Origin of the sequence: Alkalitalea saponilacus (assembly GCF_900168165.1) — a bacterium.
Taxonomy (GTDB): Bacteria; Bacteroidota; Bacteroidia; order Bacteroidales; family Marinilabiliaceae; genus Natronoflexus; species Natronoflexus saponilacus.
This window is the reverse complement of the sequence record NZ_FUYV01000017.1, coordinates 57,672-115,342: the sequence shown is the minus strand read 5'-3', so window position 1 is coordinate 115,342 and position 57,671 is coordinate 57,672. Positions and strand designations below refer to the sequence as shown.

The following is a 57,671-nucleotide window of genomic DNA, read 5'->3' as shown; positions in this document are numbered from 1 at the left end:
TTACACGAAGGACGAATATAAACGCCCTATACATCATATATAAAATATAGGGAAGATATGAGATACGCACGTCATTTGCTATTGGATAATTTTGATGAATCACACCAGGAACGTCTTTCAAAATCATCGGTATTAGTAGTTGGAGCTGGCGGGTTGGGGTCAGCACTTTTGCTATATCTGGCTGCTGCCGGTGTAGGGCGTATAGGAGTTCTGGATTTCGATGTGATTTCGGCAAGTAATCTTAATCGCCAGATTTTATATCATCCCGGTTTAATTGGAGAGTTCAAATCAGAAGAGGCTGCTAAACGGATAAAAGAGCTAAATCCCGATTGCATGGTGACAACATTTAACCGAAAAGTAACTACGGAAAATGCAGCGGATACCATTCGCGGCTTCGATGTTGTGGCTGATGCCACAGATAATTTTCAGGTGAGATATGCCATTGATGATGCATGTAGAAATCTTAAAACTCCCTTGGTATATGGTACTGCCGAGCAATGGGGAGGCCAACTATCGGTTTTTCACTTCGATGGAGCAAAAGGTTACAGTGATTTATATCCGGAAGCACCTGAGGTAAAGAAGACTCCACCCGGAGTAATGGGACCAATGCCGGGTTTTATTGGAACCCGACAGGCTCTGGAGGTCATAAAAATCATTACCGGACAGGGTGAGGTTCTCGCCGGAAAACTGATGATTTTTGACGTGCTTAACAACCGGAATTTGGTTTTTGATATATGAGATATCCTTTTTCCACCTTAATAGGAGCATCCATATTATTTGTGAAAACCTGACCGGTACCCAAGCCCTGAGGAAGTGGGTTATTAAGAGTTGCAGTCCATTGTGCAATGGCATTTAGCCCAATGTTGCTTTCAAGAGCAGAGGTCACCCACCAATCAATGTTGTAGGTTTCTGCCAGTTCAATCCAGTTTTCTGAGGAACTGAATCCCCCTGTGAGGCTTGGCTTTAAGATGATGAATTGGGGATGTATGGTTTCAAGCATTTGCTTCCGGTCTTTCGGGTTATTAATTCCGATTAACTCTTCATCCAAAGCAATTGGAACCGGGGTGTTTTTGCACAAAACAGCCATCTCTTTCCATTGTCCCGCTTTTATAGGTTGCTCAATGGAGTGGATTTTGAGTGTTTCAAGCCTTTCAAGGACAGACCCAGCCTGTTTCGGAGTGTATGCACCATTTGCATCCACACGTATTTCAAGTTTATCCGGAGCAAAACGCTCTCTTATGGATGAAAGAAGTTCAAACTCTTTGTCGAAATCTAATGCTCCGATTTTCATTTTAAGGCAATCAAAACCCGACTCTGTTTTTTCCTTTATTCTGCGATGCATCTCCTCTATGGTGCCCATCCAGATAAGCCCGTTTATTTTTATATTTTTTTTACTGTTGGTGAAATCCGAAGGAAACCAAATCCTATTTCCTCCATTTTGTAAATCCAGAAGCGCCATTTCAACAGCAAATCTGATGGCAGGCCAATCCATTAAATGTTTATGGAAACTCTCCGCAATCGTGTTGATATTATTGCAACACCATTGCAGTTTCTCTTCCAGATGTGGAGAGTCATCGGGACTTAATCCCGGTAAGACGGAGCACTCACCTATCCCTTTTATCCCGGGTTTATGTGCATGAGTTATTTCTATGAAATAACTCATTTTACTAGTTAGAACACCTCTGGAAGTTCCACCGGGTTCTTTAAATTGTAGTTGATATGGATGGTAGGTTGCCTGGAACATGTTACAAGCTTTAATTTTGAGATGATTTTTATTTAACCACAATGTTCACAAAGAATGCACAATGTTCACAAATTATTTTTTATTATTCTATAATGTACCATTTATAACCCTTTTTATACCCTTTTTTAGTAATGTGACATTAAAATTTATAAGCAACCCTAATTTGTAGTTGCCAAGTTTCATATAGGTAAGTGTCTGGGCAAGGTGAACATCATTCAATGCTTCAACACTTTTAATTTCTACTATTACTTTTTTTTCTACTAAAATATCAATGCGATAACCGCATTCAAGTTTTACTTCTTCAAATATGAGAGGGATTGGTTTTTCTTTTTGAATATGCAAGCCTGCTTTCTGAAGTTTATAACAAAGGCATTCCTGGTAAGCAGACTCTAAAAGTCCTGCCCCTAAAGCTTTGTGTACCTCTAAGGCACAACCTACTATCTTATGAGCTATTTCATTTTCTCCCATATGTTTTATTAACCAAGTTTTGTGTACTTTGTGAATTCATTGTGTCCATTGTGGTTATTTTTTGTCAGAAAAACAGCTTTACCCCACTCAGCAACACAAAAAGCAAAGTACTCACCGCTAGATTACGCAACTCCACATCCAACTTATCTGCTTCTTTGTTTTTGAAAACCACAATGATGTTCCTGATGAATAATGGCAGTGTTAAAAACAGAGGCCAGAAATTTGAAACATCATCAAAGAGAGCAACAAATACCAACATCGTAATCCAGCCACTTGCGATAAGAAAAAGGTGATACCATGATGCTGCTTTTTTGCCCATGCGTACCACCAGGGTGATTTTGTTGCTTTGCCTGTCAGAATCTATATCGCGGATGTTGTTAAGATTTAACACTCCGGCACTAAACAGGCCAATGGTTGATGCAGGCAGCAGCACATGCCATTGCCATGTGTTGGTATGCAAAAACCATGTGCCGGCTACGCCGAGCAACCCGAAGAAAATGAACACATACATATCGCCAAGTCCCCGATAACCATATGGATTACTGCCAACCGTGTAACGAATGGCAGCTGCAATTGCCGCAATTCCAAGAATGAAAAAGAGAAGTTGTTGCCACTGTAATTCATTAAAAGCCTTAAACAGCAAAGTAATGCCAGAAATGAGGGACAGCAATACGCAAATAACCATGGCTGTTTTCATCTGCTTCATCGAAATGACCCCTTGTTGAATCATTCTTTGTGGCCCAACCCGGTTTTCATTGTCAGCTCCGGATTTGGCATCGCCATAATCGTTGGCCAGATTGGATAAAACCTGCAGAAAAAGAGTTGTGATGGCAGCCCACAGCAGTACGCCTGAATTAAAATTGTTTTGCCAGGCAGCGATGATGCTTCCCATAAATATTGTTGAAAGTGCCAGGGGGAGGGTTCTTAACCGAAGGGATACCATCCAGGCTTTTATGTTGCTCATAAGATGTTTTTTGCAAAAATAGATATTTGAAAGAAATTACTGGAAGAGTTTGTTTTTTATGTCACCCACTTCGCTTTTAATATCAGCCAATGTTCTTACAACATGGTTCATCTCCAGTTGTTCAGAAGGAATTTCACCACTTATGTAGTGTACAAATTTCCAAATTTCGCGAATTTCGCCAACGGGAACTTCATAAGGTTCAAAGAGAGGGTTTAAAGAGATGCATCTGATTGACCCTTTTTGTTCAATATTATTTTCGATGATTTTAAACGAAAGACCATCGTTCAGGGTGAAAATGATACACGCTTGTCCGTTCTTTATGGAGTTCCAATTAAGGATGTATTCTCCCGTAACGTAGGCTCCTGCAGGTATTGGCCACATGGAATCACCGCTGATTTGGAATGTCCTGTATTTTCGCTCTTTATCAAGAAAGGGGAGTCTGAAAACAGGAAGCGAAACAATGTACTCCGGGTCAGAAAAGCCAGTGAGATATCCGGCTTTAGCTTTTTCCGGTACCAGTTCAATGTTCTCTTCATTGTCCGAGCCAACGGTTGAGGTTAACACTCGTAATTTGGCTCCTTTTACGAAAACATCATTGCCGTTTTCCAATTCACGCATTTGTGATTGCGACAACGCGGACAGGTCAACTCTTACCAGCGTATCAATGGAGATGTTAAAGTAATCGGAAAGCTTCATCAGCATTTCGATGGGCGGCATTGAGACCTGGTTTTCGTAATTATTGAGAGTAGGTCGTTTTATTTTGAGGATGGTCGCGAGGTCATCCTGCGTTAAATGCCTGCGTTTTCTCAATATTTTCAAATTATTCGAAAGAAACATAACATATAGATTAATATTGAAGCAAAAATACGATTTAATTATAAGCAATGCAATGTAATTTTCTCAAAAGTCGTACAATAATATTTTATACTTAGAGTTTGTAAGCAAACTCGCTTTCACCATCCAAACCTCCCCCAAGTGGGAGGCTTTATGCCCCCCTTTAGCCTTAGGCTTGAGAGTTCGACTGAACTCACACCCAAGTCATAATCGAACGAGGATTTAGAGGTGAATTATTTAGGTGGAGTTTTCGTTTTGAATGTCAATGATAATTGAAATTTAATTATGAGACAGCCATATTAAAATCGAATCGGTGAACAGTTGACAAAAACAAAATAATTTATTATATTACATAAATGAAGACCGATTATGATAGATTTATTATATTCATCAACAATCCTGTAAACCCATGTAGTATGAAGTTTGTTATTTCTAAAAAATCGGAAGGGGCTTACCAGTTTTTCCTTAAAAACGCGGAGAACAAACCAGTTCTTTGGAGTCCCAGATTTGCCACTAAAAATCAATGTTTGGATGGCATTGCACATCTTCGCAGGCATGTGCAGGCAGAGCCAACATTTGATAAGTGGCAAACAGATAGTGGTCGTTATGTGTTTCATCTTAAGAGTAATGATGGACATCTTTTAGCTATGAGTGCTCCGTTTGGAAGCAAATTTGAGTGTGTAAGACATATTTCAGAAGTAAAGGAAAATATATCTTCTGAAATTGAGGGAGATGTTTCATATTAATAATGAATAATTGGGGTTAATTAGTGGGTTCTTGCCGGGTGAATTGGCCCGTTTCATAATTTTATGAAACGGGTTTCTTCTTTTGTTGTATATTGCAATAGATATTGACAGATATTATTTTAAGTATGAGTGATAAGGCATTTGGTCAAATGGAGGAGGTTTTTATCAATGATGGATTAGGGCTTTCGACTTCTGTGAAAAAGAATTCCTCCAAAGAGGACTTCTTTGTAGTTCTTCGGAATTTATATCATCAAACTGAATTGCTAACGGATTCATTTATCGAAAGTTGTTCGAAAAGCGGAAAGCCGGTGGATTGTAAGATGGGATGCGGCTGGTGCTGTCATCAATCTGTATTTGCATCCACTCATGAGATGTTGTATTTGGTGGATTATTTAAAGAGCAGGTATAAACCCGAAGTTGTAGAGAGTGTTGCGGAGAGAGCGCTGTCAAAATCGCAAAAGACAAAAGGTATGACTCGCTCAGAGTTGCTTGGAAATAAAATTGCCTGTCCCTTACTGCAAAATAATAAGTGCATGGTTTACTCGGCACGTCCCATGGCGTGTCGTATTTATCTCTCATCAGATGTGAATACCTGCATTGAACGATATCAAAAACCCGTGGAAGAAGGTGTAAGGCCTGCGTTGTTCAAGTTTATTCTGGATGCAGGCAGATATATGAACTATGGATTTGTATCGGGATTGAAAAATAAAGGTTTACACTCCAATGAAGCGCCACTGGAGTGGCTTTTAAACGATTTGATAAACAAAGAAAATGCCATGGAAGAATGGCTCGAAGGAGCCATTCTTAATGAGGCCTATGAATTTGAATAATCTAAACTGATTATATTGTTTCTTTTATCTTAATCATTGTCCTACTCTCCGGCCGGAAGCTCGTAAAACAGTTCAGCTCCGGGTCCTAAAGGTATTCCGAGCATAATCCATCCAATCAATAAAATGCTCCATCCAATAAAAAATGCGATGCTGTATGGAATCATGGTGGCAATAATGGTTCCAAGACCGGCATTTTTATCGTATTTCTGAAAATAGGCTATGATGAGGGCAAAGAAACTCATCATAGGCGAGATGACATTGGTCACCGAATCTCCAATTCGGTAAACTGCTTGCGATAGTTCCGGTGAGTAACCCAACAACATAAATATAGGAATAAAAATAGGTGCCATGATGGCCCATTTGGCCGAAGCACTTCCCATTAACATGTTGACGAAGGCTGCCAGTAGAATGAACAGCAACATCAGCGGTACCACACCCAGGTTAGCTTCAACAAGGCCTTCGGCACCGGTGATGGCCATGATGACGCCAAGGTTACTCCATCGGAAATAGGCGACAAACTGAGCCGCGAAGAATACCAAAACAATGTAATGAGCCAGCGTTTTGAGACTTTGTGCCATGCCATTAGCCACATCGGTATCGTTTTTAAAAACTCCGGTGATTGCACCGTAAACCACACCCATGCTTCCGGCAATCAGGAACAGAAATGTAATGATGCCGGTCATTAACGGAGAGGAGAGCAAACCTCCATCGCCATCTCTGAGAATGCCATCTTCGGGAATAACGCCTACGGCTATAACAACAAGCCAACCAGCAAGAACAATTAAACTCCAGAGAACTCCTTTTTTCTCTTTTTTTGATAGCGGCTCAATGGTTTCCTGTTTAACTTCACCATCATAAGTTCCAAATCGGGGTTGAATGATTTTTTCGGTAACCCAGGTTCCTAATAATGCCACAAGAAATGTGGAAACAACCATGAAGTAGTAGTTGGCTGTTGGGTTAACGTGGTAACCGGGGTCAAGAATATGAGCAGCCTCTTCGGATAAACCGGCCAGAAGCGGGTCGATGGTTCCAATGATGAGGTTTGCGCTGAACCCCCCGGAAACTCCGGCAAATGCAGCAGCCATTCCAACGTATGGATGGCGTCCCATGGCCTGAAATATGACACCCGATAACGGGATGAGCAAAACATAACCAATATCGCTGGCGGCATTGGAAAGAATACCTGCAAAAACAATGACAAAAGTGAGAATTCTCTTTGGTGCAGAAAGTACCAGCATGCGAATAAAAACTCCAATAAGTCCGCTTGTTTCAGCAATCCCAATACCAAGCATGGCCACAAGTACAATGCCAAGCGGTGCAAAACTGGTGAAGTTGGTTACCATTTTCTCCAGAATCTGAGCTATTCCTTCTTTGGAGAGTAGATTGATGGTGCTTATTACTTCTCCGGTTGCCGGATGAGTGGCTTGCCAATTCAGCCAAAACCCCACTGCAGAAAGAATCAGAACTGAAACTGCAAATAGTGCAAACAACGTTGCCGGGTGGGGGAGAGCGTTCCCTCCCTTTTCAAGAAAGTTGAGAAAATAATCAAAAAAGCTTTTTTTCTTCTTCGCAGGTGCCGTCATATTTTATTTTTTTGATATGCAAATATGCGATTATTTGTCCTTTTTCCGACTGAGTGATGTCATTTTATATAATCCATGGCCGATAAAATGGACTCTTCAAGTGGTTTCATAGGCGTTTTTTTATGAATTATAAAACAATTATATTGCAATAGGTTGACTATTCCGTCTTTTTGGTGGATGAATTTAATAAATAGTAACATGCGTTATTATTTATGTCTAATTTGTCAAATATTTATTTTTATCTCTTAACCACTAAAAATATGAAACTTAAATTTACCATTACGTTTTTGGTTCTTACAATATGCTATACAGCAAGTATGATTGGTCAAATTCCTTTCGTTTATAATGAAGAAAACCGTGGAGCTGACCATCCGAAACCGCCACTTCCCGCTCCTCAGAATTTAAGTTTTTATCCGCTATTACCCGACCCGTTTGAGTTTTCAGATGGAAGCGGTAGGGTTGAAGAATATTCTGATTGGTCGCGTCGCCGAAATGAAATTAAAGCGGAAATCGAAGAGTATGAAATTGGTCCCAAGCCATCTCGTCCTGATATCATTACTGCTGATTTTGAAGATGGAGTACTAACTGTAGTCATTACTGAAAATGGTGAATCATTAACGCTTACATCAAATGTAGTTATTCCGGATGGCGAAGGCCCCTTCCCGGTTATAATCGGAATGAATTCCGGTACCGGAAGCATTCCGGCTGCGTTGTTTGAGGGGGTCATTCAGATTCCGTTTATGCATAATCAGGTTGTTCCTTCTCACTCAGGGCGAGATAATAATGCACCTTATTTCCGGCTGTACCCTGAACTAACTCATGTCGGTTATTACAGCGCCTGGTCATGGGGAATCAGCCGCTTAATAGATGGAATTGAAATTGTACAGGCCGAAATCAATGCCAATCCAGAGCGAATTGGTGTATCAGGTTGTTCTTATGCAGGAAAAATGGCGTTGTTTGCCGGTGCATTTGATGAGCGCATAGCATTGACCTTTGTCCAGGAGTCGGGTGGAGGTGGCATAAACTCATGGCGGGTTGCTGAATCGCTGGAACGCAATGTTGAAAAGATTGACAATACAAACTACAGCTGGTTTATGCAAAGCATGCAGACCAACTTTAGCGGACAGCCCGGTTTACTGCCATACGACCACCATGAACTAATGGCCATGATTGCCCCCAGAGCCCTCTTTGTAATGGGGAATCCCGGATGGGAATGGCTTGGCGATGAGGCAGGATATGTCTCGTGTAAAGCCGTGGAAAAAGTTTATGCGTTTTTTGAAATTGATGACAGGTTTGGTTATTCTTTTAGAGGAACAAGCAATCATTGCGCCACAAGTACTCAGTTAGATATCGAAATAAAGGCATTTATCGATAAATTCCTTCATGGGGATGATAGTGCAGATACAAATATTCGAGTAACGGGAGACTTCCTAGAATTTGTTAATCCGGATTCCTGGATAAACTGGCCGGTAAAACCTGATACACCATGAGTAATGTGAAAGTTACAAGTAAATTATTTGCCCATATTTAAACTATTCTGTTTTTCGATAAATGCAATTACTACAGAGAACATTTAGACGGTATGCACCATAAAATGGGAATGAAAATGTCTGTTTTGAACAAAAAAATGCTGTTCATGGTATATCTTTGTTCATTAGTTTTTCAAAAATAAAAACAGAATGTTAAAGGATACACTGGTAATTCGTCCGAGATATAACGAAGTTGACCAAATGGGGTATGTTTATCATGCCAATTACGTTACGTACTGTCACCAGGCGCGTACCGAATTGCTCCGAAAATATGGAGTTAATGATTGTGTACTCGAGGAAAATGGTGTCATGCTACCTGTCATCGAAATGAATCTGAAATATCATTGTCCGGCTCATTACGATGCTCCTCTCACCATTACTACTATTGCAGAAGAGTTACCTGTTACCCGGTTTTCATTCAGGTTCGAATTTCACAATGAAAAAGGGCAAATGATCTGTTCAGCATCTTCCACAGTGGTGTTTGTGGATTCACAAACACGTAAACCCATGAGGGCACCGGAGTTTGTTTTGAGAAAACTTGAAGCAGCGTTTAATACTTAAGAAAATCAATTCATATTTTTTTTCTACTTTTATTGAAAATAGATGGTTAGGAGACAAATGGGGGGAAGCATTGTTTTTATGTTGAATCATTTGCTTTTTTATAAAGGACCTGCAACTCTTTCCGTCCTGAAAGAGATTTAAATGCTAAATATGGGAAACCGCACCCTGTTAATATGTTTTTGCATATTGGTTTTTGGCAGTGCTTCGGCGACGAAGGCACAAAGCCTTCTCACAGGCAGGGTTGTTGATGAATCTACAGGAGAGGTGCTGTCTGGTGCAATTGTTTCCCGAGATAATCTTTTTGTCACAAAAACCGATGAAAACGGTTTTTTTGAAATGAGGCTGCCTGAAGATTCTTCATCTACTCTTGCGGTTTCATTTGTTGGGTTTGAAACCTACTTTATTCTTTCAGACCAGATAAAGGGATATGTTGAGATTTTCCTTGTGCCACTGGCTGTTGAAATGGACGAAATTACCATCACTCATTCAGCCGATAGTAGATTTATCAGGGATTCACGTACAGGTGTTATTGAATTTTCAACTAAGGAAAGTCAATTTTTACCTCAGTTTCTCGGGCAGACCGATTTATTTAAGACTCTTGAGCTATTGCCCGGATTTCAGACAGGTGGAGAGGGGGATGCTGCAATTTATATCAGGGGTGGCTCTTTTGATCAGAACTTGATTCTCCTTGATGGAGCACCGGTATATAATCCTTCTCATTTACTCGGTTTTTATTCGGTTTTTAATCCGGATATAGTAAATAGTGTGGAGTTAATTAAATCGGGAATTCCGGTTGAATATGGTAATCGGCTCTCTTCTGTTATTATCAGCTCCACTGATAGAAATGTTACGCCAGGGCTGTCTGTTGGAGGAAATGTCGGTGTGCTCTCTACAGCTATCAATGCAGAAATGCCTGTTGTTGAAAATCAACTTTCAGTTTATGGAGGATTCAGGCGTACACATATAAATATGATCCTGAGTTTGATGGATGAATTTGACATGATCAGCAGCAGATCAGTTGAGTTTGAGTCCGGATATGATTTTTATGATGTAAACGGGGGGATTAATTATGCACCTAACCGAAATCATAACCTTTCATTGAGTTTCTACAAAGGAAGAGATCTTTTTTCCATGCATACTCCGGCCATTTTGCTGGATGCCGATATGAACTGGGGAAATGAAATCGTGGCATTGAACTGGAATCATCGAATTGGTCGAAATTTATCGGCGGTTCATACCTTTTTTTATTCGGACTACGATTTTGAAATAGAACTAAGAAATCCTGCTTATGATCTGTTGATGCATTCAGGAGTCAATGCCATGGGGCATAAGTCAAAATTTGTTTATACAACTGATTTCTTAAGCTTGTATGCGGGCGTTGATAATAAATACCAGCGATTTATACCCAATTCCAGCCAGGCCGGAACAGAGACGGTTGAATTTGATTTTGGAACGGTTGATCGACATTACCTTGGTGAGTATAGCTTTTTTGCCGGATTTGAGAGTGAACTCACAGCGCGATGGATGTTAACCGCCGGTTTACGTATAAACAGAGCTGTTCAGTACGGGCCATACCGGAAATTTAGCTATAATGATACAGGTGTAATATCCGACACCACTTTTATTGCCAGAGGGGAAGTTGCAAGGCGATTTACTCGTCCCGATTATATGGTTGCATTACGGTACCTTATTTCTTCCGGCTCATCAATAAAGCTATCATTTAATAGAAACCACCAATTCACACACATGGTAAATGCCACTACCGTTTCGTTTCCTGTTGATTTTTGGGTTGCTTCAGGAATCGACATTCCGGTACAATCGGGATGGCAACTGGCCGGAGGATGGTACACACTCAGCGCAAACAGAATGTTTCAGTTTTCTGTTGAGGCTTATTACAAAGAGGCTAAAAACCATAGTGAGTTTGATAACTATTTTATGCAATCGGTAGATAATACTCCTTTGGTAGAAAGTTTGGTTTACGGGAGAGGAAAAATGTGGGGTGCCGAGTTTTTGGTGAGTAAGCAGATGGGTGACTGGCAAGGGTGGATTGGTTACACCATTTCAAAAAGTATTGCCAGCATAAAGGAGATTGAAGATGGTCGTTGGTTTCCCACTGCTTACGATCGTCCACATGACTTTTCACTTGTGGTAAGCTATGATCATAACGAAAAATGGAAGTTTGGAGGAACTTTTGTATATTCAACAGGGCGACCCTATACACCAAGTATTGGACGTTATTTTCTTGAGAATAATGTGGTGAGTATTTACGGAGCAAGAAACTCTGATCGTTTTCCCGATTATCATAGATTGGATTTATCGGCTACGCGGGTTTTAAAGGATACAGGAAAACGTTATTCAGCATTGGTGTTCTCAATATATAATGCCTATAGCCGAAGTAATCCTTTTTTTATTTTTCCAAAAGTTACCGGGGATTTAAGCGAGTATAACATGGGAGTTGAGCCCTATAAAGTTTCTATTTTTCCAGTTTTGCCATCTGTGAGCTGGCAATTTCGTTTTTGATGGTTTTAAAAATTAGATGAATATGATAAACCGTCTGAGTTTATATAAAATATTGGCTTGTCTGAGCTTTGTATTTGCCGGATGCGAAGAGACTCCCCTTGAGGAATTTAGTCGCTTCAAGCCAGAGATAGTCGTAGATGGTCGAATTGAGACTGGTGCCTTAGCGCAGATTTTCATTACGCGTAATATTCCCTATTATTTCAGCCTCGACTCATCTCAGATGCTGGATTATGTCATACGTCAAGCCAGAGTTGAAATCTCCGATGGAGAAAACAGTGAAGTTTTAACATTGCGCTTTAATGAGCGATATTTCCCACCATATTTTTATCAGGGACGATTTATCCGGGGTGAACCTGGGAGAACCTATGATCTAAACATTCAGTTTGCCGAAACCGAATTAACCTCCCGTACCACAATCCCCGATATGCCGGTTGTTGATTCGGCCTGGTTTGAGCCTTCCAATTTTGATCCTGAACAGGGGACTGTTTCTGTACGGATGATAAATCAACCCGACGAACAATTATTCTATCGCTTTTATACTTTAGTCTATTCTGATTCTGAAATCTTTCATCCATCCTTATTGCCAAACTTCGACAGCCGCTTTTTCCCTGAGAGAGAGATGGTACTCTCATTGAATAAAGGTCCATCTTCATTTATGAAGATGGAAGATGCTGATTTTTTGTTTAATGCTTCTGACACCATTGTGGTTAAAGTGTGCCGGATGGACCGGGAGCAATACCTGTTTTGGGAATCATATCAGGAGGAGGTTTTTGGAGGATCTAATCCTTTTACAGCAGGCAGCCGGCAGGTTCGCTCTAATATTAATGGGGGTCTGGGAAATTGGGGTGGTTTTTCTGTCGTGCATTATCATATCTATCCAGAGAAAGATTAACACAATATATACATAAAAAAAAGTGCCGTTACAACGGCACTTTTTTTTATGTATTTTTACCATTCCCAATCATCCCAATCGTCATCATCCCAGTTATCCCAATCATCGAAGTCTATACCTAGCTCTTCAAGTAGCTTCAATATTTCTTCAATAATATCGTTAAAAGCAGAGCCGAAATAGGCCTCAAAATCGCCACGACTTTCATCTGCAAATATTAATTGCAAGTCGACATAATGCTCTCCCCACCAGCTGTCTTCTACAACATAAAATTCTGTTTCAGCAAATTTGTTATTTGTGCCGGCATAAACAACTATGAGCTTCGCATTGTCATTTAATACTTTAGCCTCTTGCGTTGCTGCTGCCAAATAGTCAAAGTCATCATCTTCTTCTTCATCTTTGTATATCCTGTCAAGAGCATCAGCAATTTTCTTAACATTGGCTTGTCCCAAAATTTTGATGTCTGCAATTTGTAAGGAAACATTGGCGCTGTTAACAAACTCAGAGGGATCTTCATCATACCCCATCATAAGATTATCAGGATCGAAGTCCCCTTTGGCATTCAGTTTTAATTCAATGATGGTGTTTGAGTTTTCCTTTAAGGCGTATTCAACAGAAATGTCTTTGCTGTTGTATTTTATACTTGTTGTGAACGTGTAGCTCTCAATACTTAAATCACTTTTGACGTTAGTTGGCATGTCATCGCTATTATACGATGCCGTCATTTTGTAAGAGATGAGTTGTTCATTGTTTTGTGATAAGGAAAAAGCCAGCAATTCCGGCAACTCCTCACCAGGCATAGTTCTTGCAGCTTTGCCTTTGTATTCGAATGTTGCAGCAGCATCATTGGTAAGTCCTTCGGGAACAGAAGGGAAATGTAGTTCTATTTTGTTGGAAGTCCCAGTTTTATCCCAGTCACCTGAGGCGTGATTCCATTCATATACCCCTACATTAGCTCTGAAAGCATCTCCGGGATTATCATAATAGGTTGCTTTCAATACGGGGATATTCTCTCCCGAAGCCAAATCCTGAACTGGTGATGTGAATTGTTAAGGAATAAATCAAATTCATCGGTGAAAAGCGATCCCGACTCTAAATAGTGCATCATGGATTCCATTACATCCATTGCTGCCAATGACTGCATATTGGTCATGTGCGACATCAGCTGTTGCCCGGAATTTTCAAGAGCAGCTTTCCCCTTATCTGCAGATTCATCTGCAAATTTGTATTTGCTCAGATCCTCAAACTTGTCTGAAGAGTCTTTGCTACATGCTGCAAAAATTATTATTGCAGCCGCAAAAATGGTAAATAACTTTGTCCTTTTCATAACTGAATCTTCTTTTGGTTAATTCTTTAAAAGGGTTATTGTTGCTAGTTAAAGAATATTTTCTCAAGACTTTTAATATATCCAAAGATAGTTTCAATATCAAAAAGATCAATACATTTTTTATAAATGATGTCAATATTTTGATAAAATGGAGATTCTTTTATGAATACATCTCCCTTCTCAACTCAGAAATGGTTTCATCATTTATATAGTCATCGTAACTGATGAGTTTGTCGATGGTCCCTTTGGGGGTGATTTCAATAACACGGTTACAAACCGTGTTGATGAACTCATGGTCATGAGAACTCATCAGAATGTTTCCGGGGAAATTCATCAACGTGTTATTGAATGCCTGTATGGTTTCCAAATCGAGGTGGTTGGTTGGGTTGTCAAGCATCATAACATTGGCGTTGCGAAGCATCATGCGTGCAATCATGCATCGCATTTTTTCTCCTCCCGATAGTACATTCACTTTTTTGTAAATGTCTTCTCCAGAGAAGAGCATTTTTCCAAGATAACCCCTTAAAAATGATTCGCTGGTGTCGGCAGAGTACATGCTAAGCCACTCAACCAGGGTTTGCTTGCTTTCGAAAAAGTGACTGTTTTCCATTGGCAAATAGGCGTTTGTGATGGTTACTCCCCATTTGTAATGGCCTTCGTCGGCTTTTTGGTTGTCGCTAAGTATTTCAAAAAGTGCTGTTGTAACCAGTGGATTTCTTGCCAGAAATACAACTTTTTCATCTTTTTCGATGGTAAAACTCACATTGTTCAGAAGTTGAGTGCCATCTTCGCTCTTTTTGGATAAACCGGTGACATTGAGTATGGTGTTGCCTGTTTCGCGTTCGGGGGTGAAAATAATTCCCGGATAGCGACGGGTTGATGGCTGAATTTCATCCACGTTCAGTTTTTCGAGCATTTTTCGGCGACTGGTTGCCTGACGTGATTTGGCTACGTTGGCGCTGAATCGCTGTATGAATTCGAGCAGCTCTTTCTTTTTCTCCTCGGCCTTTTTGTTTTGAGCCGATTGCTGACGAAGAGCCAACTGGCTGCTTTGGTACCAGAAGGTGTAATTACCGGCAAAAAGTTGAATTTTACCAAAATCGATATCTACAATATGGGTACAGATGGAATCGAGAAAGTGACGGTCGTGCGATACAACCAGTAAGGTGCTGTCGAAATTAGCCAGATAGTTTTCAAGCCATCTAACGGTTTCCAAATCAAGGTCGTTGGTAGGCTCATCCAGCAAAAGGTTATCGGGCTTGCCGAAAAGTGCTTGCGCCAGCAGCACTTTTACTTTTTCTTTTCCGTTCAGGTCAATCATTTGCTTGTGATGAAGGTCTTCTGAAACGCCAAGTCCGCTCAGCAGCATGGCTGCATCGCTTTCGGCATTCCATCCATCCATCTCAGCAAACTGCTCCTCTAGCTCCGATGCTCTGATGCCATCCGCTTCTGAAAAATCCTCTTTGGCATACAATTCATCCTTCTCTTTACCAATTTTCCATAACTGCTCATGTCCCATCAGCACTGTGTCCAGAACCTTGAAATTATCAAATGCATTGTGGTCCTGACGAAGAACAGATAATCTTTCGCCGGGTCCCATAACAACTGAACCGCGCGTTGAGTCCAAATCGCCACTGATTAGTCGCAGAAAGGTTGATTTACCTGCTCCATTGGCACCAATGATGCCATAGCAATTGCCGGGAGTAAATTTTAAATTAACGTCCTGAAAAAGGAATCTTTTGCCAAATTGAATGGCGAGGTTGGAAACTGTAATCATTGAACTGTTTTGAAAAATATGAGGAACTGTTTTGCTCCGGAAATGAATCTGCAAAAGTAGTTATAAGTTCAATAGAAGGATGGTAAGATTTGTTAATTATTGTTTGTCGATTAAAAAAGCTAAAACCTTTAATGTTTCAGTACAAAGGTTGGTCACCGCCATTTTTAAATTGGTTTGGAACTGTTCTTGTGTTGGATGGTCAACGTCCACCAGATCGGTGACTGCTTTTATGCAGAAAAATGGAGTTTGGCTTAGCGAACAAACCCATGCCACGGCTGCTGCTTCCATCTCTTTGATGCCCGCGTTGAGATTTCGAATCATTTTTTCATCAGTTTCGGGCATGTCCAGCGAATTGCCGGTGGTTACAATGGCCGTTTTTAGTCCCAGCTGTTGAGCCATCTCCCTTATGTCGAAAACCGGGTAACGGCCAATCCCCATTTCGTCCCAGCCGGGGATGTCTACTCTGCGGTCGTGATAAACCACATATGGCCAGCTGAGAAATACATCGCCAATATTTGCACCCATTTGCTTAAAAGCGCCGGCTGTTCCTGCGCTAATAATCAAACCCGGGTTGTAATGTGAAATGGCCAAATGGGTTGAGAGAGTTGCTGCCTGTGTGCCAATCAAATCCAGCTTGAGGTGATTATCCTGTCCGTTTATAACCACAGCTATGCACTTTTTGTTAAATTTGCCTTTCCAGGCACGTGCAGGATAGCCGGGCGAAAAGGTTTCGTCCTCTGTTAATGATAGCTCTTTAATGATGCCTTTGGCTTCAGCTCTCATGGCAATGATGAAACAGATATCTACTTTTTGGGGTGTCATTTTTTTGGAGGTAAAGATAAATGTTTTCGAGTTAATGGTTTAAAGTTAATAGTTCGGATTATTGAAAAATGCCAAATGAATTTCAAAAATACCAAGAGTTAAACATCAACGGTTGCGTTGTGAAACAACGCAACCTGACCGATTTTAAAAGTTCATTTGAAGATGAAGCATTGCTGCCATTTCTTGAGGAGTGGTTTAGTGATGACGATTATGTTGAGCTAAAAACATCGGGTTCTACCGGAGAGCCTAAAGTTATTAGAGTGAAAAAAAATGCCATGGTTGCATCTGCCAAAAAAACCATTGGTTTTTTTGGTTTAAAACCCGGAATGACAGCTTTGCTTGCACTGCCGGTTTCCTTTGTAGCCGGTAAATTGATGGTCGTTCGGGCAATGGTGGCTCAAATGCAGCTGATTTCTGTTAAACCTTCTGTAAATCCGTTGGTTGGTTTGTCGGTTACGATAGATTTTGCTGCTTTTACACCCATGCAAATGGCCGGTATTATTGAAAATTGTCCAGAACAAACCAACCTGCTGAGAAAAGTTATTGTAGGAGGTGGCAGGGTTGACGAGAGGCTGAATATAAAAATGCAGATGATGCCTTTCGATGCATGGGAAACTTACGGAATGACAGAAACATTGACCCATGTTGCGTTACGAAAAATAAACGGTACAGGTGCTCAGAAAAGTTTTTTACCTCTATCGGGTGTTTCCATTGCTATAGATGAACACGGATGTTTAACGATCGATTACCCTGAAATATCTCATGGAACCATAAAAACCAACGATGTTGTTGAGTTGTTAACCGACGGTTCGTTTCAAATTATCGGACGGGCAGACAACATCATTAACAGTGGCGGAGTTAAAATTTCTCCTGAGCTTGTGGAAGAGCGAATCTCTTTTTTAATTGAAAAGCCCTTTGTTATTTCATCAATTCCCCATTCGGTTTATGGTGAGCGGGTAGTTCTTGTGATTGAGGGTGAGTTTTTTGAATACGGCAATTTGGAAGAAAAGACCGGTGCTTTGTTGAGCAGATATGAAAAGCCTGCTAAAATTTTCTTTTTGGATACATTCCCGCGAACCGATAGTGGGAAAATAAAACGCTTTCAGATAAAAGAGATATTAAGAGGTTTGACTTGAATTTAATAGTTCGTTGTTTTTTTTAATCTGCTTGATTTATATGCGTATAAGAAATTGTTGTGGCTCATTTCAAGAAATAATACAGCTCAAACCAGCAAATAAATGAGCTATAAAAGTTATCTTTGTGAGCTAAAACATTTATGATGATTGATTCAAGAGAACAACAGATAATTGACTTTATAAAACAAAGAGGAGCCTGTTCCTCAAAAGAAGTCCACGATAATGTAGACATTAATGTCAGTTATGCGACATTGAAAAGAGTTTTATCGAAATTAATAACAGATAGTTATCTCGTAACTGTTGGACAAGGTAAAGGAACCAAATATACAATTTCCCCAACATTTGAGCTCCTAGCGCCAATTGATATTGAAAAGTATTATGAGGAAGAAATTGATGATAGAGCTATAAAAGAAAGTTTTAATTTTTCAATTATCAACGAAGTTATTGCGAAGAATAGTGTTTTTACTGAAACTGAAATAGAGAAACTCAACTTACTTCAAGCAAAATTTCGGAAAAATATTTCGCAACTATCAGAAATTGAATATAAAATAGAGTTTGAACGATTAGCAATTGACTTAAGTTGGAAATCTTCGCAAATAGAAGGGAACACATATTCACTATTAGAAACCGAGAGGTTATTAAAAGAAAGGGAAACAGCAGCTGGAAAAACTAAGGAGGAAGCGATAATGCTTTTGAACCATAAAGACGCATTGGATTTCATAATTGAAAACACCGATTATTTGAACCCATTATCTGTTTCAAAAATAGAGGACATTCATAGTATTTTGACCAAAGAATTGTTAGTAGAAAGGAATCTAAGAAGGCGCCGTGTAGGTATTTCAGGAACAAATTATCGTCCATTAGATAATGAATTTCAGATTTCGGAAGCATTAAGGAATTCATGTGATGTAATTAACTCTAAGAAAAGTGTTTTTGAAAAAGCGCTGTTGGCACTAGTGTTGATTTCGTATATTCAGCCATTTATGGATGGTAATAAAAGAACTGCAAGAATTGTGAGTAATGCAATTTTAATGAATGAAAAACACTGTCCATTATCCTTTAGAACGGTTGATTCGATTGACTACAAGAAGGCAATGTTATTATTTTATGAGCAGAATAATATTTCCAAGTTAAAAGAGATTTTTATAAACCAATTTGAATTTGCAGTGAAAACATATTTCTAGAAATGAAACGCCCATGAGTGGGAAACTCGCAACAAGAAAATGAAAATAACACCTCATGGAAGTTCCATTCGGCCAATTAATTAACTAAATTATTTTCGGATGAAAAACGAGCCACAATATTTTGTATATGTCAGTTTTGCACAAAGTTTCACGTTTATAGATGATTTCTAGTGTGCAAAAACGCCACATACAAATCATCGTTCGTTCTGAATTCAATATGTTTAAAATCAAGAGTTTATTCTTGTCTAATATCTAAAATTCTAACGATCTGTTATGAATTACTGAAAACTCCAAAAATTGTAGGATTTGCCTTCGTACAATTTAGGAAGCAGTTCGTCGCGTACCCATGTAAATTCCGGAGCTTCTTCAAGAAGCTTAAGATACATGACTTCTGCTTCAGATTTCATGCCCTGATTTGCATATGCCTGTCCAAGCCAAGCTGCCACATTGAAGTACATCCAGTGATTTCGTTGGTTGGTGCTGAAAAAAGCGTAAGCCTTTTCATAAAATTCGATGGCTCTCTCTTTGTTTCCGCCAACAAATGACGGCCTGAAATAGAAAGAATTGGCCTGCTCAACCAGAGGCAAGCCATAAAGATTGCCTTTATCAAGCGCTTTTTTTATGTTTTCGTTGTGTGTGCGACTCAGGAACGGGGCTCTCCACGGCTGAATGGCAATTCTGTAGGCGGTGGCTGCTGCCGCAAAGGCATGTAAATCGCCATTGTTTGGCTGATTTTTCAATGCTTTTTGCACTCTTGTTTCAAACAGGTCCAGGTGTGCCTGCGCTTCATTTGATTTCCCGGAGCCTATTAGATTTCCAATGAGGCCATACTCCCCGTAAAGTAGGGTCATTTCTGTTTCTCTGTTTAGAGATTTATTTCTCAGACTGTCCAGTGTTTGAGTCCACGCCGGAATGTCTCCAACCAAAAAAAAGTGTAGAAATCTACTGTTCAGTTCTTCAACAGAACTGGCACTGGTTTTTAGTATTCCGGTAAAAACCATGATAACGATAAAATATGCCGTTAGATATCGCTTCATCATAACTCTATAACAATTGTCCCTGTAGATTGTTTACCGTATTACTCAGTCGCCTAATCTTTATAAATCCTTCCTTTCCATTCAATGGTCTGGTTTCTTTTTATTCGCATATTCTTCAAAACTATTCTAGTCATGTTTATCAGATGATGGATATGATAACCGATGTTTTGGATGATGTTTTGCCTGCTTAAATTCGCAGTCATTGTTTTCATAGCAATAATGATTCCAATTGAGAGGAACAATATTTCCCACTCTCCGTTTGCCGCGAAAAACGGCAAACGGCTCCAAATAATGAATGTAAAAAGAAGCATCCAGCTTCTTTTTCCTCTGAAATACTGATGTATATTTCGTGCAAACCCATTAATGGCATCAGTTTTATTCTCATACATCCTGCAAAACACGTCCTTATTTCCCAACTTGACATCGGTTTTTAACTTCGCTTTTTTTATTAATCGCGCAATTAGAATGTCATCCACATTTTGATTGTAAACTTTTAAATGCCATTGGTTTTGTCGATAATCGTCACCCTGAAACAGCATAAACTGACCGTTGGCTGCCGAAAGTGAAGAGTACCACGGAATTTTTACCGCCAAAAGCGGTAAAAGTGTAAGAAGAATCCAATTCATTATCGGGACGGATAAGAATTCACCTTTAGTTTCCATTATTTGTTGTGGAAAGACTGATAAAAGGGAGAGCTTTTTTCTTTGCATTTGGGCAATGGCCGAATTTATGGTATCCGATGCGAGTCTTACGTCAGCATCCAGAAACAACATAAACTCTCCTTTTGCGGCTTCAGATAGTTTATGGCAGGCAAAGTTTTTCCCAATCCATCCTTGGGGGAGTTCATGATTGGTGAAATATTGCAGGTTTGGCATTTGCTCTTTAAAACCATTTAAAACCTGCACTGTTCCGTCGGTTGATTGGTCGTTGCATACAATGATTTCAATGTTGGGATAGTCTGTTTTTTTTAAGTCCGTTAAGAGTTTTGGAAGGTTTTTTTCTTCGTTGCGAGCAGGTATTAAAACCGAAACCATTGGGGTTTGAGCCGGTTCTTTTACTTGCTTAAGATACGGTCTGCTGATGAAATTTATGGTAACAACCAGAAACCGGATGAATAACATCGCGAAGAGGATATAGGTAATGTATATCATTTTTGTTTTAGAAATATTTTGGAAGATAGGAATATTTTGAACGGTGACAAAGTTGCGTTTTTTAAATTAAAACAGAATAGAATTCGCTTTTGCTGTTAACAAGCTTTAACAGCCTTTTAAAGTTGTTCATTAAAAAATCAACCATCTTTGCATTAAGATTTTTCATAGAAATTGGACTTGGGTCATAAGGCTGATTTAGGGGAAAGGGACAGATTTTTTTAATCCGTCCCTTTTTTATGCTTTGATATTTCGTGCATTCTTGCTATTTTCATGGGGTGAATTTTCTCTTGTTTTTTAACAAGAATCAGTTTAAATTGTTGTGTAATATATAATTCTGATGTTTTATCTTTTCCATCAAATCAAATTATCCACGTTTTAAATACATGGGATATGATAAAATTTGCAAGGATTAGGAAATAACTAATATAACCAATATGGACAACCTTTTCCTAAAGTACATGCGGGAACGCACTGGTAAGCGCAAAAGCAGCGGGCCAAATTTTTATGCTCCGGGGCCGGTAATCACCATTTCGAGGGATTATGGTTGTCCGGGTAGACGTATTGCCCGTTTGCTCTCCGAAGTCCTTACCGAAAAAAACCGACGTTTGGGACGGGAGGTTGAATGGAAGTGGATGAGTAAGGAGATCATTGAGGAGTCTGCGCGTGAGCTAAAACTCTCTCCAACTTTAATACAGGATTTATCTGACTATAGAACCCGCGGTTTCTTTGAAAATCTGGCTCTGTTCTTTTCCGACGAGTTTTATCCCGGAGATGTTAAGATTAAAAACACGATAGCGCGATTTATCTATAATGCTGCCTCTCAGGGGAATGTGGTTATTGTTGGGCGTGCGGGGGAGTCCATAACCAAAAATTTTGAAAAGGCATTGCATGTTAAATTAAAAGCTCCTCTTGACTGGCGTACCGAGCAGGTTGCCAACACCTATGGTATGAGTTTGACCGAAGCAAAACGTGAAGCTCTTGAAATGGATAAAAGAAGGTCTCAGTTTCGAAATTATTTTGAGAAAGACAGACCAGATATTGAGTTTTTTGATATGTTCTTTAACTGTGCTACCATGAGCGATGAAGAGATTATCGAAATGATTCTAATTGTGGCCGAAACAAGAGGTTTTGTATAGTATTATTTGTTATAATTATTACTAGAAGGGTGGCGAAAGTCACCTTTTTTTGGAAGAGCCTTAACGTTATGTAAAATTGTATTCCTGCTTGATGTCCGAAATTCCGGAGGGTATGGATGTTTTTTTGATCTCAGGCATGAGTTCCCCACGCTTTAATTCACTTTTTCGACTATTTAATAGATTCTCTGTGTAATAATTGGACATTGCAGACTTTGTTCTTTAGCTTTGACTAAAACATAAAAACAGTCTGTTATGGATATGAAAAAGTCATTCGGCTTCACCGATGCCGGGAAAAATAATCTTCCAAAACCCAAAAGAGTTATTGAGTATGTTAATTTAAAGCTCGCTGCACTGGGGCAACCTTATTTTTTGTCTTCCTCTAAAACTTCATTGCTTGATCTTGCCGGAGATCTTATACATAACATGAGAGAGAAGAACCGGTTGCTTCAGTCATATTTGTGTCCCGCCGATCAGCGCATTCAGACTTTTATCGACAATTATCTTCCTGAGTACAAAGATAAGATGAACCTCAGGTTGCCCACCGGAACCTTTATTGTGGATAGCCATGGTATTGCCAGAGCGTTGTCATTGCCGCCCGATAAAGATGAATTTGTGTCGGACATTGTGAGTTCCTATCGTTTAAAGCAAGGTGTGCTAAACAACCCCAAATATGATCGCAGAACTACGAAGGGAGTGTTTCATGTGGCCGAAGGAGGATTGCCAATTCCTCATGATAAAAAGTCAGTTCCTAAAATCACCTTTGCTTATCTTTTGGAACAGGCACTTAATCCGCCAAATGATTTGCTTGAAATTCCTTTTACCTCTACTCAAAAAGAAAAAGCAAGGTTGTTTGTTTCGTTGTTGCTTAAACCTGTCGTTAGTCCATGCATAACCAATGATTGCAAAGAAAAGCGCATGGAAATTCGTTTTTTTGCTCCCGGAAATCTTGTCAGCAATCTGGACTTTGTAGAATCTATTTTTGGAAATGCAGGTGATCCATTTCTGCCTGAGAATGATTCTGCATTGGATGTGGATGGATGGACCGGGCATTCTGGTTGCGTTATTTTGGCTCCTCATCTAATTAAGGTGAAGAAGATAGATGTCGGATTGCCTCACATAAGTGAGGCAACCGAGCGCCAAAAACATGATGGTATGTGTTGGGAGAAAGAAGACGAACTTTACAATAATGGTGGAGCTTTTAAAATTACAGCCCGCACAGCTGAGGGGGTTATTGTCACATTAATTGCCGACAATTATTATGGATATTCTAAAAAAGAGGTAAAAACACAAATTAGCTATGCCGCTAATTTGCTGGGAAATGTTGAAGAAGAGCATGCCGGGGGAGCAATTGCCTTTCCATCTTATAATCTAGGTGATGAGTTTTCCGATTGGAATCAGTTTCAAAGCAATGGACTTACTTATGAAAAAATGATTGCAATGTATCCCGATTTAATGGATCCTAAACCGGAAGGATATGCAATCGATAAAAAATACAAAAATGTTATATATGTTCCCGATAACGCGGTATTTAACTTGATGGAGCAAAAGGTGTGCTGGACATACGGCAAAAATGAGCAGAGCATCAGACTAAAGCCAAGTTATGCCTATGTATTACCTGCCGGATATAAGGTTCGTATGGAGAAGAATCCGCATGTTCCATCATGGCGCCTGATTGGCTCTGTTGCTGAGGGTACTTTTTGTCATAAACCATGTACTGTTTCGGGAGGCGGTAAATCAGAAATTTCAAAATCCATAAACGATGCCATAATTTATGGTCCATTTTTTACCGCCGATTACGAAAATGACTTTAAAAGAGTAGAGGAGATCATTGCAAAGGACTATTCTGATATCTTACTGGAGGGGATTAAAGCTGAGAAGGATCGTGCATTGCTAAGTCCAAAACGATCGCTCGGTTCTGTTATAAAGCTGCTTACCCCATCGCCTATTCGTTATAAAGAGGAGTACAATGAGTGGTTGCGAACCATCCCTCATCATATCAAAGGTTTGGTCTATCTTGTAAAGCGATTCTATCGACCTGAATGGCAAGAAGACTGGAGAAAATATTTCTCTGTTGATATTATAGACGGACAATTTGGAAACGAACTGAAGTTCAGGAACAGAAAACTGGTTGCGGGTTACTTGAGGGTAGGTCTGACTGAAGGAGGCGCTTGGAGAACTTTTAAACTCCGACAGGATTTTATTGCAGCCGATAAGTTGCAAATGGAGGACGATATTACGGCTACAACTGTAATTCCCACTCATAAACTTAAGCATTTGTCCCCCGATTTTACCAAACCTGCGGCAAAGTTTACCTATAATTGTGAGTACAGATTATTCCAGCGACCAGACGAAGCCATAAACAGGGGATACGATAATCAGGCTGAATCAGATTTGGCCTCCCCAAACACTTTTATATCAAATTTTCAACCCTTAACGGTTAAGGATGCTAAAGAGATAATGGAGGACGCCATTGAATTTGATAAGTTTACCTTGCCCATGAAAAAGCTTATCCGCTCGGTGGCTAAAAGGCAGGATTGCACCTACTTTGTCTCATCATCGCACCCGAGGATTTATGATGGCAAGCCATCTGTCAACATGAGGTACCTGCAGAATCGTCCGGGGTTGATACAACATCGCGAAAAGCATATCGCCGAAATGGGGATACGGTTGTTTCGTAAAGTCCCTGCCGATCAACCGGTGTTAATGCCGGTCAATGCTGTATTAGGCGGCAGAAGGAACAACCCGCCACAACCCGGGGTTCGACCATTGGCTGTATATAATCCAATCCATTATCAGGAATTGCCGGAATTGTTTATGGATTTTGTTTGTAGTCTTACCGGAAAATCCCCCTCTACTACGGGAGCAGGCTCTGAAGGAGCACTCACCAAAGGACCATTCAATGCTTTAAGCCCGGTTACTGATTTGAACAATGCCATTGTCTCTTTTATTTTAACCGGCTATGGAGGATTTACTTCTGCTGCTGGATATGTTGGTCCGAATTACAGGGTTGATCATGATATCAGTTTGTTGGTTCCTGAGCTTTGGAGCCGTTTAAAACCGGAGGAAGCAGAGCCTCAATTCTTAATTGAACATGGTTACCTTGAAAAGCTGGAGGATTTCGAATACAATGGGAAAACAATTCTGGGGTCTAGGATGGGATACCGAATTACTGCCAAGTTTGCCCGCACTTTTCTCGGCCGGGTATTTGAAAATCCCGATGCAGTATTTAATGAAGAGATGTTGAAGCCTGAATTGCAGGATTTGGATGTATTTGTTGATGGCATTAATAACATAGTTGAGGCTCAGCAATGGGTGGCGGAAAGTTATTTTAAAGACGGCAGTATTGAAGGTGCGTGTCCACCTTTAAAAGCCATATTGAATATTATGGCATTTGGCCATTTCAAAGGGAGGGGGGCTGATCATGTGGAAGTCAGGGAGTTGTTTGAACGCAAAAAAATGATTGAAAGCGATTGGTATCAGGGACGACTCCTCAATAAACAATTAAGGGATATTTCAAGATGGGAGAAACATCTTGATTACCTTAAAGGTCATAGGGACAAAAGAAGTTTTAATGATGTTATTCATGAGAGAATCGAATCGAATATAAAACGTGCCGAAGAACAACTAAAATACTTCAAGTCGGTTGAATATCTGAAATCATTGGATGGTTACATCGGACTGGACACTTACGTTAAATAGGATCTTCAGCTACCATTTCCTTTAATTCAGTTGCGAAATTCTCCTTAGAAGAGTGTTTTGCAACTGATTTATATAGCTTATATTTTAAGAGTTTTAGTGAATCAATCATGGCTCTAGTTTGTAATAGCGCTTTTATTTTCAGAAGGTCTGACAAGGGCAACCTTATGGGACAGGGATTAAAACCCCGGTCTAAACTCTATAAGAACAAGGAATTAAGCTGCCCTTCACAGGGCGAATATGAAATACATCACATCAGCCCAACGGCAACGCCCTGGGAGTAAGCGCAATGAGAATTTACGCCCTGAAAGGACAGATTAATTTATAAAAATAATATTTAGTTCTGAAAGGTGGAAAGAGGAACTCAAGAATATGACCAAAATCAATTGGGTTTTTGGAAATAACATCGCAAATTTATACTAGAGCCTCATCATATCTAAATACTTGAGATCGAAATGAATTGTTATTTGTCCCGTAAGGTATAATTGGTAATTGGCTACCCTTTGATGGAAACATTATTGAGGGTGTGGGTTTTGCAGAGAATGAAATCTCGATTGGGGATTTGAGTACCCATAATGATCTTGATAATTGTAGCTTAAAAGTATTGGTAGTAAAATGATTCTGAAAGCTTTTTACTAGAAAACTCCTTTGCTTTAAAGTATTAATGACTCTCAATCCATCACGAGAATTCCAGACCTTTGGCTTTACATATTTTATGCACCTCTATGTTTTATTATTTAAAAATTAGTCAATATCTTTGTTCCAATTGAGTTTACAAGCCCACGCCACTATCTTCATATTAACTTCAAAAAATTCAAGTAATGGCAGGTAAACTATTTTCGTTTTGTAATTCGAGGTCTGTGATTTTTTCACTTCTTATGGTGTTTGTGGCATCGTGTGCAGATCAAAAAGATTCATTAACTGATTTAAGATTGTGGTACGATACTCCGGCAGAAGATTGGATGACAGAGGCGTTGCCTATTGGTAATGGTTATATAGGAACGATGTTTTTTGGACAACCTCACGAGGAGCAATTACAGTTTTCTGAAGAGTCTCTTTGGTCAGGCGGACCCGGCTCGAGTCCTTATTATAATTTTGGCTTACGGCCTGGCGCAGCTGAGTTCTTACCAAAGGTAAGAGCCTTATTGCAGGAAGGAAAATTTGATGAAGCACACCAAATGGCTACAACCCATATGACTGGTACTGTGCATGAAGTCCCCGGATTTGGTGGAGATTACGGAGCTCAGCAAACAATGGGTGACTTATTTGTGACTGTTCAGGAAACTGGAGATATTTATGATTTCGTCAGGGAGATTGATCTGAATACTGGAATTGGAAGTGTTCATTATCGCTCCGGAGAGGTAAAACATAAGAGAACTTTTTTCGGATGCTACCCTAAACGGGTATTGGTTTATATGTTCGAAAACAACTCCTTTGAAGGTGTTGATTATTCTTTGCGTATTGAAACTCCGCATAATATTGTTGATTATACTTTTGAAGGGAATACTCTTCGGCTTAAAGGACATCTTGGTGATAATAAACTTGGGTTTGAAACTGTGATAAAGGTCGCTACAGATGGTATCACAAGCTTTCATAATGATGTTTTGCAGGTTTCAAATGCGGAATTTGTGAAATTGGTGCATACTGCCGCAACTGGATATGTTCCGGAGTTTCCGGAATATCGTGGAAATAATTACGTTCAGCAAAATACGGATATTCTGTTATCTGTAGGTGAATTGACTTTTGAAGAGTTAAAGCAATTACACCTTAACGATTATCAGCCTTTATTCAAAAGGGTTGAACTAAATCTTGAAGGAGCATCTCACGATTCCATTCCAACGGATCGGCGATTGTTAATGTATGCACATGGGCAGGAGGATGTTGGCCTTGAAATGCTCTATTTTCAATATGCCCGCTATTTAATGATATCCTCAACACGCCCCGGAACCATGCCTATGCATTTGCAAGGCAAATGGAATCACAGCACCAATCCACCGTGGGCATGTGATTACCACACCAATATAAATTTACAAATGCTCTATTGGCCGGCCGAAGTGCTTAACCTTGCTGAAACTCATCGCCCTTTGATGGACTACATGGAAACACTTGTAGAACCCGGTCAGTCGTCAGCTTCAACCTTTTTCGGTGCGCGAGGATGGATTGTAAATACTATGAATAATGCTTATGGTTTCACCTCTCCCGGTTGGGAGTTCCCTTGGGGTTTTTTCCCTGCAGGTGCGGCATGGCTTTGTCAGCACGCATGGGAGCACTTCGAATTTAATCAGGATACGGTATATTTAAGGGAACAAGGATTTCCATTAATGAAGGAGGCTGCTCTGTTTTGGATGGACTACCTGGTTGAAGATGAAAATGGATACCTTATATCCAAGCCCTCTTATTCGCCGGAACATGGTGGGATATCTACCGGAGCAAGTATGGATCATCAAATTGCCTGGGATTTATTTAACAACTGCGCCACGGCTGCCGGGGTTCTGGGTTTGGGTGATCATATTGTTGAAAAATATGAATCATACCGAGACCAAGTGAGCCCTCCCATGATTGGAAGTTGGGGGCAATTGCAGGAGTGGCGCGAGGATGTTGATGATCCTGAAAGCAGACACAGGCATGTTTCTCATCTCTATGCTTTGCATCCCGGCCGGCAGATTACTCTTCACAGCACACCTGATCTGGCCACAGCAGCTCGCGTAAGTCTAAATGCCCGAGGCGACGGAGGCACAGGCTGGTCGTTGGCTTGGAAGATTAATTTTTGGTCGCGATTGCAGGACGGTAACCGTGCATACAGTTTGTTGAGACGATTGTTGCGCCCCTCAGGAATGGAGGGAGGAAGTCCTGACGGAGGAGGTTCCTATAATAACCTTCTTTGTGCGCATCCGCCGTTTCAACTGGATGGAAACATGGGTGGTGCAGCCGGAATGGCTGAAACCCTCTTGCAATCCCACGATGGTACCATCCATTTGTTGCCAGCATTACCCGATAATTGGAAAAATGGAAGTGTAAAAGGATTAAAGGCGCGTGGTGGCTTTGAGGTGGATTTTACATGGCGAAATGGAGAGGTTCTTAAAGCTGTTATTAAAGGGAATCCCGGTTCAAAGGGAGTATACAAATCAGCGGATGTCACGCATGAGTTTGTTGTTCCGGAATCAGGAGTTATAAGGTTTTAGTTTTGTTTTATGGACAAGAATAAGCTGTCTGAGATATTAGAGGATGAAATAGTTGCTACATCCCCCCTTTCGGGGGGATGTATTGCTAATACTCAAAAAGTAACTACCCAATCGGGGAAGGAGTATGCCGTTAAAACCGCATCTCATAATAAAATGTTTATAAACGAAGCCAACGGGCTTCGTGAACTTCGAAAAGCCAATGTAATCAGGGTTCCGGAGGTTCTGTATGCTGATGAAAGTTGCCTGGTTATTGAGTTTATAAAGGAAGGTTCCCGTAATTCGGGATTTTTTAAAAAGTTTGGTGCAGAAATGGCACATCTTCATCAATTTAAAAGTGATAAATTCGGTTTTTTTGAAGATAATTTTATAGGAAGTACTCCACAGAAGAACATTCCAGAAGGGAATGAATCTGTAAGTTGGATAGATTTTTATTGGAATAAGAGGCTGAGGTATCAGTTTGATCTGGCCGAAAGAAATGGATATGCAGATAATCAATTCAAAAGGTTGTTTTTTAGATTAGAGAAGAAGATTCCGAAAATCCTTGAAGGAAGTGAAGAACCCCCGGTTCTGTTGCATGGGGATTTGTGGAGTGGTAATTATATGTGTGATGAAAATGGTAATGCCGTAATCATTGATCCGGCTGTATACTATGGTCACCGGGAGGCTGATTTGGCCATGACCAAACTATTTGGCGGTTTTGGATCAGATTTTTACAGCTCATACCATGAGACCTTCCCGCTCAAACCCGGTCATGAACATCGAGAAGGGGTTTACATGCTTTATCACGTATTGAATCATTTGAATCTGTTTGGTACTGGTTATTATCGACAGGCTGTAAGTTTAATGGACAAATATCTTTGACAGGTCATCGTGCAATTAATTGATCTTCTAATTAGTAATAGTTCGTTAAACTTTTTTATGCAACTGATTATCAAGTGTATATGGATTTGTTGTCATGCCGCACAATTAGCTGATAATAATAAACTTGCTTGTATCTAATATCTAATAATCTAATCCCGATATTATCGGGAAACGATCTATTGATTAGGATATGCAATTATTATTTGATGCTCTGCTTTCGTAAGATTTTATTAATATTTTCATAAGCAAAACACGAAGTCTGAATTATTTTAACAAAATTTAATTCAGAATTTCGATTTTGTCTTTAAACCTCCGAGATCTTCCCTAGTCTTAAAACAATAATTGCTTCGTTGTTAATGAATATATCCTTAAAGCAATTAACCTGAAGATTGTAATCTTAAATAAGGGATTACATTATATATCACAACGATATTGAGATTAATCATAATAGAGAAGTCGCAAAAGGCCGTTTAAACTTAATACATAGTGAATTGTTTAAACTATAGATTGTTTTAGTTTTGTCATATTTTATCTGATTGAATATTCTCGAAGATTGAAATAAGATTGATGAATTTTAAATTTATCAATTAAAATATTTTCTATAATTGCGTGTTGTGTTAAACTGAACATTGATAATTTGTATTAAAAAGAAAAGAGGAGTTTGATGAACAAGCCTATTAAAAGAACCATCCAGATTGGTCTGTTAGTAATTATTTTAGGAGTAATAATAATTCCGAGAACAGGATTGTTTTCCGGAAGTGACTCACAAAATGTCTCCACCAGTAATCGAAATAATGGATTACCAGTTACAGCTGTTATTCTTGAGCCCGGAGTATTGGAGAATTCCATCAGGGGAGCCGGAACGCTTTTGGCTAGTGAAGATGTGGATGTGACCACAGAAATATCAGGTCAGGTACGATCTGTTTATTTTAGTGAAGGGAGTTATGTAAAAAAGGGAGACTTGCTTGTTCGCATAGATAATTCTGAATTGTTAGCACAACGGCAGAAGGCAGTTCATCAACGTGAGTTAATAAGTGAAACATTGGAACGACAGAGAGCTTTGCTTGAAAAAGAGGCCATAAGCCGAGAAGCGTTTGATCGCGTTCAAACTGATTTTTTGGTCATTGAATCTGAAATAAATCTTTTAGATACACGCATTGAGAAGACAGCCATTCGTGCTCCGTTTAGCGGAACCATAGGTTTTAGATATGTAAGTCCCGGAGCCTGGCTTCAACCCGGCAATCGGGTGGCGCGACTTGTAAAGACTGATCCTCTCCGTATTCAATTTTCAGTTCCTGAAAGATATCAATCGGCAGGATTGATCGGGAGAGATGTTGTGTTTTCTGTTGCAGGTTTTGACGATTCTTTTCGGGCTAAGGTTTATGCGGTCGATCCATCTGTAGATACCAGGACACGGTCGCTCTTGCTAAGAGCTGAATTTCCAAACCCTGACAGTAAGCTTTTACCGGGTATGTTCGCCGATATAAGAATGGTTATCAGTAGGGAGGATGATGTTGTAAAAGTTCCAAGTGAAGCTGTTATCCCTCAAATGGATGGTGAATTAATATATGTATACCGAAGTGGTCGTGCAGTACAGATTCCGATTCAATCGGGTCAAAGAACTGAACGAGAGATTGCCGTGACTGATGGCCTTGTTGTTGGAGATACCGTGATAACTAGTGGAATCCTTCAACTTCGATCCGGCATGCCTGTCACATTAAGAAATATTAATCAATCAGCAATGAACCTTGAAAACTGATCATTGCTAACTGACAACTGATAGTATGAGTTTATCATCATTAAGTATTCGGCGACCGGTATTGGCTATTGTGATGAGTCTGTTCATCGTGATAATCGGCATAATAGGATTTGGTTATTTGGGGGTTAGAGACTTTCCGAGTGTTGATCAGCCCATAGTTACAGTGTCAACAAGGTTTGTTGGTGCAAATGCTGATGTTATTGAAACACAGATAACAGAACCATTGGAACAGGCTGTTAATGGAATACCCGGAATACGCAGCATAACCAGTTCCAGTCGGGATGGAAGCAGCAATATTACTGTTGAGTTTAATCTGGAAGTAGATTTGGAAACGGCTGCAAATGACGTACGTGATAAAGTATCAGGTGCCATGAGGCGCTTACCACCGGACGCCGATCCTCCTACAGTTTCAAAGGCGGATGCTGACGCACAACCCATTTTCTCAATTACAATCAGAAGTGACTCACGCTCATTAATAGATCTTACTGAGTTTGCCGAAGTGAATTTTAAAGAGCGCCTTCAAACCATACCTGGTGTAAGTGATGTGTTAACTTGGGGAGCCAAACGATTTGCCATTCGTTTGTGGATGGATCCGGCCAAACTTGCCGCTTACGGATTAACTCCGGTTGATGTCAGGAACGCTTTATCGCGCGAAAATATTGAGCTTCCATCCGGAAGTATAGAAGGAGATAATATTGAACTTACGGTTAGAACCATGGGGCGATTTACATCTCTTGATGATTTTAACCGAATGGTGGTTTTTCAGGATGGCGATAGAGTTGTGAGATTTGGTGATTTAGGCCGAGCCGTGGTTGAGGCTCAGAATATGCGCAGTATTCTTAAAATGAATGGCGTGCCCATGGTTAACAATGTTCTGGTTCCTCAGCCGGGTGCCAATTATATATCTATTGTAGACGAAGCTCTGGTGCGGTTAGAAGAGATCAGGCGGGATTTGCCATCAGATATAATAGCTGAAGTAGGTTTTGATAATACACAATACATCAGAGATTCAATTAGTGAGGTTCAACAAACCATTTATATCGCATTTATTCTGGTAGTGCTTATAATCTTTCTGTTTTTGAGAGATTGGCGCACCACCCTGATTCCTGCCATTGCCATACCGGTATCACTGATCGGATCATTCTTTATCATGTATGCTGCCGGTTTTACCATCAATATTTTAACTCTTCTGGCTATTGTTTTGGCAATTGGTCTGGTTGTGGATGATGCCATTGTTGTAATGGAAAATATTTACACCAAAATTGAAAAGGGGATGGACCCCCATGAGGCTGGTGTACAGGGTGCCGCGGAAATTTTCTTTGCCGTAATTGCTACATCTATCACATTGGTGGCTGTGTTTTTTCCCATTGTTTTTCTTCAAGGTGTTACAGGGCGTTTATTCCGGGAGTTTAGTATAGTGATTGCGGGTGCAGTTGTTATCTCATCTTTTGTGGCGTTGACTTTAACTCCCATGCTTTCAACAAAGATTTTAAAGAAACGGGATAAAGGTCACAATGTATTTTATCGCTCCACCGAACCCTTCTTTAACTGGTTAACGGAAGCTTACAGAAGTTCTTTGGAGACTTTCATGAGAAGATGGTGGTTAACGCCTTTGATTATGGGGATTGCTATATTGGCAATTTGGAGACTTTGGGTTAATATTCCTTCAGAAATGGCTCCTTTAGAGGATCGTTCGCAATTAAGGATCAATGCAACTGCTCCTGAAGGAGCAACATTTGATTATACGCTTCGATACACTGACGAACTTGCCGATTTGATTAGGGAGGAGGTACCCGAAGCCCAAAATATATTTCAAATAGTTGGTATTTGGAATAACAATGCGGCCTTTTTCAGTGTTACACTTGATGATCCCGATGATCGAGATAGAACCCAGCAGGAAATTGCAGATGATCTTGGCGAGCGGATTAGAGGACTTACAGGAGCCCGAAGTTTCGTTACCCAACAACAAACTTTTGGTGGAAGAAGAGGCGGATTACCTGTTCAGTACGTTTTACAGGCTCAAAATCTGGAGAAACTCAAAGAATTTCTGCCATTGTTTATGAACGAGGTGAGCCAAAGTGAATATTTCCAGAACTACGATGTGAATTTAAAATTCACTAAACCTGAATTGCGTATTATCATAGATCGGGAAAAAGCTGCTATGCTAGGAGTATCTGTTCAGGATATTGCTCAGACTCTTCAGCTAACTTTCAGTGGCCAGCGTCTCGGGTATTATATAATGAATGGAAAGCAGTATTATATTATTGGGGAGTTGGAAAGAGAGAACCGCAATCAACCAGCCGATATCGCTTCCCTATTTGTCCGCAATCGTACAGGAGAACTTATCCAGTTGGACAATTTGGTAACCATGGAATTCAGCAGTACTCCACCGCAATTATTCCGGTATAACAGATTTGTTTCAGCGACTGTCTCTGCCGGCTTGGCAAGAGGGTACACTTTGAGCGAAGGACTGGAGGAAATGGATAGGATTGCAGGATTGGTTTTAGATGATACTTTCAGTACAGAACTGGCCGGAGATTCAAGGGACTTCGTGGAGAGTACTTCCAGCTTGTTGTTTGCTTTTATGTTGGCGCTCATTTTGATTTATCTCGTACTATCTGCACAATTTGAAAGTTTTAGGGATCCTTTAATCATTATGTTCTCTGTGCCTTTTGCGCTTTTAGGCGCTTTGGTTTCTTTATGGTATTTTGGACAAACACTTAATATTTTTAGTCAGATTGGAATCATCATGTTGATAGGACTTGTTTCAAAGAACGGTATATTAATGGTGGAATTCGCTAATCAACGAAAAGCTGCAGGACTATCAATTAATGATGCAATTCGTGAAGCAGCAGCTGCACGTTTTCGTCCTATTTTGATGACTAGTGCTTCAACCATTTTGGGCGTTTTACCTATGGCGCTTGCACTTGGAGCGGGAGCGGAAAGTCGTGTTTCTATGGGTATTGCAGTAATCGGAGGACTTGTACTGGCATCATTTTTAACCTTGTTCGTTGTACCAGTCATTTATAGTTTTGTTTCTGAAAAAACAAAGGCTGTTTCAAATGTCAGCGAAGCGGCATAGTGCACAAAGTTTTGATGTTAAACTGTTAAATATGATTCATAATATCACAAGAATTGAGAGTATGTCCAGGAGATCTAAAATGTTGTCTTTCTTTTTTTTAAGTTTGTTCTTTTCCATTCAGGCTCAAGAAAAGTTGTCACTGGTTGAACTTATTGAGATTGGTCTGGAGGCTAATCCTTCTGTACAAATAATGCAGAATAATTCTGAGATTGCCAGAAACAACCATTCGTATGCACCTTTTATGCCATCTATGCGGGCATCTGGTCGAACGAATGTTTCCAGAACCAATGAAGAACGAGTATTAGCCATCGAAACTGGTGCAGAGCGTGAGTTTCGTAACGTGAGATCTGAAAACATTGGTGCAGGGGCTTCATTATCTTGGAGAATATTTGATGGTTTGGGTATGTTTGCAACTTTTGACCGCACGGGTTTACAGTATTCTGTTTCAGAAATGCAAACACGTCGGGTTGTAGAAAATCTTGTTGTAGATATTAGTGATCAATATTATCGTATAGTTGTACAGGAGCATAGACTGGAAGCTGCCCGCCGGCTCATGGAGCTTTCACGCGAAAGATATAGAATAATTCAGGAACAAGTTAATATAGGAACAGCTTCAGGAATGGACTTACAACAGGCTCAACTTGATTTTAACGCAGATAGTTCATACCTGGTGCGTCAGGATGAGTTACTTAAGAATTCATATATTCGCCTGAACAGACTGGTTAACCATGATTTATCGGGTTCAATGTATGTAACGGACACTATTACTTTAGGGGCTCCGTTAAATCGGGATGATTTGGAATTAATGGCAATGGAAAATAACTCTTCTGTTTTGATTTCTTTGATGGGTATTGAAATCTCTGAAGCCGATATCCGGATTGCCAGATCCGGAAGGTATCCTAATCTGGATTTTGTGACAGGATATACTTATAACCGGTCAGAATCTCCTGCGGGAATTGCAACGTTTAATCAATCCCATGGGTTTAACTATGGTTTTGAGGCATCCATGAATATTTTTAATGGCTTTCAGGTAGATCGCAATATAAAAAATGCACGTATTTTACTTAAAAATCAGGAACTCACTCTTGAAGAGGTTCGCCTTCAGGTTAGAAGTCAGATGCAGATTCTGTATAACACGTATCTCAACAATCTCATGATGGTGGATTTTGAGAAGCAAAATGTCGAAGTTTCTCGTGTTAACTTGGGGTTGGCATTGGAACGATATGAGCTGGGAGTTTTATCCGGATTGGGTTTTAGAGAGTTTCAGCTCAGTTATATTAACGCTGTTGACCGCTCGTTGGATGCACTTTATCAATCCAAACTTCTTGAATTATCTTTGTTGGTACTAAGTGGACAAATGGATGAGTTTCTTAATCGAATTCAATAGAGACCATGAACTGCTTGCATATTTCTTTTAAGTGAAATTAGTTTTCACCATTTAAGAAATTCTGTTATACTTTGAGCTAGTATATTGGATTACCCTCACATTTTAATCGTCAAGATACCTTATTGTTACTTGTTGAGACTTTGTGTCCTCGAAGGAGTATTTTAACGAGAGTTTATTATACCTGTAATTTTTATAATTCTTCAAAACATCATTATTCATTAACGCTATCACGATTTAAATGAGTGCTAAAATTCATTCTGGGATTAATTTAAATGACATTCTTCATCAATGTGCATCTTGAGTTTTTTTAAATTAGTGATGTTTTGACTCCTTTTGCTGTTACCCTTTACAGGTTATTGTAAATAATTTGCAAACAAGTAGTTAAATACGCTTATTTATTCGACCATATTTTTGCCTCTTTTTTCTACATGATATATATCATAAAATGAGGTTTTTGAGAGTTGTGAAAACAATGATTTTAGTCATTGTTTTACGATCTTTGAAAACACTTTTTATATAATTACTAAATGAAACTTATTTATTTGTTTCGCTGTTAATTTATCATCTTAACAGAGAACAAATTAATTTTTTCCTTGAATGATTTATATATGGTATTAAGTTGATAATAGGGGGTGGTGTTAAATAAATGCGCACTAACTTCGTGTTGGTAGTATATGTGTAGGGGGTGTGTCTGAAATAGTGATAGTATGTTTTGACTATGCTTAGAAAAACAGGGGGTTTTAATTTTAAGTATTTTTATTTGTCCTGATTATTGATAATAAAAAAAAAAAGTTACTTTTGTCATAAGAAATAGCTGTATCTCTTGCTGTATCTAGGAAGCAGAGATGTTAAACATGATAAATGTCATATTAAAAGCAGGTATTGTAAAAAAATACAAAAAAATGTGTTAAAAGTGTGAATTTTTACAAGTAAAATTTGTTAACTTGTATTTTGGAAACATTTTAGTCTAATGGTTTGTTAGTTCATTTATTACTTTTAATATAGCTGATTTATTCTTTTAGATATTTGCAAGTATGAGCTTTAACCCTCGTCAATTGAACCCGATTTAATTTGAACAATCATTTTCATTTGTAATAGAGTTATGATTAAGATTATGATTGTTCTTAAATGCATATTATAATATTTTAATTGTCCTATTATTAATTTTAAACCTTTAACTTTATGAAGAAAGTTCTTTTGGCACTTTCGTTCGTAATGGTATTCGGGATAAGTGCGTTGTTTGCACAAACACGAACCATTACTGGAACAGTCACAGGAAGTGATGACGGGATGCCTATCCCGGGAGCATCAGTATTTGTGGAAGGTACTACCATTGGTACCGTAACACAGGTAGATGGATCTTATTCTCTTAACGTACCTCAGGATGCCGAAGTTTTGGTGTTCTCTTTTGTAGGAAAACAAACTTTAAGAGAAAATATAGCTGGCAGAAGTGTGATAAATGTCTTTTTAGTAGCAGAGGCTGTTACAATGGACGAAATCGTAGTTGTTGGTTACGGAACTCAAAGTTTACGTCGAGTAACTACTTCTATAGCTAATGTTTCAGCTCAAGATATAGAGAATGTCCCTGTTGCGAATGTTGCTCAAGCGCTTGCAGGAAGAATGGCAGGAGTACAGGTTTCATCAACATCTGGAAGACCTGGTTCTCCAGTTATGATGGCTGTTCGTGGACGATCTTCTATAGCAGCTGGTAACGAACCGTTAATTGTTATTGATGGTGTACCAATATCGAATACTCAAGATCTATACAACACAAGTATTGGTCAAGGTTTTTCTCCATTGGCTAATCTCAACCCTGATGATATTGCAAGCATTGATGTGTTGAAAGATGCTGCTGCTGCTGCTATTTATGGTTCTCGGGGATCTAATGGTGTTGTATTAATTACTACAAAGCGAGGTAGATTGAACGAGAAGTCCTCTATTACATTTAACTCCTATTATGGGGTACAATCTATTATAAATGAGAGAAAACTATTAGGAGCCTCTGAATATAGAGAAATGTATAATGAGTCACGGAGTAGCATAGGTGAGGAACCTTTATTTACTAATGAACAGGTTGTTAACCCACCTCACGATGTAAATTGGATAGATGAGATTAAAAGATCAAGTTCTGTTATTCAAAATTATCAGATTGGTGCATCAGGTGGAACTGAACGATCGCAATATTATTTTGGTTTAGGATATTTTGATCAAGAAGGTTTACTGCATAATCAGAGATTTCAGCGTTACAGCATTAGGCTAAATCTTGAACATCAAATTAACGAGTTTATAAAGGTTGGGTCAAACATGAGTTTATCCAGAACTGAACGTAATGAAACTAGTGTAGATAATAGTATTTATAGTCCATGGCCAAGGGCTCTTGTTGCACGTCCAGATCAGGCAGTCTTTAATGAAGATGGTTCATATGCCGATAATGCGTATAATAATCCAGTTCGAATGTTTGAGCCATTTATGGGATTGAATTTGTCCAATGTCTTAACTTCTAATTTTCTGGAGTTGAGGCTTATTGACGGACTAACTTTTAGGTCGACTGCTGGTATAGATTACTTAGTTACTGAGGAAGATACTTTTTATCCTCTTAGATCGTTTCAGGGAGAAGGTGTAAATAGAAGTGGTACTTCTGGTGTATCACGAAGAATGAATTATGTATTAACTCAAAACTTAAATTACCGGGAAGCATTTCTTGAAGATAGATTATTTTTGGATGCAATTGCTGTTTTTGAATTTCAGAAGAATCAAAGAGATCGGATTTATACAAGTGTTCAGGATTTTCCATCAGATGAAACTACCACCTTAAATGCTGGAGCAAGTGTGGTTGCAGGTTGGACGAGCTGGACAGGCAATACTTTAGAGTCCTTGTTGGGACGAGTAAATCTTTCATGGGAGGATCGGTATTTATTTGGGTTTTCTTTGAGACGTGATGGTTCTTCGCGTTTCTCTTCTAACGGACGATATGGTTACTTCCCCTCTGTATCGGCTGGATGGAATATATCTGAAGAAAATTTCTTCTCTGGTATAAATGAGATATCAACATTAAAACTTAGAGCTAGTTACGGCCAAACAGGTAACCAGGGCGGAATTGCTGATTTTGGTTATTTACAAACATTTGGTGCAGGAGAGAATTATAATGATGAATCTGGTTTGGCGCTTGCACGCCTTGGTAATCCAGATTTAAAGTGGGAGACAACTGAACAATTTGATATTGGTCTGGAAATAGGATTTTTCAGAAATAGAGCATTCTTGGAATTTGATTATTATAAGAAATCAACAAAAGACTTGTTAATTAGTCGTCCAATTCCTGCTACAACCGGATTTGCATCCAGACTTGAGAATATTGGTAACATGGAAGGTAAAGGAGTCGATATTTCTGTAAAAACAGTAAATATGAGGGGTGATTTTAATTGGAATACCACTTTAACTTATAGTACTTATTCCAATGAAATTACTAAGCTTTTTGATGATCAGCCCATTTCTGGTTCCTTCGTAACTAGGCATGAAGTTGGTCAGCCTCTAGGTGCTTTCTTCGTGGTTAAAGCTTTGGGAGTTGATCCTGAAACAGGTGATATGATATACGATGATATTGATGGAAATGGGATTATTAATGCAGACGATCGTCAGTTTATGGGTAGTCCTATGCCTAAGTTTCATGGTGGATTGTTGAACGAGTTTTCTTACAGGGGATTTGATTTATCAATATTCTTCCAAGGAGCATATGGGCATAAACTATACAAACTACATGAAGAAGGTATTGGAGGAGGGGGTAGTTTAGGTGCGGCTGCTGTTCCTACGAATGTATTTAAAGATATATATGATGACAGATGGACTACGCCAGGTCAAAATGCAAAACAGCCTAGAGTTGTAGGAGGGGCAAGTGGGATCTTTAATACCCAAAGGAGTTCACGATACCTTGAAGATGCTTCTTTCTTAAGATTAAAAACTATTACATTAGGTTATACAATCCCTACTGTTTATACGCAAATGGTAAATTTGAATTCTGTTCGCTTTTACGTCACAGGCCAAAATTTATTAACTTTTACTAACTATACCGGGTTTGATCCAGAGATTTCAACCGAAACAGCTGTTGCAAATTATGGTGTAGATCAAGGGGCAATTCCTCAGATGAGAACAATAATGTTTGGTGTATCTGCAAATTTTTAATATAGTTAATTATGAAAGCAATTAAATATTTTATCTTATTCTTGATTTTAGGAGGGTTGTTATCATCCTGTGAGGATGAGTTGGACGTTTTCCCTCGTGATCAGCTTACTCCAGAAACCGTTACAAGCGATGATATAGAACTGTTAACTCGAGGGGTATATGCTGCTTGGAGAGATCCTATTTCTTTTTTCTATTTAAGTTTTTTAACAGAAGATTTATCTGGTGATAATTTGGTATATAGAGCCACGTTTTTTCAACATGGCGAGGTTGATAATAATGCTATTTTAACTAATAATGTTTTGACAATGCGTTATTACAATGGTCCATATACCATTATTCAAAATGCCAATGATGTTATTAATTTATTAAATGATGCAGAAGGGATACAAGAGGATATTAGAAACAGGTATCTTGGAGAAGTTAAAATGCTCCGTGCTTACGCTTATTATCGGTTAGTAACCCTCTTTGGCGGTGTGCCAATAATTGAAACAAGAGATCCTGACTTCCAAATTGTCCCTCGTAATTCTGAAGCTGAGGTATGGCAATATATTATTGATGATTTAGTCTTTGCTGTTGAACATGGACCCGATTTTCGTAATTCAACCTTAGCATCAAAATATTCAGCGAAAGCTCTTCTTGCTCGAGTTTATCTAATTAGAGGAAATAACACAGAGGCTAAACGATTATCTGAAGAAGTAATAGCTTCATCAAATTTTGCTTTAAGCGATGATTACGATAATATTTGGTTTAAAGCAAACAATGATCGGGAGCACATTTTCTATATTAATCATACATCTACGGATGGTACAAATTTCAAAGGTTTTTTCCTTCGACATAGTTCTATGCCGGGAAGTGGAAGATCAGAGTTGCCCGTAGACCTATCCCTAGTTGAAGCATATGAAGAAGGTGATGTACGCAAAGATGCTTCTGTTCTATTTGTTCCTGATGCCTTTGAAGATCCCAGACATTTATGGTTCTCAAGGAAATTCAGAGATCCAGGTGATGGCTCTGCACCATTTATTGTTGCAAGAATTGCAGAAATGTATCTCATTTCTGCTGAGGCCTCTTATAAAATATCAAATAACTCTACAGATATAGATGCTTTGGCACGTATTAATGCTGTTAGAGAAAAGAGGGGGTTACAACCCCATGAAACAATAGATATTCATAAGATTATTCATGAGAGGAGGGTTGAACTTGCTTTTGAAGGAACCAGATGGACTGATATGAAACGTACTCCATCCCAATCCGATCCATCTAAATCTATGGCGCAAGTGTATGTAGAGAGTAAAGGGAGAACTATTAATGATCTTCTATACCCAATTCCTAGTCAGGCTATGGAAGTTAATCCTGAGTTAGAACAAAATCCTGGTTATTAGATTTTATATTAACATAAAAACAAAGAGACGCCATACATCATTTGTATGGACGTCTCTTCGTTTTACTTATTTGCAGTTGTTTTTTTAGATTTGATTTTTTGAATGATATTATGAACTATTTTTTATCTTAATGAAGGTAGCCTGTTATTGTGTTTTAAATGTTTGCAGTTTCCAAAATATCAATGGGTATATTTTGAACAATTAGAATAGACTTTTAAATCATGAAATCTACCACATTAAATTATAATTTTTATTTTATTTGGAAAAAACGGTCAATACCCGTTCAGGGAAAACGGCCATATCCGTTCACTTTTTTTTATAATTCAACCATGAAAATACAAAAATAAATTAGTTTTGAGGTTTTCTCATTGTATACCCTTTTAACTCAAACCGATAAGCTGTATGCACCATCCTGTCGAGTATGGCATCAGCAGCGGTTGTGTTTGCGAGCATAACATCATACCAATCAGCAACAGCTAACTGGCTCATAATAATTCTAGCTTTTCTTCCATGCCTGTCCTCTAAAAGCTCCATAAAATCTAACAACTGTTGACCGTCCATCACTTTTACACCAAAGTCGTCGATAATAAGTAAATCCATATGTGCCATTTTGTCAAAGAATTTTGATAATGTGGTCTCTACCCGGTGTAAGGTTATTGTTTCAAAGAGTTTTTGGATATTAAAATAGGCCACTTTATACCCCATTAAACAAGCATGATACCCCAGTGCTGTACCCAGCCAACTCTTGCCCATTCCTGTAGCCCCGGTAATAAGGATAGGAGCTCCCTGCTTAATATATTCGCCCGTGGCCATTTGCATGATTTTGCCACGCTCAAGACCTCGGGCCACATCAAAGTTTAATTCTTCAATGGTCACCTGATAACGAAAACGGGCAGCTGAGATTAAGCGGGCATTGCGATTCTCTTTACGCTGGTTTTTCTCTGCTTGTAAAAGCATTTGCAGTCCTTCGTAAAAGGACAGACCATCGATTTTGCGTGTTTCAAGAAGGGAGGTCCAGCATTGAGCCATCCCGGGCATTCTCAAACTCTTAAATTCATTTGAAACTTCATTCATTACACTCTTTCTTTTAAATGATTATTAATGGTTTATTTAAAATGATTCTTTCCCCTGATGTTCTCATGGGACGGAAACGTTTGTGGTGCTTGGTTCATATCAATCTCATAGATACCCCTGCATTGAGACTTTATCAAGCCATCAATAAAGCCGTAACGGTATTTTTGATATAAAAGAGCGGTTTCACATGCTTTTTTAAACAGATTCGGATCTGTGGTGCGCTGTAGATTAAGCAACCCATCACAGCCCCTGTAAAATGTTTCAACCGGAGCATTGGCTGTTGCAAACATACACTCGAAGACCTGGCCAAGCTCAGTAAGGACTCTGTGCCCCCGGTTAATGTAATACTGGGGCGATCGTTCACGGAAGGCCAGGGTGTTAGATGCCAGATGACTTTTCTCAAGGGTATACCCTCCCTGTTTGTAACCCCTGGAATGCACAGCAACACATTCGCCTTTGATATAAATTTTAACAAGGTTCCGGGTGTAGATGACATGTGATTTTTCTCCGATATGGATATGCGGTACCGAGTAGTGGTGTTTGTCGCGCCCCAGGTAAATGCAGCCGTTAAGTCCCACCTGCAAATCAGCATAATGACGCACTTCAAACTTATCTTGGGGGAGTGGCTGCTACTGGCTTTTCTCAATGGCTAAAAAATGCTCTTCGCGCGTGTATGGATGTTGTTGCATACGCTTATGATTATGCGCCAGCATCTTCTCTGCAATGGCGCAATTGAGCTCTTCCAAGGAAAAGAACTTCCTGTGACGCAGTTGAGCATATACCCGGTTATAAACTATCTTTACATGATTCTCTACCAATCCTTTATCCTTTGGTCGCCTGGGGCGGGCCGGGATCACCACACAGCCATAGTGGTTAGCCATATCTTCCATAATACGATTGATTTGTGGCTCATAGGGATCGGTTTTGGTTACAGCTGCTTTTAGGTTATCGCTTACGATAATTTTGGGAACGTCGCCCAGTGCCTGAAAGCAAGATGTAAGAGCATGGATAAAGTCCTCGCTTTTTTGCGAGGGGACAGCCATGGCAAAACCATAATCTGTAGCAGGCATACAAGCTACAAAAACTTGTACTTTTATCACCTCTCCGGTCTCCCGGTCAATGTATTCCATTGTGTCTCCGGCAAAGTCAATAAAAAGTTTTTCGCCGGGCACATATAAATCCTTTAAGATTGAAGATGGGTTCTTACGCTTGGCTTTGGTATGCTGCCTGTAATGGTATCTAAACTGTGTCAGGCTATAACCATTGGGATTTTCAACAATATACTCTTCCCATAAAGTTGTAAGAGTTACATGTTTTCTTTCCAATTCTTTTTCGTAGTAGGGCAGCCGTCCTTTTAGTTCTTCGAAGCGATTATCCACATAGGCTGGATTACCTCCTGTCATACGATGCTGTAATACCGGATCTTCGAGATTTAACAGCTCACTAATGGGCAAATGGTCTCCTTTAGCACGTTTAATGTAACGGTTGACCGTTTCCTTGTTTATTGAAAGTTCTGCGGCTATCTGGCGGTTAGAAACGCCATTTTGATGCAGCCGGAGCATTTGTTTTACTTTACTCATCTCTTTTGTTTTTCCTGCCATGGCTTCATTTTTTTCTATACAATTTGTGCATAGAAAAATAGTGGCAAAAAAGTGAACGGATATGCTCCGTTTTTTATGAGTAATTGTCCTGGGTGGATATACTCCGTTTTGGAATTCAGTCCAGATCGTTACAAACTTAAAATGGGTGGCAATGCTCCTTTTTTTACTCGCATTTTGAGCCATTTTTAGATCTGGACTAAGCCGTTTTTTGGGTGGGTATGCTCCGTTTTATCCACATTGGATGATCTTGATTAATTTTTGTTATTAAGAAAGGCTGGTCTTCATTAGCGTCTGTTTATTTTTCAGAAAGATGCTATAATGCCGTTCATTACTGATCCCGTTATGCAGATAAATATTTTATTATTTGACAATAGGGTTTTGTCAGTTGTACTACATCCGGTGAAGATACCTGAACCTTTGAGTATATGGTTTCATTTTTTTTATTGATGAACGGGAAATTAATATAGTGTTTTAGTCTGTTGTTGATTGTTTCTCCTTGGACTATTAATTGCTTCGTAGTTGCTTTTTTTGGGGATGGCTTAGTTGTTAATGTGTTAAGCCACTAATTTAAGTTGGAATTTATTCCTGAGTGTGAAGAAAGATGAATGGTTGTACTAATCTATAGAAATTGAGATTTCTTTTTATGAAACCAAAAAGAGCCTTGAAACTATTGTTTCAAGGCTCTTTTGGATTGCTTTTATCTTTCAACTAAGGTAACTCAGTAATCATAGTCCCGTGGTAAGGAATATTATTTTCCTTAAAATTTTCGATTTTAATATAATCTATGGATGCTTTTTTTAGTTCAGGTGCTAATTCCACTAAAGATCCTGAAGTGATCAGCGAAATAGCGTTAGACAGAAAATGCTCTTCTATATCTCCCAGTTGAGCATTGTATATATTGTCACGTAATGTGTGGTTTGGAGGTAAACCTTGTTGATAATTGATGTCGTTGGTTACATTTTGAGCTCTCATAACAATTGGTTGAAGCGCCCATGAATGTCTTCTTTGATTTGTGTTTTCGTCAATATCCTGAATCATGATCGATCCATAATACTTGCCATGGGTTTGTGTTCCTATTTGTATGACCTCCATATGTGGAGCAAGACCGTAAATCACCATTTCACTTGCTGATGCAGTGCCTGATGTAGTTAGTATATAAACCCGACTTAAATCCAAGTTCATTGATTGATTGGGAATCCTCAATTTAGCATTATAATTTTTTAGGTTCTCATTCCACACTTCCTCAATAAACACTTCTCCAACTGATGATTTTGGTGCAATTAATCCGGCCAGTAATACTGCAGAAGTAACCCTTCCCCCTCCGTTATATCTTAAATCGAGAACCAATTCGTTTACGCCGGCTGCTTTAAAATCTGAAAAGGTATTGACTAAAGCGGTGTCATAACTAGCGGTAAATGAGGAGTAAGCTATATAACCTATTGTGGAACCTTCTACCTCATGGATGCTACTGGCAATTATTGGGTGATGTTGTAGATTCTCAACAGCATTAATCTCCACTTCGGGCGATAATGAAACGATGTTACCAGAGTCATCAAGATACCCAAGAGTCAGAACCATGTTGTCATTATTTAGCAGTCGCTGATAATTTTGGTCGGTCACGGTTTCTCCGTTGATTTTATGAATCATATCACCTCTTTGAAGGCCCGCTTCACTGGCTGGAGAGTTTCGATAAACATACTCTACATATATGATGACCTGATTTGATCCCTGTCTTAAATAATATGGTTGTATAGAATATCCTTTACTTTTTGAAACCCCATCAAAATAAGCTATCAGTGCCTCAATGTCATCAGTGATAAATGACCATTTATCATCGGGATCCTTAAGCAAACTGTAAAAATAGGCTTCTGGATCTCTTTGTGTTCTGTAATTTATTTCCGGCATTTCTTTGTGCCAGAAATAAGCATAGTCCATATATGTGTATATAAAATTGTTTACAGTAAGTGTTTGAGCAGGCAGAAATTCCACATTGGGTTTTAGGGTTAAATATATCCTGATATCCTTAATTGCTCCGGCTTTAATATTTTGAGTTGATGTGATGTAAATTTGAGTTGATTTATCTCCATATAGAGACTCTTTTTCGTCATCTGTTAAATGGCGATATGCTTGAATTTGATAATCTCCTGGTATCAAGTCGGTAAAAAGAACCTTCGTCGCATCCAGTAATTTGGTGCTGTCTGTTTCACCACTTTGTATGTTCGTAATCCTAATGGTGGTGTTCTCCAGGGGAATGAAATTATAATTTTCATCAATTTTAATGTTTACCTCAACAGTCGACAGTATTTGGGCTTTATCATCATCTTTACAAGAATAGAAAATGGTCATTAGTACCATTAGCTTAAAAAATAGAATGGGTGTTTTCATAATCAATTGTTTAAATCGTATTTTGAACTGTAAATTTACACTTTTTTCTGTTTAATTTTGCTTTTCCTTATGCTCATTCTATGGATATTTCGGATTCGTCAGTCACTTTTTGTGGTATTTTCCTAAATTTGAAAAGAAAATGATAATAGTTTGATCAACGAAGTTCGAATTTGTCATACACTGATCAACTATTTTCAGAAGTGAACTTTTATATCCCGCTGGTATAAGCGGACTGGTCGCATATTTGTCGTTTGATTTTTGATTCTGGTTTGAAATGTATATAAAAAAGTATTCGTTTATTTTAGCACTTGCGTTCATTGCTGTGATTTCCTCCTGCGAATCCGATCTTGAAATAGATATGGATGAAGGAGGTGGACGACTGACTCTGTTTTCATTTCTGATTCCTGATTCCGTCTTTACGGTACATTTAAGTAAAAGTGTAAACCACTCTTCTGTTGATTTTTTTGAGCGAGTTTATGATGGCTATGTCACCGTTGTTAGAAACAATGTCGTTGTCGATTCTTTTGCTTATCCATACCGTGATCTTTGGGCTCAACGTCCTGGTATACCTATTCAGCCCGGAGATCATTTTGAGTTAAGAGCAGGCGATGCTTCAGGATACAGAGTCTCCGGCTCAACAGTAATACCGGAAGTTGTCTCTATTTCGAGAATAGACACAACGAGAAGCGCCATAATGGATCCCGCTAATCCCGGGTTTTCTTACATACAATGTGAAATTGTTTTTTATGACCCTGAGTCTGTTGATAATTACTATCAATTGGTTGTATTAAAAGATCTGTGGACGAAGACAGATCATGGATTAATACACGAGCATCGAAAAGTAAGTTTTCTAAAAGATGATCCTATTTTTTATATCCGTGATCAGGAGGGGAGTTTGTTAGGAGGAATTGATTTCAGAGGAACTTTTTCCGATTACCTGATCAATGGTAAAGAGTATCAATTAAGCATTCGCTTACCAGCTTCCTATGTTCAACCCCCTGAACTTGGTCAGAAACGAAAACTTACCTTTTTACTTTTAAATCAATCGCGCGATTATTTTAATTATCTCCGTAGCAGGGTAGTGGCTGAGTATAATTATGATTTGCCAATTGTTGATCCTATTAAAATTTATTCTAATATAGAGGATGGTTTGGGCATCATTGGCGGAATTTCTGTCGGAACCGATTCTCTTGTTTTTATCGGAGCAGACTATGAATGATCAATTTTTATTATGAATAAGATATTCCTGTAAAGGGTTATTTCTAATATCTTTGTGGTCTTAAATTTTGAGATGAAATATGCTGTTTTTGTTTTTTGGAATAATTGTTGCATATTTGCACCTATAAATATAAACATGTAAATATATAAATATTATGGCGCTATTTGGAAAAATGGATACCTCCGGTGAGAAGGCCGGGGGAACAAATGAGATCACAGATGTAGAGAAAGTTAAAGTATTAATTATAGGTTCGGGACCCGCAGGATACACGGCTGCCATATATGCTGCACGTGCCAATTTGTCACCTGTGATGTATGAAGGACTTCAACCCGGAGGACAGCTTACCACAACCACGGAAGTTGAGAATTTCCCCGGATACCCATCAGGCATTACCGGTCCCGAAATGATGGAAGACTTGAAAAAGCAGGCGGAAAGGTTTGGAACTTCTGTTCGTTTTGGAATGGCTACAAAAGCTGACTTTTCAAAACGACCTTTTAAGGTTACCATTGATGATAAAAAGATGATTGAAGCAGAAGCCGTTATTATTGCGACTGGTGCTACGGCAAAATATCTTGGCCTTGAAGATGAGAAGAAGTACGCTGGTGGAGGCGTATCAGCTTGTGCTACTTGTGATGGCTTTTTTTATCGCGGAAAGGATGTAGCTGTTGTTGGCGGTGGAGATACCGCTGCCGAGGAAGCTTTATATTTGGCCGGTCTTTGCAATAAAGTATACCTGATTGTTCGTCGTGATGAATTGCGCGCTTCAAAAGTGATGCAGGAACGTGTGTTCAATGCGCCAAACATTGAAATTTTGTGGAAGCATCAAACCAAAGGTTTATTTGGAGACGGAGTTGTTGAGGGCGCCACGCTTGTAAAGGAAAAAGGAACGCCCAACGAGGAAGAGGTAAAAATCAAAATTGATGGATTCTTCCTTGCCATTGGTCACACACCTAACTCTGATATTTTCAAAGAGTATTTGGAAACTGATGAAACAGGCTATATCAAAACTATATCAGGCTCAGCTAAAACCAATGTTCCCGGAATTTTTGCCTGTGGCGATGTTCAGGACCATATTTACCGCCAGGCTGTGACTGCTGCCGGTTCCGGATGTATGGCTGCCATAGATGCAGAGCGCTGGTTGGCCGAGAATCCGTTGAAGTAATTTTTTTGACAATCATCTAAACCACAGATATACTTCATGTATTTCTGTGGTTTTTTATAGGTAATAGATGTCATTTTTATAGTTTATTAGCATTGATAACTCATTCTTTTGATGTTGTGTAGGGGATAAACTTTTTTGTTTAATGGTTTATTCATAAATTGTGGTTTACAATACACTTAGTTATTATCGATTAAACCATATATCATGAGATTTATTTATAGCATTTGCACATTACTTATTCTCGGCTTAGTTGTTTTTGGTTGCTCAAACAACCAAAAAACCTCAATCATTGCCGAAGGTGCAACCTTAGAGTTGGTAGCAGATACTTTTAGTTTTACTGAAGGGCCTGCCCCAGATCGATACGGAAATGTTTATTTTACCGATCAGCCCAACGACCGAATCCTGATATGGTCAATTGATGGAGAGATTTCTCTTTTTATGGATGGCTCCGGTCGATCCAATGGACTCTATTTCGACAATGATGGTTATCTTCTGGCCTGCGCCGATGAAAAGAATGAACTTTGGTCCATTAATACCAATACAGGACAATACGAGGTGTTGGTTTCCAATTTTGAGGGTTATAAGTTGAATGGCCCCAACGATTTGTGGATTGATTCCAAGGGAGGTGTCTATTTTACCGATCCTTATTATAAACGCGACTATTGGGTTGACCCTACTCAGGAACTCATGCAGGAGAATGTCTATTATCTCTTGCCAGACAGAAGTGATATCATTATAGTCGATGATCAGATGGTAAAGCCAAATGGAATCATAGGTGCTCCCGATGGAAAAACTTTGTATGTGGCAGACATTGGTGATGATAAGACCTATCGATACGATATTAATCCGGATGGTTCGCTTTCTAACCGACAACTCTTCTGTGAATTGGGTTCAGATGGCATGACCATTGATAACCGGGGTAATGTTTATCTAACCGGAGATGGGGTAACTGTTTTTAATTCAGCCGGAGAAAAGATTGAACACTTTAAAATTGAAGAACATTGGACGGCCAATGTTACTTTTGGAGGTGCTGACCAGAACATCCTTTTTATTACCGCCATGGGATCGGTCTATACCATAGAAATGAATGTTAAAGGTGTCCGGTATTAATCTTTATTTATGTGATATTCAATCAGGCCATCAATGGGGTCTTTCACAATTTTACCTGTCATGTAACCTGATTTTAAGGCCGAATCTTTAAGTAAATCCTGAAAATACCATGCTATGCTTCCGGTAAAATGAACCGGAAGCTTTTTGTTCACGATGTATTGATCAATGTTTCGCTTGAAAAACTTCTCAAATGACTCTCTTACCAGATTTTTAATGCTCTCTTCGTCCCGATGGTCATACAGAAATTTTGAAAATCCGGCCAAATACCTGTTCGGGAATGGTTGTTTGTAAACCTTGTCCAAAATTTCAGCCGAAGATAGATGGTATGTTTTATTGAACTTTTTGCAAATATGATCCGGCAATTGTTTTTTCAAAATATCTGCAATGAGGGTTTTTCCCAATACCGCACCACTTCCTTCATCACCCAGAATAAAGCCCAGAGGGGAAACATGTTCAACGATTTCTGAACCATTATAATAACAGGAATTGGAACCGGTTCCCAATATTGCTGCAATGCCTTCTTTTCGTCCGCATAAGGATCTGGCAGCAGCCAGTAAATCACTGTTAACTTGAACTATTTCCGGATTCCAGACTTCTTTAATGGCATCTTCAACCATCTTACACTTTTCGGGATTGGCGCAACCTGCACCATAAAAATAGGTTTCCGTTACTGTGCTGTTTATCTCTTTGCAATGCTCTTTAAGTATTTCCACTATCTGATTTTTATCCTGAAAAAACGGGTTAATACCAGGTGAATGAATGATAGAAACAACATTCTTATCTTTAAGAATCGCCCAGGTAGTTTTGGTTGAGCCGCTGTCGGCAATAATTATCATGGTTTAATGGTTTTGTGCAAATTTAATCAAGGTTGTATTCCTACTTAAGGCGGATTCATTACTTTCACAGGATATTACCGCCTATACTTAGTAACTGTTTATATTTAGGGTTAATATATGTTATAGATAAGTAGACTGTTAGATTCTAGACAGATAGAATAGTTGAGAAAGACGTTTAGATGTATCTGATTTTCTGTTTAATCTTGTCTATCAGTCTAATCCCGATTCATCGGGACTAAAAATCTTTAAAACAGATTTAATATAAATTTAAACAGTCTCTTAATCTTTTTTTAGGTTATTGAGCCGTGTTTGATAAGACTGGAAATAATTTCTTTGCGTTTTTTCATCCAAAAAAGAAGAAAAAGTTAGTTTTTCAACTAAGTCAGTCTTATTAAGCATTGTATTTATTAAATCGTCATAAACATTTTTATTAATCCCTGCTTTTCCTGATAAAATTCTAAATTGTGAAAAAATGTTTCCTTGTGCCATGTTTTTTGGTAAAAGCCCATCTTCTAAAGCAAATTTTCTGTCCTCAATATGAATTCTGCTATTTAACAAATCATAAGCAGGACTTAATTTAAAATCCCCCATTGAGGTTTCAATTAATGAAAAATTCTTAAAATGAGCATCCCCGTTTGAGAATAAATAATTGAAGAGTAATATCTTCAATAGCTTTGGAGCTTCTACGTGATAGGCAGGTACAAACTTTTTCATTATTTCAAATAATTCAAGATAATTTCCTGAATACTTATAGTGCTCTCCATGTGTTTGCGGAGTTCTCCCTGAAAGTGAAGCAAAATCTTCCTGAGCTAATTTCGAACCATCTTCTTTTAAATCAAATCTCTTTGTTATATATGCTGGTGTACCATTTTTGAAAAATATTAGTGCATTTTCAGCTGTTTCTATTCCATAAGCTTGTTTTGCAATTTGCATTGTTAAATGTTCATTTGCAGGCATACACTCGGGCCTTTTTCCAGCGACTGGAATAGGTTTAAGAATATATTCTCCTTGTTCTCCTTCATTGATGAGTCGTAATTTGTTTTTATCAAGTAACACAGAAAACTTCTCTTGCACACCAGAAATTGACATTTGCCTACGATTGTCATCAAATAGTTCTTTTGTTTCGGAATTTGAAGTCGGTGAATCATACGGCAATATGTGATTCACTTTTCTTCCTTTAAATACTTTTGACAGACATGCTCTGCTATAAGTTGTATGACCTTCAGCTAAAGTTCCCGGACAAACATTAATTTCCGATTGAAAATTGAAAATTGAAAATTGAAAATCATCCATTGCTAATCGTCCATTGTTAATTTCTAATTCATTTAAGTTTTGATGATTTAATGATAGAAATGAGTATTCTCAAAACTTCCTTCACATCGGTATAGATTGAATTAAAAATATCGTCATCAATATAATCAGACTTGTATAGTAATTCTATCCAATATTCAGTCTCATTAGCTTCTTTTAATGCAATAGAAAGTTTATGAATAAAATCAGCTTTGCTTTCGGCATGTTCTGATTCTTTAACCATTGCCCCTATTGAAGTGCCTGAGCGCAACAATTGTTTTGATAACACATACTTCTTCTTTTATCCCACCAAATATTTATGCAACTTCACAATCTTAAGTGCCAACTCAAAGCTTTAATTCTTTATTATATTCTCTTCAATATCAATTGTCAATTACCCTAACTGTAATAGCACCGATAGTATCATTCTTTGCTGTTGTGAGAAGTAACCCAAAATAATCATTTAAGTCTAACCTGTTTAGTTTACAAACAATCTGTTTATTTGACCCTTCTGGTAGCATGTTATAAAAAAAAGGAAATAAAAAATCTGAATGAAATTCATGTTGAGATTTTGGTAATGTTAAACTAATAGAAGGTTTAGTTTTATCACTTATCCATGATTTATTGTATTTAAAGGTGAAAGAACCGTTGTTATGCTGAATTAACACGCCTGCATCTTCGTTCTTATAAAGAATTTTTGCCGTCCTCATTTGTTATTTCCGTTTTAACCTTTAAACAAACTTCAAGTCCTAATACATCAGCTATTTTCTGAATAGTCTGTAAAGTAGGGTTTCCTTTACCACTTTCAAATTGCTTCAGTGTTCTTAACCCAACTCCTGAAAGTTTTGCCAAATTCTCTTGGTTAACTTTTAGATTTTCTCTACGTTCTTTTATTGTATTAATTAATTTATTAAAGTGCATAATGTTGCTCTTTTTTATGTGAAATTAAGAAATATTCTAACTTTATCCAAATAAAGAGCTTTATATTGCACTTATATTGAGGTTGGAGTATTATAATTTGTAAAACCAATACAAAAGTGCGGTGTAATGCACTTTTGTGTTGTATTGGCTGTAACTCATTCATAACAGCATTACTGTTATAGATAAATGCACAAGCAGCGTTTCTCTTTGCAAGCACTGAAAAGAATTCATATCTTCAAACCACAAAATTTTTAATCTAAGCAAAGATGATTACGTGCTTTTTATTATCAGCTCAAAACGAAGATTTAAAGGCCACCACAGATGAGCTTTTAAGTTCATCTGTGGTATCACAAATATTTATAATTGGCAGGGAGTTACCATCGTTTAATTTGCCTGAAAATGCACAATGGATGAAAGGAGATGGATTTCACGATGTGAAAACCATCATAATGGCAGCAGAGTCATCAGTGAGTGAATATAGCCTCTTTTATACAAAGACTTCTCCATTAAAAACAGGGCCGTTTGGATTGGAACGAATGGTTCAGATTGCACAAGATACCGGTGCAGGCATGGTTTATTCCGACCATTATAAAATGATGAATGGAAAATCAGTCCTTCATCCGTTAATTGATTATCAGAGTGGCAGCTTGAGGGATGATTTCGATTTTGGTTCACTTTTGCTATACAGAACCGACGCGATAAAAAATGTTGCTCCTACGCTGGATAAATCCTGGCAATACGGTGGATTGTATGCACTTCGCCTGGCAGTGTCAAGAATTTATTCAGTTTTCCGTATTCCTGAGTTTCTCTACACCGAAATGGAAACAGACAACAGAGCCTCGGGAGAAAAGATTTTTGATTACGTTGACCCTAAAAACAGAGCGGTGCAAATTGAAATGGAAGAGATTTGTACAGCAAATTTAAAGGCCATTGGAGGCTGGTTGCAACCCCGGTTCAGTGAGATAGATTTATCAGATTCAGGCTTTCCGGTGGAAGCATCGGTCATTATTCCGGTTCGAAACCGGGTGAAAACCATCGAAGATGCCATAAAATCAGTGTTGTCGCAGGAAACCAAATTTCCATTCAATTTAATTGTGGTAGATAATCACTCAACGGATGGCACAACGGAGCTTTTGCAAAAAATGGCTGAATCAGATGAAAAGCTGATTCACCTGATTCCTGACAGGAATGACTTAGGCATTGGTGGATGCTGGAATTACGGTGTTTTTCATGATGCTTGCGGCAAATTTGCCATACAGCTCGACAGTGATGACCTGTATATTAATAATCAGGTAATTCAAACCATTGTAGAGGCGTTTTATGAGCAACAATGTGCCATGGTGGTTGGTAGTTATCAAATGGTCAATTTTAACCTTAAAGAGATTCCACCGGGGTTGATCGACCATCGTGAGTGGACACCCGAAAATGGCAGAAATAATGCTCTTCGTATTAATGGATTAGGAGCTCCAAGAGCCTTTTACACCCCGGTTTTACGGGAAATAAGACTTCCCAACACAAGCTATGGAGAAGATTATGCCGTGGGATTGCGAATTTCAAGGCAATACCAGATTGGACGGATATACGAACCGCTTTATTTGTGTCGCAGATGGGAAGAAAACTCTGATGCCTCGCTGGATGTAGTTAAGATGAACGGACACAATCTCTATAAGGACCGCATCAGAACGATTGAACTCCAGGCCAGAATCAATCTCAATAAAGAAATCAACTGATGGCATTGGCAATAAACAGCATTGATGAACTATTTGCAGGCCAGTTAAGCGGATGGAAGCTGGCAGAGCGCAACTATGAAGGGTTAAGCGGTGTGTTAACCCGAGACATTGATTTTGAAGAAGGATTTAGATTTAAAATTCAGTTTAACCCCGGAAGAATCAGGTCGTCGGCTGCAAAAGTAGATGCTGAAAGCATCAGGCAGCGCAGTTGTTTTTTGTGCTCTGATAACCGGCCAACTGAACAGAAGGGGATTCCTTTTAACCAAAATTACACCATACTGGTTAATCCTTTTCCCATTTTTCACCGCCATCTAACCATTGTAGATAATACTCATGGGGAGCAATTAATCTCCGGACGTTTCGGTGACATGCTGCAACTGAGTGAACATCTCCCGGATTTTATTATTTTTTATAATGGGCCAAAATGTGGTGCTTCGGCACCTGACCATTTTCATTTTCAGGGGGGGAATAAGGTTTTTTTGCCGGTTGAAAAGGAAATATCACGAATAAACCGACAGTTTTTGTTCGGTACCGACAGCTGTTCGCTTTTCGCGATGGATAATTACCTTAGAAAAACACTTTTAATAGTTGGCACTGATGCAGCTGCGGTTGAAAACTGTTTTAACAAAGTTTTTTCGGTTTTGAGAGATTTTATTCCATCAAATCCGGAGCCGATGATGAATGTTTTGGTGGAGAAAGAAGGGGAGGAGTGGAGAGTGGTGATTTTCCCCAGGAAAAATCACCGTCCGGAGCAGTTCTATGCAACTGATGATGACCAGTTGCTTTTGAGTCCCGCCTCGGTGGATTTTGGAGGGGTTTTGATTACACCCCGCCACGAGGATTTCGAAAAATTGGACAAAAGTCTCATCCGCAATGTTTTTGAACAGGTTACTTTGGATGATGATGTTTGGATAGAGATAAAAAAGAAGCTTCAGTTATAATATACAACGAGGGTTTTAGATGATGCTTAAGCAACCAAAAATACGAGTGGGGATTATGTTTTCCCCAATCATAGAGTTTAAACTACACGGCGTTTATCAACACAGCGCATCCGGAAGAAAATTTCAGGGTGAAGGAGATTTCTGTTTAAAGAACAACAAAGTCGAACTCTCGATGAATGGTGAAACCGAGGTGTGTGAATTGCCATTTGAGCTCATCCCATTGGATGAGCAATCCGCCGGTTTTGAACTGCTTAATGTAACCATTGGGATTAATTTTCATTGGGAGCGAAAAGAGAACCAGAGTTTTAAAGGCGCTTTGAAAATCATACAGGAAAATGAGCATCTCACAGCCGTCAATGTATTGTCGTTGGAAGATTACCTGTTAAGTGTTATCTCGTCCGAAATGAGTGCAACAAGCTCTGCTGAGCTTCTTAAGGCGCATTCGGTAATATCGCGCAGCTGGTTGTTGGCTCAGATTGAAAAAGGAGAACAGATTAATAAATCGGGGAGCTATTCCACCTGTTTTGAGAGTGAGGGGGAGCGTGTTAAATGGTACGACAGGGAAGACCACACCAATTTTGATGTATGTGCCGACGACCATTGTCAGCGCTACCAGGGGATAACCAAGGCATCAACCGGTACGGTTAAAAGTGCCGTAGAATCTACCTCCGGTTTGGTGTTGACGTACAATAATGCAATATGCGACGCCAGATATTCAAAATGTTGTGGTGGAGTTTCCGAACTCTTTGAAAATGTGTGGGAATCTGTAACACATCCTTATCTGACAAAAGTGGTGGATGCCCCACAACCGCCGGAGGGATATGGCCTGGAACTCCAAAACGAACAGGATGCACATCAATGGATTACTGGAAATCCTGATACTTTTTGTAATACCACCGATTCGGAAATTCTCTCGCAGGTTTTGAATGATTATGACATGGAAACACCCGATTTTTATCGGTGGAAGGTGGTTTTATCGCAATCTGAAATTCAGGACTTATTAAAATCAAAAGTGGGAATTGATGTTGGCAACGTGCTTGATTTGGTGCCATTGGAGCGCGGAGTTTCCGGCCGTATTATTCGTTTGCGGATAGTTGGGAGTAATTCATCCTTTGTAATAGGTAAGGAGCTAGAAATTAGAAAAGCTTTTTCGGCGTCACATCTTTACAGTTCGGCGTTTGTTGTTGAAAAGGGTGAGGTTAAAAATGGCATCCCGGAGGGATTCCATTTTACCGGTGCCGGCTGGGGACATGGCGTAGGATTGTGTCAGATAGGCGCAGCAGTAATGGGTGCTTCCGGCTATTCCTACAAGGAAATTCTCAATCACTATTTTAAAGGAGCAGATATTACAAAACGATATTGAGAATTTTGTGAATTTTAGGAGTATTTATTCGTAAGGTGTATAACAGGTTATGGCATTCAGTAGGATTTTTTTTCGCCTCAAGGAATTTCCGTTAATAAAATCAAGTTTATTGTCGTTGAAAAATCCGGGCTGTTTGAGCGTAGCGAGTTCCCGGATTTTAGACAATAAGATTGATTTTTAGGAAATTACTTGCAGCGACGGCATTTTTTGCTTACTTTTTTTTGCTGTTGCAAAAAAGTAAGAGCCCGTGCGGCTTGAGCACTTTATATAAATGAAATG

At 39.0% G+C, this 57,671-nt stretch carries 44 protein-coding genes and 1 pseudogene (1 of these 45 only partly in view); 25 read left to right on the top strand and 20 right to left on the bottom strand.

The genetic code is table 11. From position 1 onward, the window contains the following. Window positions 1-21: the 3' end of a DUF2442 domain-containing protein gene (locus tag B5X70_RS13635; protein ID WP_079558465.1), read on the top strand. It extends 222 nt beyond the left edge of the window; only the last 21 of its 243 coding nucleotides appear in the window; the start codon falls outside the window, past its left edge; it ends in the stop codon at window positions 19-21. A 36-nt stretch (window positions 22-57) separates the two neighbouring features. Continuing rightward, a complete protein-coding gene (locus B5X70_RS13630) occupies window positions 58-738 on the top strand; it encodes a HesA/MoeB/ThiF family protein (RefSeq protein ID WP_079558464.1) in 681 nt (226 codons plus the stop codon). Here the strand turns inward: B5X70_RS13630 and menC are convergent. The 4 genes from menC to B5X70_RS13610 all read right to left on the bottom strand — a co-directional run bounded on the left by menC (window position 707) and on the right by B5X70_RS13610 (window position 4,013). Next, entirely contained in the window at window positions 707-1,744 is a 1,038-nt protein-coding gene (gene menC, locus B5X70_RS13625; protein WP_079558463.1) for an o-succinylbenzoate synthase, read from the bottom strand. The two genes, B5X70_RS13630 and menC, sit on opposite strands and share 32 nt — an antisense overlap. 87 nt (window positions 1,745-1,831) lie before the next feature. Beyond that, window positions 1,832-2,212, bottom strand: a complete 381-nt coding sequence (locus B5X70_RS13620) for a GxxExxY protein (protein ID WP_079558462.1) — start codon at window positions 2,210-2,212, stop codon at window positions 1,832-1,834. A gap of 64 nt (window positions 2,213-2,276) precedes the next feature. Then, window positions 2,277-3,176 carry a 1,4-dihydroxy-2-naphthoate polyprenyltransferase gene (locus tag B5X70_RS13615; RefSeq protein WP_079558461.1) on the bottom strand — a complete coding sequence of 300 codons (900 nt, stop codon included), beginning with the start codon at window positions 3,174-3,176 and terminating at the stop codon, window positions 2,277-2,279. Window positions 3,177-3,212: 36 nt separating this feature from the next. Next, on the bottom strand, window positions 3,213-4,013 hold the full coding sequence (locus B5X70_RS13610; RefSeq protein ID WP_079558460.1) for an XRE family transcriptional regulator: 801 nt from the start codon (window positions 4,011-4,013) through the stop codon (window positions 3,213-3,215). A gap of 413 nt (window positions 4,014-4,426) precedes the next feature. Between B5X70_RS13610 and B5X70_RS13605 the strand changes: the two genes are divergently transcribed. Both B5X70_RS13605 and B5X70_RS13600 read left to right on the top strand, forming a co-directional pair. Continuing rightward, window positions 4,427-4,756 carry a YegP family protein gene (locus tag B5X70_RS13605; RefSeq protein ID WP_088328654.1) on the top strand — a complete coding sequence of 110 codons (330 nt, stop codon included), beginning with the start codon at window positions 4,427-4,429 and terminating at the stop codon, window positions 4,754-4,756. A 125-nt stretch (window positions 4,757-4,881) separates the two neighbouring features. After that, entirely contained in the window at window positions 4,882-5,586 is a 705-nt protein-coding gene (locus B5X70_RS13600) for a YkgJ family cysteine cluster protein (RefSeq protein WP_079558458.1), read from the top strand. A gap of 41 nt (window positions 5,587-5,627) precedes the next feature. Here B5X70_RS13600 and B5X70_RS13595 read toward each other — a convergent pair whose 3' ends face one another. Next, a complete protein-coding gene (locus B5X70_RS13595; protein WP_079558457.1) occupies window positions 5,628-7,169 on the bottom strand; it encodes an AbgT family transporter in 1,542 nt (513 codons plus the stop codon). 260 nt (window positions 7,170-7,429) lie between these two features. Between B5X70_RS13595 and B5X70_RS13590 the strand changes: the two genes are divergently transcribed. The 4 genes from B5X70_RS13590 (at window position 7,430) to B5X70_RS13575 (ending at window position 12,671) form a co-directional block, all read left to right on the top strand. Then, the gene (locus B5X70_RS13590; RefSeq protein WP_079558456.1) at window positions 7,430-8,659 is read left to right on the top strand and encodes an alpha/beta hydrolase family protein; all 1,230 of its coding nucleotides are present in this window, start codon (window positions 7,430-7,432) and stop codon (window positions 8,657-8,659) included. A gap of 189 nt (window positions 8,660-8,848) precedes the next feature. Continuing rightward, a complete protein-coding gene (locus B5X70_RS13585) occupies window positions 8,849-9,259 on the top strand; it encodes an acyl-CoA thioesterase (protein ID WP_079558455.1) in 411 nt (136 codons plus the stop codon). A 150-nt stretch (window positions 9,260-9,409) separates the two neighbouring features. After that, the gene (locus B5X70_RS13580) at window positions 9,410-11,779 is read left to right on the top strand and encodes a TonB-dependent receptor (protein ID WP_159450008.1); all 2,370 of its coding nucleotides are present in this window, start codon (window positions 9,410-9,412) and stop codon (window positions 11,777-11,779) included. Window positions 11,780-11,801: 22 nt separating this feature from the next. Then, the gene (locus tag B5X70_RS13575; RefSeq protein WP_157666514.1) at window positions 11,802-12,671 is read left to right on the top strand and encodes a DUF4249 family protein; all 870 of its coding nucleotides are present in this window, start codon (window positions 11,802-11,804) and stop codon (window positions 12,669-12,671) included. Between the two features lie 56 nt (window positions 12,672-12,727). Here B5X70_RS13575 and B5X70_RS13570 read toward each other — a convergent pair whose 3' ends face one another. From B5X70_RS13570 to B5X70_RS13555, 4 genes are all read right to left on the bottom strand, one after another. Further along, the gene (locus B5X70_RS13570) at window positions 12,728-13,666 is read right to left on the bottom strand and encodes a hypothetical protein (RefSeq protein ID WP_079558452.1); all 939 of its coding nucleotides are present in this window, start codon (window positions 13,664-13,666) and stop codon (window positions 12,728-12,730) included. Continuing rightward, entirely contained in the window at window positions 13,663-13,995 is a 333-nt protein-coding gene (locus B5X70_RS13565; RefSeq protein ID WP_079558451.1) for a hypothetical protein, read from the bottom strand. The genes B5X70_RS13570 and B5X70_RS13565 overlap by 4 nt, the downstream gene beginning before the upstream one ends. A 160-nt stretch (window positions 13,996-14,155) precedes the next feature. Continuing rightward, window positions 14,156-15,772, bottom strand: coding sequence for an ABC-F family ATP-binding cassette domain-containing protein (locus B5X70_RS13560; RefSeq protein ID WP_079558450.1), 1,617 nt, complete (start codon window positions 15,770-15,772; stop codon window positions 14,156-14,158). Window positions 15,773-15,868: 96 nt separating this feature from the next. Next, window positions 15,869-16,594, bottom strand: a complete 726-nt coding sequence (locus tag B5X70_RS13555; protein WP_079558449.1) for a phosphorylase family protein — start codon at window positions 16,592-16,594, stop codon at window positions 15,869-15,871. Window positions 16,595-16,662: 68 nt separating this feature from the next. Here B5X70_RS13555 and B5X70_RS13550 point away from each other — a divergent pair, with 68 nt between their 5' ends. Further along, the gene (locus B5X70_RS13550; protein ID WP_079558448.1) at window positions 16,663-17,730 is read left to right on the top strand and encodes an AMP-binding protein; all 1,068 of its coding nucleotides are present in this window, start codon (window positions 16,663-16,665) and stop codon (window positions 17,728-17,730) included. A gap of 140 nt (window positions 17,731-17,870) precedes the next feature. Then, complete coding sequence (locus B5X70_RS13545) at window positions 17,871-18,914, top strand: Fic family protein (RefSeq protein ID WP_079558447.1); 1,044 nt, start codon at window positions 17,871-17,873, stop codon at window positions 18,912-18,914. A 278-nt stretch (window positions 18,915-19,192) separates the two neighbouring features. On the opposite strand, the gene B5X70_RS13540 is transcribed toward B5X70_RS13545, so the two are convergent. After that, on the bottom strand, window positions 19,193-19,954 hold the full coding sequence (locus tag B5X70_RS13540; RefSeq protein WP_157666515.1) for a tetratricopeptide repeat protein: 762 nt from the start codon (window positions 19,952-19,954) through the stop codon (window positions 19,193-19,195). A 50-nt stretch (window positions 19,955-20,004) separates the two neighbouring features. Continuing rightward, window positions 20,005-21,102 carry a glycosyltransferase family 2 protein gene (locus B5X70_RS13535; protein ID WP_079558445.1) on the bottom strand — a complete coding sequence of 366 codons (1,098 nt, stop codon included), beginning with the start codon at window positions 21,100-21,102 and terminating at the stop codon, window positions 20,005-20,007. 434 nt (window positions 21,103-21,536) lie between these two features. Between B5X70_RS13535 and B5X70_RS13530 the strand changes: the two genes are divergently transcribed. The 9 genes from B5X70_RS13530 to B5X70_RS13490 all read left to right on the top strand — a co-directional run bounded on the left by B5X70_RS13530 (window position 21,537) and on the right by B5X70_RS13490 (window position 41,760). Then, window positions 21,537-22,238, top strand: coding sequence for a cytidylate kinase-like family protein (locus tag B5X70_RS13530; RefSeq protein WP_079558444.1), 702 nt, complete (start codon window positions 21,537-21,539; stop codon window positions 22,236-22,238). Window positions 22,239-22,496: 258 nt separating this feature from the next. Continuing rightward, window positions 22,497-25,937 carry a PPi-type phosphoenolpyruvate carboxykinase family protein gene (locus B5X70_RS13525; protein ID WP_232468309.1) on the top strand — a complete coding sequence of 1,147 codons (3,441 nt, stop codon included), beginning with the start codon at window positions 22,497-22,499 and terminating at the stop codon, window positions 25,935-25,937. 818 nt (window positions 25,938-26,755) lie between these two features. Next, complete coding sequence (locus B5X70_RS13520) at window positions 26,756-29,116, top strand: glycoside hydrolase family 95 protein (protein WP_079558442.1); 2,361 nt, start codon at window positions 26,756-26,758, stop codon at window positions 29,114-29,116. A gap of 9 nt (window positions 29,117-29,125) precedes the next feature. Then, window positions 29,126-29,977, top strand: a complete 852-nt coding sequence (locus tag B5X70_RS13515; protein WP_079558441.1) for a fructosamine kinase family protein — start codon at window positions 29,126-29,128, stop codon at window positions 29,975-29,977. A gap of 664 nt (window positions 29,978-30,641) precedes the next feature. Continuing rightward, a complete protein-coding gene (locus B5X70_RS13510) occupies window positions 30,642-31,736 on the top strand; it encodes an efflux RND transporter periplasmic adaptor subunit (protein WP_079558440.1) in 1,095 nt (364 codons plus the stop codon). A gap of 25 nt (window positions 31,737-31,761) precedes the next feature. Then, the gene (locus B5X70_RS13505; RefSeq protein WP_079558439.1) at window positions 31,762-34,818 is read left to right on the top strand and encodes an efflux RND transporter permease subunit; all 3,057 of its coding nucleotides are present in this window, start codon (window positions 31,762-31,764) and stop codon (window positions 34,816-34,818) included. A gap of 31 nt (window positions 34,819-34,849) precedes the next feature. Beyond that, entirely contained in the window at window positions 34,850-36,205 is a 1,356-nt protein-coding gene (locus tag B5X70_RS13500) for a TolC family protein (protein WP_159450007.1), read from the top strand. Window positions 36,206-37,387: 1,182 nt separating this feature from the next. Continuing rightward, window positions 37,388-40,381 carry a SusC/RagA family TonB-linked outer membrane protein gene (locus B5X70_RS13495; protein ID WP_079558437.1) on the top strand — a complete coding sequence of 998 codons (2,994 nt, stop codon included), beginning with the start codon at window positions 37,388-37,390 and terminating at the stop codon, window positions 40,379-40,381. Window positions 40,382-40,392: 11 nt separating this feature from the next. After that, on the top strand, window positions 40,393-41,760 hold the full coding sequence (locus tag B5X70_RS13490; protein WP_079558436.1) for a RagB/SusD family nutrient uptake outer membrane protein: 1,368 nt from the start codon (window positions 40,393-40,395) through the stop codon (window positions 41,758-41,760). 348 nt (window positions 41,761-42,108) lie between these two features. On the opposite strand, the gene istB is transcribed toward B5X70_RS13490, so the two are convergent. From istB to B5X70_RS13475, 4 genes and pseudogenes are all read right to left on the bottom strand, one after another. Further along, a complete protein-coding gene (gene istB, locus B5X70_RS13485; protein ID WP_079558435.1) occupies window positions 42,109-42,834 on the bottom strand; it encodes an IS21-like element helper ATPase IstB in 726 nt (241 codons plus the stop codon). Between the two features lie 32 nt (window positions 42,835-42,866). Next, window positions 42,867-43,445: pseudogene (locus B5X70_RS18190) on the bottom strand (Mu transposase domain-containing protein); the annotation flags it as partial. Between the two features lie 18 nt (window positions 43,446-43,463). Beyond that, entirely contained in the window at window positions 43,464-44,435 is a 972-nt protein-coding gene (istA, locus tag B5X70_RS18185) for an IS21 family transposase (RefSeq protein WP_198314170.1), read from the bottom strand. 708 nt (window positions 44,436-45,143) lie between these two features. Then, window positions 45,144-46,820, bottom strand: coding sequence for a S41 family peptidase (locus tag B5X70_RS13475; protein WP_079558434.1), 1,677 nt, complete (start codon window positions 46,818-46,820; stop codon window positions 45,144-45,146). A gap of 274 nt (window positions 46,821-47,094) precedes the next feature. On the opposite strand from B5X70_RS13475, the gene B5X70_RS13470 reads away from it, so the two are divergent. The 3 genes from B5X70_RS13470 (at window position 47,095) to B5X70_RS13460 (ending at window position 50,311) form a co-directional block, all read left to right on the top strand. Beyond that, a complete protein-coding gene (locus B5X70_RS13470) occupies window positions 47,095-48,039 on the top strand; it encodes a DUF4249 domain-containing protein (protein WP_079558433.1) in 945 nt (314 codons plus the stop codon). Window positions 48,040-48,193: 154 nt separating this feature from the next. Continuing rightward, complete coding sequence (gene trxB / locus B5X70_RS13465) at window positions 48,194-49,201, top strand: thioredoxin-disulfide reductase (RefSeq protein WP_079558432.1); 1,008 nt, start codon at window positions 48,194-48,196, stop codon at window positions 49,199-49,201. Window positions 49,202-49,405: 204 nt separating this feature from the next. Then, window positions 49,406-50,311: an SMP-30/gluconolactonase/LRE family protein gene (locus B5X70_RS13460; RefSeq protein ID WP_079558431.1), complete on the top strand. Its 906-nt coding sequence runs from the start codon at window positions 49,406-49,408 to the stop codon at window positions 50,309-50,311. Here the strand turns inward: B5X70_RS13460 and B5X70_RS13455 are convergent. The 5 genes from B5X70_RS13455 to B5X70_RS13435 form a co-directional block, all read right to left on the bottom strand. Continuing rightward, the gene (locus B5X70_RS13455) at window positions 50,308-51,147 is read right to left on the bottom strand and encodes an ATPase (RefSeq protein WP_079558430.1); all 840 of its coding nucleotides are present in this window, start codon (window positions 51,145-51,147) and stop codon (window positions 50,308-50,310) included. The two genes, B5X70_RS13460 and B5X70_RS13455, sit on opposite strands and share 4 nt — an antisense overlap. 279 nt (window positions 51,148-51,426) lie before the next feature. Continuing rightward, complete coding sequence (locus tag B5X70_RS13450; RefSeq protein ID WP_079558429.1) at window positions 51,427-52,440, bottom strand: HipA domain-containing protein; 1,014 nt, start codon at window positions 52,438-52,440, stop codon at window positions 51,427-51,429. Between the two features lie 28 nt (window positions 52,441-52,468). After that, the gene (locus B5X70_RS13445) at window positions 52,469-52,726 is read right to left on the bottom strand and encodes a four helix bundle protein (RefSeq protein WP_198314171.1); all 258 of its coding nucleotides are present in this window, start codon (window positions 52,724-52,726) and stop codon (window positions 52,469-52,471) included. A 94-nt stretch (window positions 52,727-52,820) separates the two neighbouring features. Continuing rightward, on the bottom strand, window positions 52,821-53,147 hold the full coding sequence (locus B5X70_RS13440; RefSeq protein WP_079558428.1) for a HipA N-terminal domain-containing protein: 327 nt from the start codon (window positions 53,145-53,147) through the stop codon (window positions 52,821-52,823). Beyond that, window positions 53,122-53,358 (bottom strand): helix-turn-helix transcriptional regulator, encoded by a 237-nt coding sequence (locus tag B5X70_RS13435; protein WP_079558427.1) that lies wholly within the window; start codon window positions 53,356-53,358, stop codon window positions 53,122-53,124. Before B5X70_RS13435 ends, B5X70_RS13440 begins: the two co-directional genes overlap by 26 nt. A gap of 266 nt (window positions 53,359-53,624) precedes the next feature. Here B5X70_RS13435 and B5X70_RS13425 point away from each other — a divergent pair, with 266 nt between their 5' ends. The 3 genes from B5X70_RS13425 to B5X70_RS13415 are packed head-to-tail and all read left to right on the top strand — an operon-like array spanning window position 53,625 to window position 57,392. Further along, a complete protein-coding gene (locus B5X70_RS13425) occupies window positions 53,625-55,088 on the top strand; it encodes a glycosyltransferase family 2 protein (RefSeq protein ID WP_079558425.1) in 1,464 nt (487 codons plus the stop codon). Further along, window positions 55,088-56,029, top strand: a complete 942-nt coding sequence (locus B5X70_RS13420) for a DUF4922 domain-containing protein (protein WP_079558424.1) — start codon at window positions 55,088-55,090, stop codon at window positions 56,027-56,029. Before B5X70_RS13425 ends, B5X70_RS13420 begins: the two co-directional genes overlap by 1 nt. 55 nt (window positions 56,030-56,084) lie before the next feature. Next, window positions 56,085-57,392 carry a SpoIID/LytB domain-containing protein gene (locus tag B5X70_RS13415; protein ID WP_232468310.1) on the top strand — a complete coding sequence of 436 codons (1,308 nt, stop codon included), beginning with the start codon at window positions 56,085-56,087 and terminating at the stop codon, window positions 57,390-57,392. Window positions 57,393-57,671: the final 279 nt, after the last annotated feature.

Excerpts from the sequence above, each read along its gene's own strand:
- B5X70_RS13500 (WP_159450007.1), top strand. The coding sequence starts at position 34,850 with ATGATTCATAATATCACAAGAATTGAGAGTATGTCCAGGAGATCTAAA.
- istB (WP_079558435.1), bottom strand. The coding sequence starts at position 42,834 with ATGAATGAAGTTTCAAATGAATTTAAGAGTTTGAGAATGCCCGGGATG.
- B5X70_RS13415 (WP_232468310.1), top strand. The coding sequence starts at position 56,085 with ATGTTTTCCCCAATCATAGAGTTTAAACTACACGGCGTTTATCAACAC.
- istA (WP_198314170.1), bottom strand. The coding sequence starts at position 44,435 with ATGGCAGGAAAAACAAAAGAGATGAGTAAAGTAAAACAAATGCTCCGG.
- B5X70_RS13605 (WP_088328654.1), top strand. The coding sequence starts at position 4,427 with ATGAAGTTTGTTATTTCTAAAAAATCGGAAGGGGCTTACCAGTTTTTC.
- B5X70_RS13565 (WP_079558451.1), bottom strand. The coding sequence starts at position 13,995 with ATGAAAAGGACAAAGTTATTTACCATTTTTGCGGCTGCAATAATAATT.
- B5X70_RS13615 (WP_079558461.1), bottom strand. The coding sequence starts at position 3,176 with ATGAGCAACATAAAAGCCTGGATGGTATCCCTTCGGTTAAGAACCCTC.
- B5X70_RS13560 (WP_079558450.1), bottom strand. The coding sequence starts at position 15,772 with ATGATTACAGTTTCCAACCTCGCCATTCAATTTGGCAAAAGATTCCTT.
- B5X70_RS13510 (WP_079558440.1), top strand. The coding sequence starts at position 30,642 with ATGAACAAGCCTATTAAAAGAACCATCCAGATTGGTCTGTTAGTAATT.
- B5X70_RS13520 (WP_079558442.1), top strand. The coding sequence starts at position 26,756 with ATGGCAGGTAAACTATTTTCGTTTTGTAATTCGAGGTCTGTGATTTTT.
- B5X70_RS13530 (WP_079558444.1), top strand. The coding sequence starts at position 21,537 with ATGGACAACCTTTTCCTAAAGTACATGCGGGAACGCACTGGTAAGCGC.
- B5X70_RS13630 (WP_079558464.1), top strand. The coding sequence starts at position 58 with ATGAGATACGCACGTCATTTGCTATTGGATAATTTTGATGAATCACAC.
- B5X70_RS13475 (WP_079558434.1), bottom strand. The coding sequence starts at position 46,820 with ATGAAAACACCCATTCTATTTTTTAAGCTAATGGTACTAATGACCATT.
- B5X70_RS13545 (WP_079558447.1), top strand. The coding sequence starts at position 17,871 with ATGATGATTGATTCAAGAGAACAACAGATAATTGACTTTATAAAACAA.
- B5X70_RS13470 (WP_079558433.1), top strand. The coding sequence starts at position 47,095 with ATGTATATAAAAAAGTATTCGTTTATTTTAGCACTTGCGTTCATTGCT.
- B5X70_RS13590 (WP_079558456.1), top strand. The coding sequence starts at position 7,430 with ATGAAACTTAAATTTACCATTACGTTTTTGGTTCTTACAATATGCTAT.
- B5X70_RS13490 (WP_079558436.1), top strand. The coding sequence starts at position 40,393 with ATGAAAGCAATTAAATATTTTATCTTATTCTTGATTTTAGGAGGGTTG.
- B5X70_RS13555 (WP_079558449.1), bottom strand. The coding sequence starts at position 16,594 with ATGACACCCCAAAAAGTAGATATCTGTTTCATCATTGCCATGAGAGCT.
- trxB (WP_079558432.1), top strand. The coding sequence starts at position 48,194 with ATGGCGCTATTTGGAAAAATGGATACCTCCGGTGAGAAGGCCGGGGGA.
- B5X70_RS13505 (WP_079558439.1), top strand. The coding sequence starts at position 31,762 with ATGAGTTTATCATCATTAAGTATTCGGCGACCGGTATTGGCTATTGTG.
- B5X70_RS13585 (WP_079558455.1), top strand. The coding sequence starts at position 8,849 with ATGTTAAAGGATACACTGGTAATTCGTCCGAGATATAACGAAGTTGAC.
- B5X70_RS13610 (WP_079558460.1), bottom strand. The coding sequence starts at position 4,013 with ATGTTTCTTTCGAATAATTTGAAAATATTGAGAAAACGCAGGCATTTA.
- B5X70_RS13440 (WP_079558428.1), bottom strand. The coding sequence starts at position 53,147 with ATGAGGACGGCAAAAATTCTTTATAAGAACGAAGATGCAGGCGTGTTA.
- B5X70_RS13620 (WP_079558462.1), bottom strand. The coding sequence starts at position 2,212 with ATGGGAGAAAATGAAATAGCTCATAAGATAGTAGGTTGTGCCTTAGAG.
- B5X70_RS13425 (WP_079558425.1), top strand. The coding sequence starts at position 53,625 with ATGATTACGTGCTTTTTATTATCAGCTCAAAACGAAGATTTAAAGGCC.
- B5X70_RS13540 (WP_157666515.1), bottom strand. The coding sequence starts at position 19,954 with ATGATGAAGCGATATCTAACGGCATATTTTATCGTTATCATGGTTTTT.
- menC (WP_079558463.1), bottom strand. The coding sequence starts at position 1,744 with ATGTTCCAGGCAACCTACCATCCATATCAACTACAATTTAAAGAACCC.
- B5X70_RS13525 (WP_232468309.1), top strand. The coding sequence starts at position 22,497 with ATGAAAAAGTCATTCGGCTTCACCGATGCCGGGAAAAATAATCTTCCA.
- B5X70_RS13600 (WP_079558458.1), top strand. The coding sequence starts at position 4,882 with ATGAGTGATAAGGCATTTGGTCAAATGGAGGAGGTTTTTATCAATGAT.
- B5X70_RS13575 (WP_157666514.1), top strand. The coding sequence starts at position 11,802 with ATGATAAACCGTCTGAGTTTATATAAAATATTGGCTTGTCTGAGCTTT.
- B5X70_RS13550 (WP_079558448.1), top strand. The coding sequence starts at position 16,663 with ATGCCAAATGAATTTCAAAAATACCAAGAGTTAAACATCAACGGTTGC.
- B5X70_RS13580 (WP_159450008.1), top strand. The coding sequence starts at position 9,410 with ATGGGAAACCGCACCCTGTTAATATGTTTTTGCATATTGGTTTTTGGC.
- B5X70_RS13495 (WP_079558437.1), top strand. The coding sequence starts at position 37,388 with ATGAAGAAAGTTCTTTTGGCACTTTCGTTCGTAATGGTATTCGGGATA.
- B5X70_RS13515 (WP_079558441.1), top strand. The coding sequence starts at position 29,126 with ATGGACAAGAATAAGCTGTCTGAGATATTAGAGGATGAAATAGTTGCT.
- B5X70_RS13455 (WP_079558430.1), bottom strand. The coding sequence starts at position 51,147 with ATGATAATTATTGCCGACAGCGGCTCAACCAAAACTACCTGGGCGATT.
- B5X70_RS13450 (WP_079558429.1), bottom strand. The coding sequence starts at position 52,440 with ATGGATGATTTTCAATTTTCAATTTTCAATTTTCAATCGGAAATTAAT.
- B5X70_RS13420 (WP_079558424.1), top strand. The coding sequence starts at position 55,088 with ATGGCATTGGCAATAAACAGCATTGATGAACTATTTGCAGGCCAGTTA.
- B5X70_RS13535 (WP_079558445.1), bottom strand. The coding sequence starts at position 21,102 with ATGATATACATTACCTATATCCTCTTCGCGATGTTATTCATCCGGTTT.
- B5X70_RS13460 (WP_079558431.1), top strand. The coding sequence starts at position 49,406 with ATGAGATTTATTTATAGCATTTGCACATTACTTATTCTCGGCTTAGTT.
- B5X70_RS13435 (WP_079558427.1), bottom strand. The coding sequence starts at position 53,358 with ATGCACTTTAATAAATTAATTAATACAATAAAAGAACGTAGAGAAAAT.
- B5X70_RS13595 (WP_079558457.1), bottom strand. The coding sequence starts at position 7,169 with ATGACGGCACCTGCGAAGAAGAAAAAAAGCTTTTTTGATTATTTTCTC.